This is a genomic window from Sedimentibacter hydroxybenzoicus DSM 7310, from assembly GCF_013403245.1.
GTDB lineage: Bacteria > Bacillota > Clostridia > Tissierellales > Sedimentibacteraceae > Sedimentibacter > Sedimentibacter hydroxybenzoicus.
Genome location: NZ_JACBNQ010000024.1, coordinates 1 through 53,682, shown reverse-complemented (window position 1 = coordinate 53,682; position 53,682 = coordinate 1). Strand labels below are relative to the sequence as shown.

The 53,682-nt window shown below is 36.9% G+C and carries 46 protein-coding genes and 1 other annotated feature; of the genes, 4 read left to right on the top strand and 42 right to left on the bottom strand.

Annotation, left to right across the window (positions count from 1 at the left end):
* Positions 1 to 145: 145 nt before the first annotated feature.
* From fabG to HZF24_RS15770, 21 genes are all read right to left on the bottom strand, one after another.
* On the bottom strand, positions 146 to 886 hold the full coding sequence (gene fabG, locus HZF24_RS15870; RefSeq protein WP_179239342.1) for a 3-oxoacyl-ACP reductase FabG: 741 nt from the start codon (positions 884 to 886) through the stop codon (positions 146 to 148).
* Positions 887 to 1,080: 194 nt separating this feature from the next.
* Complete coding sequence (locus HZF24_RS15865; protein WP_179239341.1) at positions 1,081 to 1,938, bottom strand: AraC family transcriptional regulator; 858 nt, start codon at positions 1,936 to 1,938, stop codon at positions 1,081 to 1,083.
* A gap of 53 nt (positions 1,939 to 1,991) precedes the next feature.
* A complete protein-coding gene (locus HZF24_RS19445) occupies positions 1,992 to 2,168 on the bottom strand; it encodes a flavodoxin (protein ID WP_407695758.1) in 177 nt (58 codons plus the stop codon).
* A 235-nt stretch (positions 2,169 to 2,403) separates the two neighbouring features.
* Positions 2,404 to 3,045: an MBL fold metallo-hydrolase gene (locus tag HZF24_RS15855; RefSeq protein WP_179239340.1), complete on the bottom strand. Its 642-nt coding sequence runs from the start codon at positions 3,043 to 3,045 to the stop codon at positions 2,404 to 2,406.
* A 37-nt stretch (positions 3,046 to 3,082) separates the two neighbouring features.
* The gene (locus HZF24_RS15850) at positions 3,083 to 3,769 is read right to left on the bottom strand and encodes a TetR/AcrR family transcriptional regulator (RefSeq protein WP_179239339.1); all 687 of its coding nucleotides are present in this window, start codon (positions 3,767 to 3,769) and stop codon (positions 3,083 to 3,085) included.
* 69 nt (positions 3,770 to 3,838) lie between these two features.
* Positions 3,839 to 4,420, bottom strand: coding sequence for an HD-GYP domain-containing protein (locus HZF24_RS15845; RefSeq protein WP_179239338.1), 582 nt, complete (start codon positions 4,418 to 4,420; stop codon positions 3,839 to 3,841).
* 184 nt (positions 4,421 to 4,604) lie between these two features.
* Complete coding sequence (locus tag HZF24_RS15840; RefSeq protein ID WP_179239337.1) at positions 4,605 to 6,011, bottom strand: sensor histidine kinase; 1,407 nt, start codon at positions 6,009 to 6,011, stop codon at positions 4,605 to 4,607.
* On the bottom strand, positions 6,001 to 6,708 hold the full coding sequence (locus HZF24_RS15835; protein WP_179239336.1) for a response regulator transcription factor: 708 nt from the start codon (positions 6,706 to 6,708) through the stop codon (positions 6,001 to 6,003). Before HZF24_RS15835 ends, HZF24_RS15840 begins: the two co-directional genes overlap by 11 nt.
* 141 nt (positions 6,709 to 6,849) lie before the next feature.
* Positions 6,850 to 7,584: a class I SAM-dependent methyltransferase gene (locus tag HZF24_RS15830; RefSeq protein WP_179239335.1), complete on the bottom strand. Its 735-nt coding sequence runs from the start codon at positions 7,582 to 7,584 to the stop codon at positions 6,850 to 6,852.
* A complete protein-coding gene (locus HZF24_RS15825; RefSeq protein ID WP_179239334.1) occupies positions 7,581 to 8,783 on the bottom strand; it encodes a GGDEF domain-containing protein in 1,203 nt (400 codons plus the stop codon). The genes HZF24_RS15830 and HZF24_RS15825 overlap by 4 nt, the downstream gene beginning before the upstream one ends.
* A gap of 31 nt (positions 8,784 to 8,814) precedes the next feature.
* Positions 8,815 to 10,164, bottom strand: a complete 1,350-nt coding sequence (locus tag HZF24_RS15820; protein ID WP_179239333.1) for an MATE family efflux transporter — start codon at positions 10,162 to 10,164, stop codon at positions 8,815 to 8,817.
* A gap of 180 nt (positions 10,165 to 10,344) precedes the next feature.
* Positions 10,345 to 10,926 (bottom strand): DUF4256 domain-containing protein, encoded by a 582-nt coding sequence (locus HZF24_RS15815; protein WP_179239332.1) that lies wholly within the window; start codon positions 10,924 to 10,926, stop codon positions 10,345 to 10,347.
* A gap of 20 nt (positions 10,927 to 10,946) precedes the next feature.
* Positions 10,947 to 11,963 (bottom strand): DUF362 domain-containing protein, encoded by a 1,017-nt coding sequence (locus HZF24_RS15810; RefSeq protein WP_179239331.1) that lies wholly within the window; start codon positions 11,961 to 11,963, stop codon positions 10,947 to 10,949.
* A gap of 97 nt (positions 11,964 to 12,060) precedes the next feature.
* Positions 12,061 to 12,774, bottom strand: a complete 714-nt coding sequence (sfsA, locus tag HZF24_RS15805) for a DNA/RNA nuclease SfsA (RefSeq protein ID WP_179239330.1) — start codon at positions 12,772 to 12,774, stop codon at positions 12,061 to 12,063.
* 4 nt (positions 12,775 to 12,778) lie between these two features.
* A complete protein-coding gene (gene gatB / locus HZF24_RS15800; RefSeq protein ID WP_179239329.1) occupies positions 12,779 to 14,200 on the bottom strand; it encodes an Asp-tRNA(Asn)/Glu-tRNA(Gln) amidotransferase subunit GatB in 1,422 nt (473 codons plus the stop codon).
* On the bottom strand, positions 14,197 to 15,675 hold the full coding sequence (gatA, locus tag HZF24_RS15795; protein ID WP_179239328.1) for an Asp-tRNA(Asn)/Glu-tRNA(Gln) amidotransferase subunit GatA: 1,479 nt from the start codon (positions 15,673 to 15,675) through the stop codon (positions 14,197 to 14,199). Before gatA ends, gatB begins: the two co-directional genes overlap by 4 nt.
* Complete coding sequence (locus tag HZF24_RS15790; protein ID WP_179239327.1) at positions 15,676 to 15,966, bottom strand: Asp-tRNA(Asn)/Glu-tRNA(Gln) amidotransferase subunit GatC; 291 nt, start codon at positions 15,964 to 15,966, stop codon at positions 15,676 to 15,678. It lies immediately after the preceding gene.
* Between the two features lie 11 nt (positions 15,967 to 15,977).
* The gene (gene aspS, locus HZF24_RS15785; RefSeq protein ID WP_179239326.1) at positions 15,978 to 17,726 is read right to left on the bottom strand and encodes an aspartate--tRNA ligase; all 1,749 of its coding nucleotides are present in this window, start codon (positions 17,724 to 17,726) and stop codon (positions 15,978 to 15,980) included.
* A 219-nt stretch (positions 17,727 to 17,945) separates the two neighbouring features.
* Positions 17,946 to 18,196 (bottom strand) — a binding site (T-box leader).
* A 72-nt stretch (positions 18,197 to 18,268) separates the two neighbouring features.
* Positions 18,269 to 20,359 carry a glutamine synthetase III family protein gene (locus HZF24_RS15780; protein ID WP_179239325.1) on the bottom strand — a complete coding sequence of 697 codons (2,091 nt, stop codon included), beginning with the start codon at positions 20,357 to 20,359 and terminating at the stop codon, positions 18,269 to 18,271.
* Between the two features lie 192 nt (positions 20,360 to 20,551).
* Complete coding sequence (gene carB, locus HZF24_RS15775) at positions 20,552 to 23,779, bottom strand: carbamoyl-phosphate synthase large subunit (RefSeq protein ID WP_179239324.1); 3,228 nt, start codon at positions 23,777 to 23,779, stop codon at positions 20,552 to 20,554.
* Positions 23,779 to 24,843 (bottom strand): carbamoyl phosphate synthase small subunit, encoded by a 1,065-nt coding sequence (locus tag HZF24_RS15770; RefSeq protein ID WP_179239323.1) that lies wholly within the window; start codon positions 24,841 to 24,843, stop codon positions 23,779 to 23,781. Before HZF24_RS15770 ends, carB begins: the two co-directional genes overlap by 1 nt.
* A 546-nt stretch (positions 24,844 to 25,389) precedes the next feature.
* Between HZF24_RS15770 and HZF24_RS15765 the strand changes: the two genes are divergently transcribed.
* Both HZF24_RS15765 and HZF24_RS15760 read left to right on the top strand, forming a co-directional pair.
* Entirely contained in the window at positions 25,390 to 26,709 is a 1,320-nt protein-coding gene (locus HZF24_RS15765) for a glutamine synthetase family protein (protein ID WP_179239322.1), read from the top strand.
* Between the two features lie 29 nt (positions 26,710 to 26,738).
* Complete coding sequence (locus HZF24_RS15760) at positions 26,739 to 27,308, top strand: ANTAR domain-containing response regulator (RefSeq protein WP_179239321.1); 570 nt, start codon at positions 26,739 to 26,741, stop codon at positions 27,306 to 27,308.
* 63 nt (positions 27,309 to 27,371) lie between these two features.
* Here HZF24_RS15760 and HZF24_RS15755 read toward each other — a convergent pair whose 3' ends face one another.
* The 13 genes from HZF24_RS15755 to HZF24_RS15695 all read right to left on the bottom strand — a co-directional run bounded on the left by HZF24_RS15755 (position 27,372) and on the right by HZF24_RS15695 (position 41,974).
* Positions 27,372 to 29,537: a hypothetical protein gene (locus tag HZF24_RS15755; RefSeq protein WP_179239320.1), complete on the bottom strand. Its 2,166-nt coding sequence runs from the start codon at positions 29,535 to 29,537 to the stop codon at positions 27,372 to 27,374.
* Positions 29,521 to 29,844: a hypothetical protein gene (locus HZF24_RS15750; protein WP_179239319.1), complete on the bottom strand. Its 324-nt coding sequence runs from the start codon at positions 29,842 to 29,844 to the stop codon at positions 29,521 to 29,523. Before HZF24_RS15750 ends, HZF24_RS15755 begins: the two co-directional genes overlap by 17 nt.
* Positions 29,828 to 30,373: an RNA polymerase sigma factor gene (locus HZF24_RS15745; RefSeq protein WP_179239318.1), complete on the bottom strand. Its 546-nt coding sequence runs from the start codon at positions 30,371 to 30,373 to the stop codon at positions 29,828 to 29,830. The genes HZF24_RS15750 and HZF24_RS15745 overlap by 17 nt, the downstream gene beginning before the upstream one ends.
* 129 nt (positions 30,374 to 30,502) lie before the next feature.
* A complete protein-coding gene (locus HZF24_RS15740; RefSeq protein ID WP_179239317.1) occupies positions 30,503 to 30,811 on the bottom strand; it encodes a type II toxin-antitoxin system RelE/ParE family toxin in 309 nt (102 codons plus the stop codon).
* 1 nt (position 30,812) lies between these two features.
* Positions 30,813 to 31,115, bottom strand: coding sequence for a type II toxin-antitoxin system RelB/DinJ family antitoxin (locus tag HZF24_RS15735; RefSeq protein WP_179239316.1), 303 nt, complete (start codon positions 31,113 to 31,115; stop codon positions 30,813 to 30,815).
* A gap of 602 nt (positions 31,116 to 31,717) precedes the next feature.
* On the bottom strand, positions 31,718 to 32,686 hold the full coding sequence (locus HZF24_RS15730; RefSeq protein ID WP_179239315.1) for a tocopherol cyclase family protein: 969 nt from the start codon (positions 32,684 to 32,686) through the stop codon (positions 31,718 to 31,720).
* Positions 32,687 to 32,805: 119 nt separating this feature from the next.
* Positions 32,806 to 34,173, bottom strand: coding sequence for a DUF2812 domain-containing protein (locus HZF24_RS15725; protein WP_179239314.1), 1,368 nt, complete (start codon positions 34,171 to 34,173; stop codon positions 32,806 to 32,808).
* Complete coding sequence (locus tag HZF24_RS15720; RefSeq protein ID WP_179239313.1) at positions 34,170 to 34,493, bottom strand: PadR family transcriptional regulator; 324 nt, start codon at positions 34,491 to 34,493, stop codon at positions 34,170 to 34,172. The genes HZF24_RS15725 and HZF24_RS15720 overlap by 4 nt, the downstream gene beginning before the upstream one ends.
* A gap of 182 nt (positions 34,494 to 34,675) precedes the next feature.
* Positions 34,676 to 37,156, bottom strand: a complete 2,481-nt coding sequence (locus HZF24_RS15715) for a major capsid protein (RefSeq protein WP_179239312.1) — start codon at positions 37,154 to 37,156, stop codon at positions 34,676 to 34,678.
* Positions 37,157 to 37,268: 112 nt separating this feature from the next.
* Positions 37,269 to 38,396 (bottom strand): DHHW family protein, encoded by a 1,128-nt coding sequence (locus HZF24_RS15710; protein ID WP_179239311.1) that lies wholly within the window; start codon positions 38,394 to 38,396, stop codon positions 37,269 to 37,271.
* A gap of 9 nt (positions 38,397 to 38,405) precedes the next feature.
* Positions 38,406 to 39,809, bottom strand: a complete 1,404-nt coding sequence (locus HZF24_RS15705; protein ID WP_179239310.1) for an MBOAT family O-acyltransferase — start codon at positions 39,807 to 39,809, stop codon at positions 38,406 to 38,408.
* A 1-nt stretch (position 39,810) separates the two neighbouring features.
* Complete coding sequence (locus tag HZF24_RS15700; protein ID WP_179239309.1) at positions 39,811 to 40,320, bottom strand: hypothetical protein; 510 nt, start codon at positions 40,318 to 40,320, stop codon at positions 39,811 to 39,813.
* Positions 40,321 to 40,453: 133 nt separating this feature from the next.
* Positions 40,454 to 41,974, bottom strand: a complete 1,521-nt coding sequence (locus HZF24_RS15695) for a sensor domain-containing diguanylate cyclase (RefSeq protein WP_179239308.1) — start codon at positions 41,972 to 41,974, stop codon at positions 40,454 to 40,456.
* Between the two features lie 221 nt (positions 41,975 to 42,195).
* Here HZF24_RS15695 and zupT point away from each other — a divergent pair, with 221 nt between their 5' ends.
* Both zupT and HZF24_RS15685 read left to right on the top strand, forming a co-directional pair.
* Complete coding sequence (gene zupT, locus HZF24_RS15690; RefSeq protein ID WP_179239307.1) at positions 42,196 to 43,002, top strand: zinc transporter ZupT; 807 nt, start codon at positions 42,196 to 42,198, stop codon at positions 43,000 to 43,002.
* 57 nt (positions 43,003 to 43,059) lie between these two features.
* Positions 43,060 to 44,304 (top strand): HlyC/CorC family transporter, encoded by a 1,245-nt coding sequence (locus HZF24_RS15685; RefSeq protein ID WP_179239306.1) that lies wholly within the window; start codon positions 43,060 to 43,062, stop codon positions 44,302 to 44,304.
* 54 nt (positions 44,305 to 44,358) lie between these two features.
* Here the strand turns inward: HZF24_RS15685 and HZF24_RS15680 are convergent, their stop codons facing one another.
* The 8 genes from HZF24_RS15680 to HZF24_RS15645 form a co-directional block, all read right to left on the bottom strand.
* Complete coding sequence (locus HZF24_RS15680; protein WP_179239305.1) at positions 44,359 to 45,045, bottom strand: AlkZ-related protein; 687 nt, start codon at positions 45,043 to 45,045, stop codon at positions 44,359 to 44,361.
* A gap of 1 nt (position 45,046) precedes the next feature.
* On the bottom strand, positions 45,047 to 45,466 hold the full coding sequence (locus tag HZF24_RS15675; protein ID WP_246346167.1) for a pyridoxamine 5'-phosphate oxidase family protein: 420 nt from the start codon (positions 45,464 to 45,466) through the stop codon (positions 45,047 to 45,049).
* A gap of 90 nt (positions 45,467 to 45,556) precedes the next feature.
* Positions 45,557 to 46,471: a helix-turn-helix transcriptional regulator gene (locus HZF24_RS15670; protein WP_179239304.1), complete on the bottom strand. Its 915-nt coding sequence runs from the start codon at positions 46,469 to 46,471 to the stop codon at positions 45,557 to 45,559.
* 83 nt (positions 46,472 to 46,554) lie between these two features.
* The gene (locus HZF24_RS15665) at positions 46,555 to 47,400 is read right to left on the bottom strand and encodes a TPM domain-containing protein (protein ID WP_246346166.1); all 846 of its coding nucleotides are present in this window, start codon (positions 47,398 to 47,400) and stop codon (positions 46,555 to 46,557) included.
* 10 nt (positions 47,401 to 47,410) lie between these two features.
* The gene (locus HZF24_RS15660; protein ID WP_179239303.1) at positions 47,411 to 48,487 is read right to left on the bottom strand and encodes a hypothetical protein; all 1,077 of its coding nucleotides are present in this window, start codon (positions 48,485 to 48,487) and stop codon (positions 47,411 to 47,413) included.
* Positions 48,488 to 48,525: 38 nt separating this feature from the next.
* Positions 48,526 to 49,842, bottom strand: coding sequence for an SPFH domain-containing protein (locus HZF24_RS15655; RefSeq protein ID WP_179239302.1), 1,317 nt, complete (start codon positions 49,840 to 49,842; stop codon positions 48,526 to 48,528).
* Between the two features lie 110 nt (positions 49,843 to 49,952).
* Complete coding sequence (locus HZF24_RS15650) at positions 49,953 to 51,212, bottom strand: MFS transporter (protein WP_179239300.1); 1,260 nt, start codon at positions 51,210 to 51,212, stop codon at positions 49,953 to 49,955.
* A gap of 6 nt (positions 51,213 to 51,218) precedes the next feature.
* Positions 51,219 to 53,582: a PEP/pyruvate-binding domain-containing protein gene (locus HZF24_RS15645; RefSeq protein ID WP_179239298.1), complete on the bottom strand. Its 2,364-nt coding sequence runs from the start codon at positions 53,580 to 53,582 to the stop codon at positions 51,219 to 51,221.
* Positions 53,583 to 53,682 lie beyond the last annotated feature (100 nt).

The following is a 53,682-nucleotide window of genomic DNA, read 5'->3' as shown; positions in this document are numbered from 1 at the left end:
GTTGGTTTTCCAACTGTTTCTCTGTTAAGTTTTCGTAATTTTTGTTACTTGCTGCTGACTTTGTCAGCAGTCTGAGCCATTACTTTTTAAGGTAATGGCTCAGGATGTTAAAAAGTTCATCTTCTCTTTAAGATAATTGCTTTATTTATAGTACAACTCCACCTGTTATTTCTAATACTGATCCTGTGATGAATTTAGCTTCATCCGATGCCAGAAAGGCATAAGCATTTGCTATATCCTCCGGCTCGCCTAATATACCTAACGGTGACTTTCCCTTCATTATATCTATTACCTTCTCCGGCATTTTTTTAACCATAGGTGTTGCTATAAATCCCGGTGCTACCGCATTTGAGCGAACTCCCTTTTTCCCTAATTCCTTAGCCCATGTTTTAGTCATACCGATAACTCCCCATTTCGTAGCCGCATAGTTCGTTTGACCGAAATTTCCATACAAGCCTACGACTGATGAAGCATTTAATATAACTCCGCTGCCTTGTTCTGCCATGACTTTTGCAGCTGCCTGACCACAGATATATACTCCCTTCAGATTAACATCTATAACTGCATCCCATTGTTCCTCTGCCATTTTCAGTAAGGTTGAATCCATAGTTATTCCGGCATTATTTACTATAATATCTAACCTGCCGTAATTTTTTAAAGTGAAATCTATCATTTTGTTTACACTTTCAGTATTTGTTACATCAACATTTATACCTGCTGCCACTCCACCATTTTCATGAATTTCATTCACAGTTTTCTTAACATCTTCATTATTGATATCAGCTATAACTACCTTTGCGCCTTCCTTTGCAAATTTCTTAGCAGTTGCTTCACCAATACCTCTTCCTCCTCCGGTAATAATTGCAACCTTGTCTAACAATCTCATATATGTTTCCTCCTATTAATTAGTTAATCTATGAAAAAATCATTGCAAGAAATATGCCATCCTACTCCATATCCACCAAAACAATTAGCAATTTCAGCATCATGGAACGGTTATTATATTAATTCCATCAAAAAACTTAAGCCCAATGGTATGTCCATTGAGCTTAGATTTCGTATTGCCCCGTTTTCAATTTATTACTTTTTAATTACCGGAAGCCATACCTCGCATTTATAATCCGCGGCCTGCTGATCTCCTTCAAAATAAACCTCTATATCAGGGGCACTTGCATATTCATAGCCGGATGTTGGCAGCCATTCTGTTATAATGCGCTTTTGCAGCTCCTGTATTGCATGGGGCATGGCTCCTATACATTCAAAGACAGCCCATGTGCATGCAGGCACCAAGTATTCTTCCATTCCGTCAGGTGCTTCTTTATCTGTGGATGCCGCAATGTAGTAAGCTATTTCTTTATCATATATACCGGTACTTGCTCCTAACAAACCATATGGCTCACAATTAATCAGTTCAAGAATTGAAGGTATAACTCCGCTTTGAATCGTTTCCTGCCAAAAAACCGGAACCTTTGCAAAGCACTCCTCACTGTTCATACTAAAATTCTCTTTTACCCCCACAATCTTAAAGGCTTCCTTCGTTACAATTTTGTAATTCATCTCACTATCTCCCTTAATTGTTATTTTGAAGCTGATGCGAGGATATGCTTTTAAGGATACTCCCTGCCTTTTAGCCGCAGTCGGAGAAATTCCATGAACATTCTGAAAAGCTCTGTTAAAGGCAGTAGGTGAATCATAGCCATACTTAAGAGCAATATCAATAATTTTATCGTTACCGGTCTGTAAATCAAAAGCCGCAATTGTCAACCTTCTTCGCCTGATGTATTCAGAAAGCGGAACATCCGCGATATAAGAAAACATCCTTATAAAGTGAAAGGTTGAACAACATGCTATCTGTGCCAGCTTAGCATGACTGATCTCCTTGTCAAGATTTTCTTCAATATAATCAACCGCTTCATTCAATCTTGATATCCATTCCATCGTATCATCTCCCTACAATTTAAAGTATATAGTGATTTATAAATATAATCCTCTCAATTCTTGCACCAAAATGAGAGTTTGAGCATATAATCGAGCCATTTTCTGACTTCTTCCGGGTCAGCAATGCCATTAACGGCGATACCGGGCACAATTATGGAATTTGGACACTCTTTGGCAATATCCTTTTCAATTTGCCCGAATCCTCCGCCTCCGTGGGTGCAAAAAGGAATAATGGTTTTGCCTGATATGTCATGCTTCCTGCACTAATTCCCTTATATCACCATCTATCTGAGTTGCAATTTCAAATGCTAAGTTCATTGTATTCTGAAAAAGCGAATAATAAACCACCAATGCTTTTTTCATATGTTATATTTCCTTTCTTAAAAGCCTACATATATAATACTTCATGACCATATGTCTTAGTCAAGCATAAATCATAAAAAGGGACTGTCTTAAATAACGCCTTTAAATTGTATCCAGTATCTTCCGGATTACGCCTTTTTGCAGCATCTTATTATGTCCTGAGATGCAAATGTCAAAATCCATTTTCTCGTATTTTTCCATTGTACTTATATATACGTCTTTTTCACAACTGATGCTTGGAACAATCTCATCCATGTTGTCGCCAATATTGTCTCCAAGCACAAGCACTCCATCCTCTTCGTCCATGATACTTATTGAATCAACGGTGTGACCGGGAGTATGAAATATCCTGATTTTATCCTCAGGGAAGTATAATTCATTCTGAAAAACTAAATTCGGAAGACACATCTCGACTATGCCGCGGCTATACCGGCTGTTTCTACTCATCATACCATACCATTCCGACAAAATCATCTCTCTGCACAATGTATGAGACACAATTATGTAATCTTCAAAGGAACAATTTCCCCATATATGATCCCAGTGATAATGTGTATTTACAACAATAGTCTTTCTGTTGTCATTTTTTATATACTCCATAACATTATAAACGTTCTGAGGCCCCAATCCTGTATCAATCACATAATTGTTTTTTCTTCCCCTTATCAAATAAAAGTTTAAATCCCACTCCAATTCATCATATGTAAATAAAATACCCCTGCTTTTTATTTCTTGAACTTTCATTATCTCCTCCTTACTGAAATAACTTATTTATTTAATCCTAATCTTTATTTCGCATGGGTTCTATTATGTCGTCCAGCAATGCTGTATATACTTCTTCTAAGGGACATTCCTGACGCAGGAACTTGTAAATAATATATGGACTGAAATATATAGACAACAAATGGAACACTGCTTTTTTAATATCTATATCAGATTTGAATTCTTTTTTTTCAATTCCTTCTTTCAGCAAATTTATAAGTAGCTCCCCTACAGTAGGTATTCTTATTTTTAAAGAGTCCGTAATTAAAGCTTCGTCGTTTGGGAACTGATATATATAATCTGATTTTGTATATTCTACTTCCTTAATGATATTCATATCACGCCTTAATATATGACTTATAAAAAGGGGCATCTGATTATCATATTTATTGTCTTCTTTTACCGTAAAATCAAAGATAAATTTAATTTTGTCATAGCTTGAACTTTTTTTATATTTTTCAGTGTTTAATTCAACAAAAAGTCTTGCACAGAAGCACCATCCGTAATAAGTGTAAATGTGCTCCTTCGTAGGAAAATAGTTAAAGAATGTTCCTCTTGATATTTCCGCCACATCACATATATCATCTACAGTAATGTTCTCATAATCTTTTTTCATATTTAATTCTAAAAAGGTTTGTAGAATTTTATACCTTGTTTTTGCAAAATTCAGCTCTCTTAATGTTAATTGTGTCTTTGGTCCGTTCATTTTAATTTTGACTCCTTGTATTCATATATTTATCATATAGATTAACGGCAACAGCTTGATGTCTGTTTTTTACTGATTCGCCAATAACCTTTTGAATAAGTAATAGTTCTTCCTGAAAATATAAGACTCTATTTCTTTACCTTCCATTTCTTCCATTAAGTTCAGTGGGTTTTCTATACGATAAGGTCTGTATATTCTGCGTTGCGTGATTGCATCAAATATATCTGCTATTCTGATAATTCTGCTATGCAATGGAATATCTTCTCCCATTATTTTATCAGGATATCCTGTTCCATCCCAATTCTCATGGTGATGTCTGATTATTCTTGCTTTTTCTGTACTATTACCATTATTATCTACGACGTATAAATATAATTCCTGCGAATAAATGGTATGCTGTTTCATAATCTCCCATTCATCGGGTGATAATCTGCTCTTTTTATACAAAACAGCTTCCGGAATTTTACTTTTACCAATATCATGATATAATGCCTCTTCATAAAGTATCTGTTTTTCTCCGGCACATAGTTTAATTTCATCAGCCATTTTCATTGCAATATTGGCAACATTATTGGAATGTATAAATAATTCTAAAGAAAAATCATGCTTCATCAAATTAAGGTAGTTAACATTTTTTATATTCTGAATCATATAACACCACCTGAGAATAATTTTATACTGTAGTATAATATTTTACTTTAGTCAAATATTATTATATTATTTGCATCATTTACTGTCAACTATTATATAAAAATGGACTGTTGCTCAACTATATCGTTTCACAACAGTCCATCATCTAAATTAAGACGCCTCCCTCTATAGACGTCAGTAGTACTTATTTCTTAGGCAGCGTAATAATAAATGTGCATCCTTGATTTAAATCCGTTTGTATATCAATATTGCCGCCATGCTTCCTAATAATTTTGTATGCTATCGAAAGCCCCAGACCGGTTCCGCCTGTTTGAGAATTACGAGAATCGTCCACTCTTACAAATGGCTTGAAAATATTATTTACAATATCGGAGGGAATTCCGATTCCGTTATCCTTAAATATGATTACTGCATTGTCATGCTCTTCATATAAACTGACAATCAAACTTGTTCCTTCCGGATTATATCTGATTAAATTATCAGTCAGGTTATATAATACACGGTTCATCTGAACGGTATCCAGCATAACGTATACAGCTTCTTCAGGGATATTAAAATTATAATCGAAGCCTGCCTGCTCCAGCATGGGTAACAAATCTCCGCAAGCCTGCCTTAAATATTCACATATATCTGTTTTAAGAAGCTTAATAGAGTAATCCGCGCTTTCCAATTTGGCAAATTCAAATAAGTCATTCAATAAATCAGAGGCCCTTCTGCTGTTTTTTAAAATAATCTTAAGATAGTCACGTAAGCTCTTGTCTGATTCATCTGTTTTTTGCAAACAAAGCTCCGTATATCCGACAACACTTGCCAAAGGATTTTTTAAGTCATGAGAAATATCCATTATCATTCTTTTTCTTTCAAGCTCCGCCTGTTCTCTCAATGATATTTCCGTCTCAATTTTTTGTGCCATATCATTAAAGGTATCCTGTAAATCCGCAAACTCATTTTTTAAATTCAAATTAACCCTTGCTGAATAATCGCCCTCTCTTAACCGTTTAGTTCCAGTCAGCAGCATTTTTAACGGTTTAGTAATACTGACGGATGAAATTCTCGAAAAAACAACTGCGAATAATCCCAACATGAGTAAATATAAAACAATTATTGCAGCAAATACTAGGGATACATTTTTAACATCCTTAGGTACGGCTTCTCTATTGTAAACAAAGGATATGTCCAGTCGTATAGATGTAGGAAAGGTTACTATCAGCCAAAACCCGCCTTGCGGATTGTACAGTATATCATAGCTGTACTGATGTCCCTTTTCCTTGCTTCTGATAAGGAATTGAGTGAATTCGCTTACAGTAAGTCTTTCAGTACCAATCGTATCTAATCCCTTAGAGTATACTACCTCATACCGATCATTGATTACCTGAATGCCCCCTCCGTTTCGAACAACGGGTTCCGCATCAATATCTGTATAATCATCTTTCATCAGCAGGCTTGCAGGATATATATTTTTTACAAGTGTTTTTGAAATGATGTCATTGGTAAATCCGGAAAGTAAATATACAAGCACGGCAGCTAAAATTGACAGGCAGAAAATTATAAGATAATTCCTGAAAAATTGATTGGAAATCTTACCTTTCATTGTGAACACCCGTTTTATGAAGCTTATATCCTATGCCGCGTATAGTCTTTATATATTCAGGATCTTGAGGATCGATTTCAATCTTGTTGCGCAGATGGCTGATGTGAACCATAATTGTATTGTCATCATAGTAATAATCATCATCCCATACCGCATTATAAAGCTGTTTTTTAGTAAATACTCTTTCCGGATTTTCCATAAGATGTAACAAAAGCTTGTATTCCTTAGCATTAAGCTCTATCTGTTCATTTTTAACATAAGCGCAGCAGCTGTCTGCGTTTATAGCCAAATCACCATACTGAAGCAAGTTATTATCATCATCTTTTGAAGCCAGATAGTCATGATTTCTTCTAAGCTGTGCCTTAACCCTTGCAAGCAGCTCATTCATTGAGAATGGCTTGGAAACATAATCGTCCGCTCCCATTTCAAGTCCCAGCACCTTATCCATATCGTCTGCTCTCGCTGTAAGAAATATAACAGGAATAGTACTTCCTTCTCTTATTTTTCTTAATAAATTAAACCCGTCAAGCCGCGGCATCATAACATCCAAGACAGCTAAATCAAAATCCTGCTCCTTTAATATTTTTAGTGCCTCAATTCCGTCAACTGCGGTGTTGACGAGATATCCTTCACTCTCCAGTGCTATTTTTATAAGATTTCTGATATCAGCTTCATCTTCAACAACAAGAACTTTCATTTTACACCCCATTTATTAACAATATTATTTATATAATGTCAACATCAATATAACATAAAAAAACTGAGTAATAAATATTTAATTGTTAATTTAAGGTAAATTTAAGGTTCTTTGATCGGAGAAATTTAAAAACATATTATTTTATTTAATTTTTCTCGCCGAAACAATCAGCATCATAGGTCGGCGCATTTCATCCTTCATCCCGGGTACATCCATCATGTCTTGGGGAGGTTGAGGTTCCACAATATTTTTTATTGTAAAGCCGTTCATAAGCAGTGTGTTAAGATATGTGGTCAGTGTTCTGTGATACTTTATAACCTTTTCTCCCAAAAACACCGCTGTCCTCTTACCTTCATAATAATAGTTGTCCACGGGGAAATGCAGTATTTCTCCATTTTCGTTATAATGCCATTCCTGTGTTCCGTAAGCGGTAAAAACAGGATGTTCAACCGTAAAAACTAAATTACCGCCATGCTTCAGCATTTTATATATCTTTTTTATCAAATTTTCGTAATCTACTACATAATGAAGTGCAAGAGAACTCAGTATTATATCAAAGCTCTCCTCAGGAAAATCTACTTCTTCTATAGGGCGGCATATGTATTCAATTTCTGGAAAGTATGTTTTTTCTTTTGCTGTCTCAAGCATTTTTCGAGAAATATCAACCCCTACAGCTGAAGAAGCACCGTTTTCCATAGCATATATACAGTGCCAGCCATAGCCGCAGCCTAAGTCAAGCACTCTCTTACCCTTGAAATCCGGCAGCAGCCTTCTTAGTGTCTCCCATTCTCCCGCACCCTGCAGTCCTTTTTGAGAACGGCTCATCTGGCTGTATTTTTGAAAAAATGTATTATCGTCGTATTTGTTTTCCTTCATTTTAATTCCTCCGTATTATCTTCCCGAAAGGAAGGTATCTCAGCCCGTCTGCTGCAATTTTTACCTTGGGATTTCGCCAGATAAAGAGCCTTATCACAAAGCTTATAAAGCATGTCAATATCTGTTCCTTCGTCGGGAAGTATACTCAAGAATCCTATACTTATCGTATACTTTATTTTAATATCGGTATATACGTGCGAATTCTCTATCGTTGACCTTAAGCGTTCCGCAACTTCCTCCGCATTTTTCCCGTCTGTACCCGGAAGCAATATGGCAAATTCTTCTCCACCATACCTCCCGAACAAATCATAATCTCTCAATTGTTTTTTAATTATATTTGCAAAATTCTGCAATACGACATCACCTATAAAGTGACCATACTCGTCATTGACTTTTTTAAAGTCATCAATATCAATCAACAGAAATGATATATTTTCTTGCTTTCTCACGCACAAGGAAATAACCTCTTTAGAACGCAATATAAATGTCTTTCGGTTCAATATATTGGTCAATCCGTCAAGAGAGGCAGCTTTTAACAACTCCACATCCTGTTTTTCCTTATCAAGGAGGATGAATCCGGTACTTCCCGTAAGCATCACAATATAGATAATCAAGAACAACCATGTATTATAAATGTTCTTTGATGCCAAATTCATATCCAGTTCTGTTGTCAGTGCTGCAATAACACGGAATAACGAAAATATCATTATAAGGCTGTAAAAAACCGAGATTACTTTTTGCAAACCGGAAGCTTTATCATCTGCAAAAAGCTTATATACCGGAAATACCATTAATATGCCTGAAATTAAAGATGAAACTGCGATTCTGATATTCTCCGGGAAACCATATGCTGTGACGAAAACAAATATAATGATGAAAAAAACAAACATGAAGTTATAATACCTTTTTACTTTTTCAGTATAAAAGTTTTTTAAAATCATGAGAGCAGTCAGCTCCATAGCCGTACCAGTAAATAATACAGAATTACCTGCGGCTACTAAAACCATATTTGGTATAACACCTCTCAAACCAATCATAATCCATGCAGTCAGCTGAAGCAGCTTTGAAATCAAAAAGATATTGACCGATTTGCTTCTATTTTGTTTCCAGGTGTAGGCAACAATGAATACTCCCGTTAAAAGGTGTCCTAAAACGAGAACAATTAAAATTGTTGCCATATCAATATTGGAAAGAATCATCTGTGTCCTCCGCTATTTGAAGCAACTAAACTTAAGTTACATCCTTTATCCATTTTTTAGATATGATTCTAGGTATAATCAGTATAACCTTGATTAATTCTTCTATTGTCACTATTGCGTATATCAGATAAACCGGTATATCTAATAGCAGAGCTCCGATAAAGGCAACCGGTACTCCGATAACCCATACCGTTCCGGCATCTAGTATCATAGCAAATGTTGTATCTCCGCCGCCTCTTAATACTCCTACTATACCGGTGGCACCCAATACCTTTATAACAAAGGTTAGTCCCATAACAATCAACAGATTCTTGGATGTATGATACAGGCTCTGATCTAATCCTCTGAATAGCTTTAGAGTCAGATCAGGTGTCAATGCTTGAATTATACCCAATATAAGTCCTAATAACGTCGCCAGTATCATGAAATTTTTGGCATATTCATATGCTTCTTCCTCATCACCGCTGCCGATTTTGCTTCCGATCATTACCGTACATGCATTGGCTACTCCTCTGACTAAGACAAAAAAAACATTTTGAATCGTGTTTGTAATTTGAATTGCCGCGGTTGCTTCCTCTCCAAGCTTCGCATATGCAATCGAATACATTACCTGGCCTAATGACCATGCTCCCTCAGCTAATATTACGGGATAGGTTGTCTTTATATATTTATTAAAAAATTCTTTATTCCAGCTGAATAATTCCTTTATGCTTGCTGCCAATACGCCGTCCTTGCAATAAATCGCATAAAGAGTTACTCCTATTTCTATAAATCTTGCAATAAAAGTTCCCCATGCAGCACCTTTTACACCCATTGCCGGAATTCCAAGCTTTCCGAATATTAGTATATAATTAAATACCGTATTGGTAAAAAAAGAAATTATAGAAATCTTCATGGGTATCTGAGGTTTTCCGGTAGTTCTTAATGCAACGCTGAATGCAAATGCTAATGCAGTGGGAATATATGACAGTGCTACGATTCTTAAATAATCGCTGCCTAATCTTATTACCTCCGGTTCATCAATCAGTATTCTCATTATAAATTGCGGGAATAATACTGCCGTTACAGTAAAAACAATTCCCACCAATGCACTTAGAGATACGGCAAGTCCTAAAACCTTTCTGATACTCGGTATATCCTCCTTACCCCAATACTGAGCGATAAAAATCGAAGAGCCGCTATTAATACCAAAGACTATAAGGACATAAAAGAAAAAAAACTGGTTTGCCAACCCCACGGCTGCAATACTGGTTTGACCCAAGCTGCTGATCATCAATGTGTCAACCATATTTACAGATGAAGTTATTAAATTTTGTAGTGCAATCGGCAGTGCTATGGCGAGCATTGTTTTAAGAAATATTTTATTTTTAAAAAAATTCATAAGTTCTCCGTTAATTATTTTATTTTAGCTTTCCTCTGCAGTCAAGTAAGCATATATTATATAATAATACAATTTTAGTTCGTAACATTCAATAAGAATTTATGCACAAGATTAATAAGTATAAATGAATCAACCTCAATTCCAATTTTTTCAGAATTGAGGTTGTAATACAAAGAAATATTATACCCTTAATATTCCTCGGAATCCTCTGGCGCCATAGTAAGATTCTGCTCCATTGTGGTATACAAACACGGTGTCGTATCGGCAGTCACAAAATATTGCCCCTCCAAGTTTCCTTATTTTTTCAGGTGTTTTAACCCAGCTTGATGTCTTTGTATCGAATTTTCCTAATTTCTGCAGCTCTCTATACTGCTCTTCTGTTAAGAGCTTAATTCCCATATCATATGCCATGTCCATAGCATTATTTTCCGGTTTATGTTCCTTTCGAGAATCCATCGCCTCACGGTCATAACAAATACTTCTTCGGCCTTTCGGACTTTCAGCCGAACAGTCATAAAAAATATATTCATCGGTATCGGTATCATATCCGACAACATCCGGTTCTCCGACCGTACGCTCCATTTCATTGAGCGACCATAGCTTTTCGGGATTATTTTCCAATCTCGCCTGCACATTATTCCATTCAAAATCATTATGACGGTTCATGTTTTTCTCAAAACGTGTTTTTAATATTTTAAGCAGATTATCACGTTGTTCAATTGACAAATCTTTATTACCGTTTATTTCATTTGTATTTGCCATAATACACTCCTTATTTATTATTAATAAACAAGCTCATACTCCATTGTTCCCAAGCCGATTTTTTCTGCATGCTTAAGTGTTTTCCTGCCTTTGTCAAAAAGCATATCAGACTCGTTTTGCTGCACCATATCCAGACATGCGGTGTCCAGCGCCACAGGGTCCTTCCCGGCAAGAATACCTATATTCTCCGCAATCGGATTCATATGTGCTCCGGTGCAGTCACAATCCTTAGTTATATTGTGAACAAATGTAATATATATGATATCCTTATCCTTTGCTGCTCCATATGCATATTCTGCAAGCTTCTCTAAAAAGTTAGAGCCTCCCCATGTATTTTCAATGGCTTTCTGAGGACAGACAGCTATACAACCGGCACAGCCAATGCATTTATTGCCGTCAATAATTGCGGTATCCGGTATAGTAATAGCACTGTAGTCACATTTATCGGCACATATGCCGCAGGATATGCATTTATTTGCATCTATTACGGGAGATATCCCCGAGTGCTGCTCAAGCTTTCCGCCTCTTGAAGCAAATCCCATTGCAAGCTGCTTTAATGCGCCGCCAAAGCCTGCCGCAACATGTCCTTTAAAATGACTCATAACTATAAACTGATTATAATTGCCATAGCCTTTTCCTATCTTACATTTTCTTATGTAATCCTTGTTGATTTCAATTTCATTATATTCCGTCCCTATATCTCCGTCAGCAATAATGATGGGAATCTGAGTAAACCCGTGAGCTTTTGCTGTCTTTATATGCCTTTCGGTAGTTGTTCTGGACCCCCTGTACAATACATTGGATTCAATATATGAAGGAGAAACTCCGATTTCCTTGAGATATTTTATAGTTTCATCATAGCACTTCGCAGGAATAAATGTTGTATTTCCTTTTTCTCCGAAATGAACCTTAATAGGTACCTCCTTGTCAAACTTATGACCCGTTTCCGAAACTATCTTTTCCAACAGCTTTACGGCATCTCTTCCAAGCTGTTCGTAATCAGATTCTTTATTTTCAATAAAATATATTTTACTCACACTGCACCTCTCTATCCGTTATTGTTTCAAACAATTTACAAATGTTATTATACCCCTAAAAAAGGTCGTTACGCAACTAAATATGATGACAAAGCCATCAAGATGATAGGATGATGTCTACCACGTCTACCGCTGTTATACTATCTTTTTTTACCTCACAATCAAAAGCAATTATTTTGACACCTTTTTCCTTGATATTTTTCAAGGTTTCTCCGAATTCCTTATGAGTTTTATAATTAGGCGTAAAATATAACACATCCTTCATCTGTATAATAAAGCATACGTAGGCTTCATAGCCGTCATCTATGCTGTCCCCAAGCTCATTTAAATGCTTTAATCCTCTTTCGGTAGGAGCATCGGGAAACATAACGACACCATTTTCCTCTAATGTAACTCCCTTTACTTCCACAAATATTTTCTTATCATCTGCTTCAACATAAAAATCAAATCGTGAATTTTTATATTTGCATTCCGGCTTTATTAACGTAATATTATTAAACAATTCTCCCTTTAACAGCAGTTCGTGAAAAACCTTATTGGGCGCCTGACTGTCTATGTTAATCAATCTCTCACCTTTAAATACCGATATCAGGTCGTACTGAGTCTTCCGGGCCTTTCGGGTCTTTCGGGTTTTTTGGCTTGAATTGCAGAATTCCTGAACATAGACAGAAACACCCTCCGTTAATAGTTCCTTGCACCGTCCTGTATTTTTAACGTGGCATACCTCCTGCTCACCGTTAATTTCAATATTTGCAATAAACCGGTTTGGTCTGCTAATAAATTTCGCCGTCTTTATATTATCATATAACATTTAATTAAATTTCCTTTGTAATAATCTCTTTAACAATTTGAGCTGCCAAAGCTGCATCGGCTTTTCCTTTTGAATACTTCATAATAAAGCCGATGATTGCCCCGATCGCTTTTTCTTTTCCTGCCAAGTATTCTGCTGCGGCTTTTTCATTTGCATCCACTGCTTCTTGACATAATCGTCTTAAATCATCCTCATCTACCCCTTGCATATCTTCTTCAGAAATAAATGACAATGCTGTCTTTCCTTCATCCAGCATCTTTTCCAAAGTATTTCTTGCCACCTGAGAGGTAATCTTTTTCTTTTCTGCAAGTATAACCAGTACCGATAAATATTCTGGAGGAATCGAAATATTAAATTCTTCCTTTTCCGATTCGGTCGAAAAACGTCTGAATATCTGGCTCAGTATATAGTTAGAAACCGTCTTGGGACTTTCAACTCCCGCAGATGCTTCTTCAAAATAATCAGCAACTTTTTGATATTTAATCAGGAGCTCTGCATCATCCACCGGTAATCCCAATACTTCAACAAATCTCTTTAATCTCTGCTGAGGAAGCTCAGGCAAGCTTTTCTTACAGCGATCAATTTGCTCATCCGAAATTGAAATAGTAACTAAATCAGGTTCTCTGAAATATCTGTAATCATCGGCATCTTCCTTGCCTCTCATGCTTTCGGTAATATTTAAACCGCTGTCGTATCTTCTTGTTTCCTGCTCTATCTCCCCGCCGCTTTCCAATACATCTATCTGTCGTCTGAATTCATATTCCATTGCCTTTGCTATAAAATTGATTGAATTCATATTCTTTATTTCTGTTCTCGTTCCATACTTTTTCTCACCTTGTTTTCTTACGGAAATATTCACATCACACCGCAGGGAGCCCTCTTGCATTTTCACATCCGACACTCCTGTATATTTCATGATTAATCTCAGTTTTTCAACATATTCTACTACTTCATCCATACTTCTGAAATCCGGCTCTGTTACTATTTCAATGAGAGGAACACCGCCTCTGTTATAATCTATATATATGTCGCCTCTTTGATGAACTAATTTACCTGCATCCTCTTCGATATGAATCCGATTTATATTAATTTTTTTTCCGGAATTCAATTCTACGTATCCGCCTTCACACAGCGGCTTATCATATTGGGATATCTGATAGGCCTTTGGTAAATCAGGATATACATAGTTTTTACGGTCCATTTTGGATATATTTCTGATACTGCAATTTGTTGCAAGACCTGCCTTCACGGCATACTCCACTACCTTTTCATTTAACTTGGGTAATGTTCCGGGAAGCCCTACACAAACAGGACAGCAATGAGTATTCGGTTCACCTCCGAATTCGGTTGTGCAAGAGCAAAATATTTTTGTTTTCGTAGAAAGCTCTACATGGGTTTCTAACCCGGCAACTAATTCCCAGCTCATATCCTCACCCCTGACTCTAATTCTTTGTATATTTCATCTTTTGCATACTGCTCATATTTATATGCCGCATTCAATATTTTAGCATCATCAAAGCTTTTACCTATTATCTGCATTCCTATGGGAAGACCTTTGTTATCAAATCCGCAGGGTATTGACAAGGCAGGCAGACCGGCAATATTTACGGGTACTGTGCATATATCGGTCAGATATGTCTCAATAGGATCCTTTGATGTATAATTCGTTTCAAAGGCAGTCGTTGGCACTGTAGGAGTCAACATAACATCACATTCAGTAAACGCATCCTGAAAAGATTTAACTATAGAACCTCTCAGCTTTTGAGCTTTCTTATAATATGCATCATAATAACCGGCACTTAAAACATAGGTTCCCAATAATATTCTTCTTTGTACCTCTTTACCGAATCCTTCACTTCTCGTCCTGCTTATCATATCATTTACATCTTTATAATTATCAGTTCTGTAACCGTATCTGATTCCGTCATATCTTCCTAAATTTGAAGATGCCTCTGCACAGGCAAGAATATAATAGACAGGCAAAGCGTATTTTAACGAAGGGAGTTTAAACTGTACTATTTCGGCTCCTAAGCTTTCATAAGCTTCAATTGCCTTTTTTATAGAGGCAATAACATCTTCTCCGGCTCCATCAAAATATTCTTCTGCAATTCCGATTTTCATTCCTTTGATGCTGCTATTTAAAGTATCAACAGTTTTAACCCTGCTTCCTGAGGATGTAGCGTCTCTTTTATCATATTTGGAAATTGCATCGTAGATTATAGCCGTATCTTCCACATTGCCTGCAATCGGACCGATTTGGTCAAGGCTTGAAGCATATGCAATAAGCCCGTAACGGGATACGGAACCGTAAGTTGGTTTTAATCCTACTAAACCGCAGAAGCTCGCAGGCTGTCTTACGGAACCGCCGGTATCGGACCCCAGGCCGTATACTGCCATGTTACCGGAAACTGCGGATGCTGCCCCTCCTGAGCTTCCCCCTGCCACATGATCTGTGTTGTGAGGATTTAAGCTTCCTCCGAAGCATGAAGTTTCGCAGGAGGAGCCCATTGCAAATTCGTCCATATTTGTTTTTCCCAAGAGAACCGCATTTTGACTTTTTAATCCTTCCCACACGGTTGCATCATAGACGGGAACATAACCTTTCAAAATTTTGGAGCAGCATGTTGTTTCTACATCCTTAGTGGAAATATTGTCCTTTAAACTCATCGGTATTCCTTCAAGGAGTGAAATTTTTTCACCTCTTTGTATTTTTTCATCTACTGTCTCAGCTGTCTTTAATGCCGTTTCCTCAGTTATATTAACGTAAGCATTGATAATACCATTCTCTTTTTTTATTGAGTCTATATATTTTTGTGTTAATTCAACACAGGATATTTCCTTATCGGTCAAAAGCTTGTTTATATATTTTATTTTTCCTGTCTTTTTTATTTTTTCAGGCATTTATTTTTCACTCCTTCTTTTAACAAAGAAATATCCGTCCAAGCCGCCTTCTCTGTTTTTCAATATAAGCTCCCTGTCATAGGATTCTGCTATTTCATCTTGGTGAAAGGCATTAACTATATTGTTTATTTCATCGAAATCTTCTGATTCAACGTTCGTAACGGCAGTATTTATTGTGTTTGCAAATTCTATAATTTCACCCATATCCTTTGTTAATTCGTCAATTTTACTTTCATCGACTGAAAGCTTTGCAAGCTTAGCTATTTTTAGTATATCATCCTTACCTACCACTTTATCAACTCCTATCTGATTTTAATATGGACTTCCCTTAACTGCTGTTCACTCACTGCATTCGGGGCATTTGTCAATACATCCTGGGCATTGCTGTTCATAGGAAAAGCTATGACCTCTCTGATATTTTCTTCTCCCGTCAATAGCATTACCATTCTGTCGATTCCCGGTGCCATTCCCGCATGAGGAGGTGCTCCGTATTTAAAAGCATTGTAAAGAGCAGTAAATTTAGATTGCAGATCGTCCTCTGTATATCCCGCAAGTTCAAACGCCTTAACCATGATATCAATATCGTGGTTTCTTACGGCGCCTGATGATAACTCTATTCCATTACATACTATATCATATTGATAAGCAACAATGTCAAGCGGGTCTTTGTGCAGCAGCGAATCTAATCCTCCCTGAGGCATTGAAAACGGGTTGTGTGTAAAGGATAATGCTCCCGTGCTTTCATCTGTTTCATACATAGGGAAATCAACCACAAAGCACATTTCAAACCTGCTTTCATCAATCAGCCCCAGACGTCTTCCCAACTCTGTCCTTATCTGACCTGCCAATTTAGGTGCATATTCCTTATCATCCGCTATAAAAAACAATACACAGCCCGGCTCTAATTCGGCTCTTTCTATTAGAATCGCCCTGTCCTCTTCCTTCAGGAATTTATCAATAGGTCCGTGAAATTTCATTTCTTCATCTGCCTTAATATACCCAAGACCCTTCATTCCAATCTCTACTGCATATGACAGCATGTTTTCAAAAAAGCTTTTTGGTTGCGATGCACAAGCTTTAACATTGATTGCTCTGACAGTCTTCCTTCTGAACGGTACAAAGCCGGTTTCTGCAAATATATCGCTTATGTCAATAATGGTTAACGGGTTCCTTAAATCCGGTTTGTCTGTTCCGTATTTTATCATTGCCTCCTTGTACGGAATTCTTGCAAAAGGCGGCTCAGACACCTCCTTGTCAGAAAACTCAGTAAATGTTTCATACAATACTTCCTCGGCTACATTCAGTACATCCTCCTGTGTTGCGAAGGACATTTCAAAATCAAGCTGATAAAATTCACCCGGTGAACGGTCCGCTCTTGCATCCTCGTCTCTGAAGCAGGGAGCTATCTGAAAATATTTATCGAATCCGGATACCATAAGCAATTGCTTAAACATCTGAGGAGCCTGCGGTAAAGCATAAAATTTACCCGGATGCTTCCTGCTCGGTATGATGTAATCTCTCGCACCCTCAGGAGAGGAAACTGTCAGTATAGGAGTTTGTATTTCAAGAAATCTTAATTCCTCCATTTTTGCTCTCAAAAACGAAATAACTTTAGAGCGGATTATGATGTTCTTTTGTGCTTCCTTGTTTCTTAATGCCAGGTATCTGTACTTTAATCTCAAATCTTCTTTTATTTCTTTTGAAGAAGCTATTTCAAAGGGAAGATTGGTCCGTGATTTACCTAGTACTTCAATCGCTTCCGCATCTATTTCTATCGTTCCTGTCTCAATTTTTTCATTGATTGTATCCTCATCACGTTTTATAACTTTACCCGAAACACTGATTACACTTTCCTTAGTAATATTTTCAATTAAGCTTTCATTTTCAACAACAATCTGGACTAAACCGTATTGGTCCCTTAAATCAATAAATTTTACTCCTCCGTGGTCTCTTACATTTTCAAACCATCCGGATAATTTTACTTCCTTTCCGATATCATTTTCTCTTAATTCTCCGCAGTTGTGTGTACGGTATATGTTTTGCTTTGTCATAATAATTCCTTTCTGTTTTTTGTATTTTTGGTTGACATTTACATGCATATGTTAATTCAAATTCAAGGATACGCAGTCTCCATCACAAATTTGTCTGCTCCCTTTGGTCGCACAAATTTGGATTACGCTGCATTAGGTCTACCATCCATTTGTTCATCGCTGTCGCTCAAACAAATGGTGGTAGCACCATAAAAAAAGTCCCAATAAACACATAATGTTTATTGGGACGAAAATTTCCGCGGTACCACCCTGATTAGCTATAAAGCTCACTCGAAAGACACTGTCATGTCTTTGCCGCTTTATCGCTCGGTTGCGTCTGAGCCTACTTTTGTTTAAAGTGTTAACACTTAAAGCAATTTGGGTCAAAAGCTCAAGGATGTTCTTCATAATAAGTTTATTGTAATAGAATCCCACCATCTCTATCTCTCTGTGACTAAAACTTATACTACTCTTCCTGTCATAGCTGTTAATATTATTTTATATAATTTTATGCAATATTTTAAAATTGTCAAGTGTTTTTTTTAATTTATTATAATTTTTTATCATACGCTGAACAGTAATTCCCCGTAAGTCGGGTACGGCCAATACTTCCCCGCAGTATTAACCTCCAGCTCATCAACCGTTATACGAATTTCCTGCATTATTGAAAATATTGAATTTCTGTAAAACAGAGCTGCTTCCTTTATATCCTCGCAGTTTTTAACCTCAAGAAGCAAATTTCCCAATAGTTCCGTATCGTTGTACAATGACGAGGAAAGTAATGAAAGCCTGGTAATCAAAGCTTTTTCAACATCACAATTTGCATCGGGCAGGAAGGATATTTTAGAAGCTGCCGTTTCGCATAATTCTTTGATATATGAGGATACAGCAGGTAATATATCCTTTTTTATCATTTCTGTCATAGTGAGTGCCTCAATATTTAAAACTTTGCAATAATCTTCTATTAATATATCCATCCTTGAATGAATTTCTTTTTCTGACAGCACTCCGAATTTTTCAAGCACCCTTATATTTTTATCGTCTGCAAAATATAATAATGATTCAGGAGTTGATTTTAAATTTAATAAGCCTCGTTCTTCAGCCTCCTTAACCCACTCATCCGAGTAGTTGTTACCGTTGAAAATTATTCTCTTGTGATTTTTAATCGTATCTTTTATCAGATAGCTTAACACTTCGTTAAAATTATCTGCTTTTTCTAATATATCCGCAAATTGAGACAGCTCTTCGGCAACGATTGTATTCAGTACTAAATTAGGTCCCGCAATTGATAATTTGGAACCAACCATACGAAATTCAAATTTATTCCCCGTAAAAGCAAACGGAGATGTACGATTTCTGTCAGTCGTATCCTTAGGTATAACAGGAATCGCATCTACCCCTATTGCCATTTCCATCTTGTATTCCTTATCATAAGCCACATCTCCCTCTATGGATTCTAAAACCGATGCAAGCTCATCTCCGAGAAAAACGGATATTATGGCAGGAGGTGCTTCGTTACCGCCCAAGCGATGGTCATTTCCCGCGGTTGATACCGATACCTTCAACAAATCCTGATATTCGTCCACTGCCTTTATAACTGCAACTAAAAACAATAAGAATCTTGCATTTTCACGAGGTGAAGTACCGGGCTCCAAAAGATTAATTCCTTTATTGGTTGACAATGACCAGTTATTGTGCTTACCGCTTCCGTTTATGCCGGCAAATGGTTTTTCGTGCAGCAGACATGCCAATCCATGCTTTGAAGCAACTCTTTTTAAAAGTTCCATTGTTAACTGATTGTGGTCAGACGCAAGATTCGTATTGGAAAATACAACTGCTAATTCGTGCTGTGCAGGTGCAACTTCATTATGCTCCGTCTTTGCCGGTATACCTAATTTCCATAATTCATTGTTAAGCTCCTTCATAAACTCCTGAACTCTGGGTTTAATGGCTCCAAAATAATGATCCTCCAACTCCTGCCCTTTCGGGGGCTTGGCACCAAATAGTGTCCTGCCTGTATATATTAAATCTTTTCTTTTATTAAACAATTCCTTGTCTATTAAAAAATATTCCTGTTCAGGTCCCAGCGTCGTAGTAACTCTTTTTGTTTTATTGTCACCGAATAATCTCAAAATTCGCAGAGACTGTTGATTAAGAACCTCCATAGAACGAAGAAGCGGAGTTTTCTTATCAAGAACTTCTCCTCCGTAGGAGCAAAAAGCCGTGGGAATATACAATACAGAATCCTTTATAAATGCGTAGGATGTAGGGTCCCATGCGGTATAGCCTCTTGCTTCAAATGTCGAACGCAACCCTCCCGAAGGAAAGCTTGATGCATCAGGCTCACCCTTTATCAGCTCCTTTCCCGAAAACTCCATAATGATTTTCCCATCACCGGTTGCCGATATGAAACTGTCGTGCTTTTCCGCAGTAATCCCCGTCATCGGCTGAAACCAATGGGTAAAATGCGTCGCACCCTTTTCTATTGCCCAATCCTTCATAGCATTTGCCACTACGTGAGCCACATTTATATTCAAGCTTTTTCCTTCCTGAATTGTCCTTTTCAGTGCCTTGTACGTTACCTGAGGCAATCTTTCCTTCATTACTTCATCGTTAAAAACCATGCTTCCAAAAATCTCTGAGATATAATTCATATCGTCCTCCCTTAATAAATAATTGCAAAAAGAAAGGCGCAGTAGGAACATCCTACAGCGCCTTTGCTGATTTTTTTATAAAAATGATTATAATCTTATAATTTATTCTTGTCAATATTTTTTTTATCTGATTTGCAGGATACTGTTATTTTGCTCTTACTATCTCAGAACTTCAAAACCTGAGATTCCTCACTAACGTCCGGAATGACTTCCTAATGATATGTTGTATATATCTGCTTCTCCATCACCGTCACTTATCCCGGACTCCATAACCTCTACCAAAGCTGCCACAGTATCCAGGGATGTCAGCACGTTTATTGATGCCTCCACCGAGGTTCTTCTTATTTTAAAACCGTCCGTACCGGAGTTGTTAGCTTTAGTAGGAATATCTATTACCAAGCCTATTTCTCCGTTTTTAATGAAATCTATTATATTCGGTGTTTTTTCCGTCACCTTATTGACAACCTCTGCTTTGATTCCTGCATTGTTCAGATGTTTAGCCGTATTTTTCGTGGCAACAATTTTATATCCCAGCATATTCAGCTTAAATGCAAGCTCTTTAAAATTTTCTTTATCCGCATCTCTTATGGTAGCAAGTATTTTCTTGCTTTTATCCGGAATCTTCAGTCCCGCGGCAATAAAGCCTTTGTATAAGGCTTCGAAATATGTTCTGCCTATACCCAACACTTCCCCTGTGGATTTCATTTCAGGTCCAAGGCTCACCTCAACACCCGTCAGCTTCTGAGTTGAGAAGACAGGTACCTTTACTGCTGTCAAGGATGATTCCTTATATAACCCTGTTCCATATCTCATATCTTTTAGTTTTTCCCCTAACATTACTCTTGTTGCAAGCTCAATCATGGGAACTTTAGTGACCTTGCTTATGTACGGAACAGTTCTTGAGGAACGCGGATTTACTTCAATTACATAAAGCTCATCCTTATATTCTACGAATTGAATATTTATCATTCCTATTGATTTTAATGATTTTGCTATCTTTTTAGTAATTTCCTCAAGCTTTAATTTAGTATAAGAACTTAAATTCTTGGGAGGGTAAATTGCAATGCTGTCTCCCGAATGTATGCCCGCTCTTTCCAAATGCTCCATAATACCGGGAATCAGTATATCTTCTCCGTCACATATTGCATCTACTTCAATTTCTCTTCCTACTAAGTATTTGTCTATCAGCACAGGATTTTTGGAACTTTTAAAGGCATTTTCCAAGTATGTAACAAGCTCTTCTCTTGTGTAAGTTACTTCCATCCCCTGCCCTCCTAACACATATGAGGGTCTTACAAGTACAGGATATCCTACTTGGTCGGCTGCCTTTATTCCGTCATTTAAATTTAAAACAGCTTTTCCTATTGGTCTTTTTATATTTAAAGATTCTAATATTGCATCAAATTTTTCTCTGTCCTCCGCAGCGTCTATTTGCTCAGGGTTCGTACCCAGAATCGGTATGTTTTTTTCCTTGAAAAAATTTGCTAGCTTAATGGCTGTCTGCCCTCCGAATTGAAGTATCACTCCGTCGGGATGCTCTTTTTCCACTATATTTAGTACATCCTCTTCAGTTAAGGGTTCAAAATACAGCTTATCCGCTATGTCAAAATCCGTGCTGACCGTTTCGGGATTGTTGTTGATTATAATCGTTTCTACTCCACATTTTTGCAACGCAAATATACAGTGAACGGAGCAGTAATCAAATTCAACTCCTTGTCCAATTCTTATGGGCCCCGAACCTATGACGAGAATTTTCTTTTTGTCCGATGTCTGCACCTCATCATATTCATCATAGGTTGAATAATAATAGGGAGATATTGCCTCAAATTCACCAGAGCATGTATCAACCATTTTATATACGGCTTTAATATTAAATTTCATTCTTAAATTGTATATATCATTTGGACCCGAACCGATTAAATCAGCGATACCCCTGTCGGAAAAACCTATTTTCTTTAATTTTTTGAGCCATTTATCGTCCAGCAATTCAATTTTTATTTTTCTCAGCTTTTCTTCCTCATTGACTATGTTGCTGATTTTATGCAGGAAAAATTCATCTATTTTGGTAAGCTCAGCTATCCTGTCGATTCTGTAACCTCTCCTTATAAGCTCGGCTATATAAAACAACCTTTCGTCATCCGGATTCTGGATTATAGCTTTTAACTCAGAGATGCTTTTTCCCGCTGCCTTATTGCTGTACAAATTATATTGTTTTATTTCTAAGGAACGAACTGCCTTTAACAATGCCGCTTCAAAATTATTTCCTATAGCCATAACTTCACCGGTCGCCATCATCTTTGTTCCTAAAATTCTGTCGGCGTAAAAAAATTTATCAAAAGGCCATTTAGGAATTTTTAAAACAACGTAATCCAGGGACGGTTCAAAGGCAGCGTATGTTTTTTCCGTTACGGAATTTTTAATTTCATCAAGGGTATATCCCAATGCTATTTTAGCAGCTACTTTCGCTATGGGATAACCCGTTGCTTTTGAAGCAAGAGCCGATGAACGGCTTACACGCGGATTAATTTCTATAACCACATATTCAAAATTATCGGGATTTAACGCAAGCTGCACATTGCAGCCGCCTTCTATTCCGATTGCATCTATAATTTTGATGGATGCTGTTCGAAGCATCTGGTATTCTACATCCGACAAGGTCTGTGACGGAGCAACAACTATGCTGTCTCCTGTATGAACACCTACCGGATCGAAATTTTCCATGTTGCAAATTGCAATACACGTCCCGTTTTTATCGCGCATAACTTCATATTCGATTTCTTTCCATCCCTTAATGCTCTTTTCAATTAAAACCTGCTTATTCATGCTTAACTGAAGACCCTTGGTTAAAATCTCCGTCAGTTCATTTTCATTGCCGGCAATTCCCCCTCCGCTGCCTCCCAGAGTGTATGCCGGGCGAATTATAACCGGATATCCTATCCTGACTGCAGCTTCCTTTCCTTCGTCTAAATCGGTAACTATTTCCGAATCCACTATGGGCTCTCCGATTTCGTTCATTGTCTTTTTAAATAATTCTCTGTCTTCTCCCTTTTTTATAGAGTCAACACTTGTTCCTATAACCTTTACGTTATATTTATCCAATATTCCCTTATCATAAAGCTCCACCGTTAAATTGAGACCCGTCTGACCGCCCATGCCGGCAATTACGCTGTCAGGACGCTCTTTTGCTATAATTTTTTCTGCGAATTCAACAGTTAAAGGCTCAATATATACCTTGTCCGCAATATCCTTATCCGTCATTATAGTAGCAGGATTGGAATTTATTAAGATTGTTTCTATTCCTTCTTCTCTCAGCGCTCTGCATGCTTGTGTTCCCGAATAGTCAAACTCTGCAGCCTGTCCTATGACAATAGGTCCCGAGCCGATAACCAATACTTTTTTTATACTTGTATCCAACGTCATTATTTTGCTCCTTTATACATATTCATAAAATCATCAAAGATGATATTAGAATCATGGGGTCCCGGACATGCTTCCGGATGATATTGAACGCCCATTACAGGTAAATATTTATGCTTTATCCCTTCTATGGTTCCATCATTTATATTTACGTGGGTTATTTCTATATCTTCGGTAAGAGAGCTTTCTTTAATCATATATCCATGATTTTGTGAGGTTATGGTTACCTTTGCCGTCTTTAAATCTTTCACCGGATGATTGCATCCTCTGTGACCGAATTTCATTTTTGTAGTTTCACAGCCTAAAGCCAGCGCTATCAACTGTACACCCAAGCATATTCCGGTTACGGGCATTTTATCGATTAAAATTTTTACATTATCGATTATTTCCGGTAAATCCGAGGGGTCCCCGGGTCCGTTCGAAAGAAATATCCCGTCTAATTTATAATTTAAAATCTTATCGGCGGCAGTAAATGCAGGAAATATTGTAATCTTGCATCCTTTATACAAGAATGAATTTACAATGTTGTTTTTGATTCCGAAATCTAATATGCCCACATGCTGTTCTCCCTCACCAAGAGTTTTAATCTTTTTTATGGTTACCTCCTTAACTGCCGACTTATTTGAAAAATCAGCAAAATATTTATTTATATCTTCTCGTTCAATATTGTTTGTAGTTATGAGTCCCTTCATTGTACCCGCATTTCTTATAACCTTGGTCAGGTGTCTCGTATCGATACCTTCAATTGCCATTATGTTATTTTTCTTCAGATACATGTCCAAATTAAATTCACACCTGAAATTATTTGGCTCCAGGCATCTTTCCCTGATTATAAACCCTCTTACCTTAGGTGAATCCGACTGAGAATCATCTGTATTAATTCCGTAATTGCCTATCAGAGGATACGTCATAGAAACAATCTGACCATAATAAGACGGATCTGTTAAAATTTCCTGATAGCCTGTCATTCCGGTATTAAACACCACTTCACCCACTGTATCTGAAATTTTGCCGAAGCAATTGCCCTCGAACATAATCCCGTTTTCTAATATTAACTTTCCTTTCATACCTGCCTCCATCTCATAATAATAAATTTGTTGAATAAGTAAAAAAAACAGCTATAAACACTAATGACAATGTTTATAGCCGTCCGGCAAAATTAATTTTTTATCGCAATTTGTTATATTTATTAATTTGATATTTATAAAATCTATACTTATAATAGGTTTTTTATACATACTACACGACCTCCGAAAATTTCTATATAGAAATTTACCATACGCAGACAGAATTGTCAATATGCATTTTTAAAAATATTTTAGTATATTTTTAAATTATGCCATATTGTAAAATTAGTCTTAAACACTTTTAAATATACATATTCAATTCCATATACTCACATCCCATCCATTTGTAATCCCGAGCGATTGCAAAACATCTCATTATCAGAAAACTTGGAATTCCTCGCTTACGCTCGTAACGACGCAGAGCATCAGGTACATGTCTATTTTCGGCAACGACATGAAGCAGTTAACTATTACCGAAAAAGACTCATAAAAATTGATTTAATTTAACTGCTTAATATGATACAATATTCTCGGAGGTGTATTATAATGAAATTTACCGAAAACGAAGTTATTCAATTTGTAAATGAAAATGATATTAAATTTGTCAAATTAGTTTTTTGTGATATTTTCGGGACAATGAAAAATATATCCATATTGGCCGATGAGCTGCCTCGCGCATTTGAAAGCGGTATTTCTTTTGATGCTTCATCAATAAAAGGATTTATGAATATTGAAAAATCAGATCTATTTTTATTTCCCGACCCTTCAACCTTATCCATACTGCCATGGCGCCCTCAGCAAGGCAGGGTGGTGAGATTATTGTGCTATATAAAGCACCCTGACGGAAGACCCTTTGAAGGTGACGGACGACTTATACTGAAAAAAGCCATAGACACAGCACATGAATCAGGATATAAAGTCGAAATAGGTCCCGAATGTGAATTTTATTTATTTCTGCAGGATGAAAAAGGACATCCGACAAAAATTCCCCATGACTACGCAACGTACTTGGATGCTGCTCCTGTCGATAAAGGAGAAAATGTCAGAAGGGAAATTTGTCTGACTTTGGAGCAAATGGGAATACTCCCGGAAAGCTCCCACCATGAGCAGGGTCCGGGACAAAATGAAATAGATTTTAGATACAGCGATGCCATGATAGCAGCAGACAACTTAATCACATTTAAATCGGTGGTGAAAACCATAGCAAACATCAACGGTCTGCATGCATCCTTTATGCCTAAGCCTCTTAAAGAATTCAGCGGAAGCGGCCTGCATATTAATATATCATTATTAAAAAACAATATAAATTTATTTGAAAATAAAATGGTTAATCATACGCCCGAGCCGGACAGCTTTATTGCCGGAATATTGGATAAAATACCGGAAATTACTTTGTTTCTAAACCCCTTAGTCAATTCATACGAGCGTTTTGGAAGCCATTCCGCTCCCAAATATGTGACATGGTCGTCCGAGAATCGTTCACAGCTTATTCGTATTCCGGCTGCAAGCGGCAAATATTCAAGAGTCGAGCTTCGGTCCCCGGACCCAAGCTGCAATCCGTACCTTGCATTTGCGCTGTTAATTTATGCCGGTCTTGACGGAATTAAAAACAAGTTAAAGCTTGATGAGCCTGCTGATTACGATTTATATAAAGCGTCGGGTGATGCAGCAGAAAATTACAAAAAATTACCCCCAACATTAGCAGAAGCAGTTGAAAACGCGGAAAAAAGTGATTTTGTTCACAACTGTTTACCATCCGAAATCGTTGAAAAATATATTCAGATTAAAAAGGAGCAATGGAATCGTTACTTGTTGTCCGATGATAAGGAAAGCTTCGAATTAAACACATACTTCTATACTGTTTAATTTTTTTATACTGCTCGGGAGGTGAGTTCATGGATAGTGTGTTAATTGTATCTGATTCTGACAAGGGCATAGCACTTTTGACCCAGCTTTTAAAAGCAAACGGCATAAATAAAACAGCCTCCGTCAAAAGCGGAGCGGAGGCTCGACGACTGATCAGCGTAACCGAATTTGATTTGATAATTATAATTACTCCTCTGCCTGATGAATTCGGAGAAAGCTTAGCAATCACAATGACTGAAATCAGTACCTCCGGAGTAATTTTAATAGCCAGAAATGAGGTTGCCGATGAAATTGAAGCAAGGGTTCAGGATTACGGTATTCTGGTAGTATCAAATCCAATAGCAAGACAAATGTTTTATCAGGCGCAAAAATTAGCCCTTGCTACCAAAAGAAGATTGTCGGGACTTAAAAATGAAAATATGCGATTGCAAAGTAAAATCGAAGAAATACGCCTTGTTACAAGGGCTAAATGCGTGCTTATAGAATATCTCAACATGACTGAAAATCAGGCGCACAAATATATTGAAAAGCAGGCAATGGATTTAAGAACCTCAAGAAAGGAAATTGCCGAGAGCATCCTTAAAGCCTATGAGACGTAAAAAAGCTTCTGAATTCCATTAGAAATGTGGTATCAGAAGCTTTTGTCAATTTATTTATCAATATTAATAGCTGCGACTCCAGTGATTGTCAAGATAAATTTCATACAGAATCGTCTTGATATTGTCATCCTCAATTTGCTTTACAGTTTCATAGTAAAGGGATTGACCTTTTTCATAATGCACACCATAAATAAGCTTTAATAAGAAATCATCGAAAACCTGTCTGTCTCCGGCAGCCGGATGATTTTCATCAAGTGCTCTGACAGCATTTATAATTTTATCTGAAGCCAATCTGGACAGATAATAGTTCTTTGACTGCAAATTTTCCGCAGCCTTAGCATAATCCCCGAAATACATGTTGAGATAAATCAATGTGTCGGTAACACTATCCCTTTTATCAAGCACCTCCCTTGCAGCTTCATAGTCTCTGAGAACAATGTAGTACCTGCTTAAAAAATAATATTCATCTTCCCATATATCGTCCCTTGCCTGTTCAATTGCCAACCTGACAATTTCAATGTTTTCCTTTATTTCATCCTTGCTCATTATATTAAACGTTCCGATAAGCATTTTATTGTCTCCGGTTAAATCTCCGTACCTTTTTCCGTATTCATAAGCCTTTTCAATATTTCCCTCTTCCATCCTCCATCCTGTGCCGTAAATCCTCGCAAGATATTTCAGTGCTTCCACGTCATCAGGATTGCTGTTGAGCATATTTTCATAATGTGCAATTGCATTGGTGTAATCTCTTCCGAGAATCATTTCCTCTCCTTTTGTCAGTTTCCCTTCAACGATTACACTGGGTATACTGTCATAATAGGATCGCATGGGTATGCTGCTGGTTATAAGCTTGTTCTCGTCGTCATAGGCATTTACAACTATCGGATATTCTGCTCCCGGTAAAAATGCTCCCAACACCGTAAGCGGTTCAATACTTGTTCCGTCTCCTCCGAAGCGTATAATAAATTGATTTCTCAGCATTTCTATGTTGAAAACAGCATAATTTTCAGCAAACTTCCCTTTTCCGTTTTTATCTGATGCAGGACTACGGAAGCTGGTTCCGCTTTTTTTATATGGTTCATCGGTTATAATCGGCTCCACCGTGTAGTAGGCGGCACCTTCTACCTCTTCCCATGATACGGTAAACTCTTCCCCGTTCACTGTCTGTCCCGGCTCCGGCAAGGTTACACCAAAGGTTTTTCTGAACGTAAAATCAACTTTTCCGCCGTTTCCTGCAAGCTCCGTATATTGGTGGTTTGAACGCTGCAGCACCTTATCAGAAAGCAAGGAGCTGTCAAGTCCTATACCGATGTTGTACAGACCGTCTCTCAATCCCAATGTTTCAAACTCACCGTTCTCGTCTGTTATGCCGATATAGCTTTCTCCTCTGCTGTGCATACCTCCATCTGCCTTCTGCACATATATTTCAACAAAGGGCATGGGCTTTCCCTCGAAGGTTACAGTTCCCGTTATGATATTGTCTCCTATGAAATCATCCATGATATAGTCAAACCAAAAGCTTCTGTCAAGGTATCCCATTGAACCGAACACACTTTCTGTCCTCGGCCAATAGTTGCTGCCATTATTAAATTCATTGTAGAGCCGTTTAGACTTTTCGTAGTTTCCGTCAAACAATTCTATTTCTGCTCTTAATATATCCAGATTGACATCGGCAAGCTCTGAGCCTTCATATTTGGCAATTATTTTTTTAGCGCCTTCCCTGTCTCTACTTACATGAAGATAAAAAGCATTGTATATATCAGCAATATAAACAATCTTTTCTTCGCTGCTGTTCTGTCCGAATGAAATCCATTCCTTGAGCATTTCGGCATCTCCCACGTCTATTGCCAAATCGAGAAGCATTCGATAGGAATCTATATAGTATACTGTTTCACTGCTCTTTGGAGCTTCATTCATAATACCTGCAAGGGTATTTTTCACTTTTTCCACATCCTCGGGACTGGTGTTGTCTCCTCCACCCCAGCCGGTCAAAAATATACTGTACTTGGGAAAGTTTCTTAGTAGGCTGTCTGCATAGAGGTATCCACCCTTAACCTTTGATGTGGTGGGATAAGAAGCGTATCTTTCAAAAAAAAGCGTTGCCTTATCCGATTTATTTTCCAATAAATATGCAATGCTTAAAGTCGCAGTAGGTATACCCCATACAAAGGTCAGAGAAATTAACAGCAAAGCAAGTATAAGTGTTTTTATTTTAATTTTTATCTTCATTTTTCACCACCTCATATCTTTCCCTCACTATTATCTGAGAGCCTTCTATGTTGATAATTTGCCTCTCCTGCAAATCAAAGATATTTTTAGGTATTACGGTAATTGCAAACAATGCGGCCAAACCTATTATAGCAGGTGCCAACGGTATTTCAATTTCTCTGTTTAAAAATTCGTTCATTCTCTGTGACAATTTTTTCTTTTTGTTTTTAAGTATATTGTCTGTTGCCGCCTGAGACAAAGTCATGTCAAACGTCTCTTCTTCCATAATTTTTTTCAATTCAGTACCTAACTTATCTTTCTTCTCCATTTAACTGACCTCCCTTCAGCAATTTTTCCTTTAAAATATTTCTTCCTCTCGACAGCCTGCTTTTTATTGTACCTTCCTTTTCATTCAACATTTCCGAAATTTCCTTTATGGAAAAATCATCAAAATAGAAAAGCACCAATGTTTCTCTGTAAGTGGGATTAATTTCAAAAAGCTCCTTTTTCAAAAGCTCTCTGTCTATATTCTTTTCAACATGGGATTCCACATCATCGCTTCCCACCCATTCATCCTCGAGAACAAGAAGCTCCTGCTTCTTTCTTAATCTGTCTCTGCATAAATTGAGTGCTATGGTGTAAATCCATGTATAAAGTCCCGAATTTTCTTTGAACGTATTCAGTTTTTGAAAAACCCTTATCAGGGCTTCCTGAACTACATCCTCTGCTTCCTCTCTGTCCTTCAGTATCAGGCAGCAGGTTCTCAACAGCTTGTTTCCGTACTCTTCCACAACCTGTCTGTAGGCATCCTCATGCCCTTTTTTCAAATTTCTTATCAACAACTTTTCTGCCACCATCAACCCTCCTTACCTTTTAGACGCATTATCAAAAAATAGGTTGCAATAAAATAAAAAAATATTAATATATAAAATCAAGCAAGCTGTGTAAATTAATTATTTTTTACTTGATTTCATATGATTAATATTCTATAATTTCTTACTTATATCCGAAGATCCGTATAACACTCTTGTTACTATGACTTTATTATCCCTGATTATATAAAATGCAGAATAGTTATCAATCTTTATTTGTCTGAGTTCCATGTAAACTTCCGGTTCTGATTCCATTACTTTTATCCGTTCAGGAAAAAAAGCAAGCTTTTCAATTACATCCGCAATGCGATTATATTGCTCCATAGCAGTTTCAGGTGCCATAAGCTGTGTCACTATATAATTATAAATTCCATCCATATCATCTAAAGCTTTAGATGTAATCTGTACTATATAATGTTTCATATTAATGTGACTTTCTGTATTCTGCAAATGCCTCTGCGGCATTTTGCACATTTCCATCATCTACATCATTGTATCCTTCCTTCAGCAAAGCACGAATTTCATCAGTCGTCATTAAATCTGTATTCAATTCAGCCGGTGCTTTAGGCAGTATTACAGCAAAAGGAATTCCTCCTGTTAATGAAATTTGCTTTAAATAAATGTCTATAGCCGTTGACATAGGAATTCCAAGCTGCGATAAAACTTCTTCGGCACGTTTTTTTACATCCGGGTTAACTCTTATATTCAATGTCTTGGATTTTTCCATCTATCTCATCTCCTTTTAGTTATATTGTAACGCAAATGTATTTACATTGCAAGCAATAATTATATAATAAAAAAGGAAGCTTAATACTTCCCTATTGGTGGTTTTACGCTGTCGGGCAGAGGGCATTGGTATGCTCCGCCGTTTTGCTTTAACATATCGCAGGGACGCATATCGCGGGCACGGGGTTATTGACATTACTCTTTTTGAATTAGTCCTCTGTTTATTCCTTGCACCACAATATGGTATATTCCTCTTTCACTTTTTTCTGCCAGTATCTGTACAAAATCACCCCCTTTGGTAATTTGTACCACACATGAATATGTATGTCAATACATTGGTTTTTGTATGTAATTTCATTACCCTTCTTATCCTAATTTATATTCGTCAAAGTTGTCAGCAACCCCGTCCCTGCGACATGCGTCCCTGCGACATGCGACACCTGCGACACCTGTGTACTTTCACCAACCACGCACTCTCTAAAAAACACGATGTATCTACTATTTCTTGTCTCAGCTCATTTTTATTAGTGTTTAATAATTTTTATAAAAATAACACAATTATTTTACTTTGTTAATACCTTCTGAAAAATAATTTTTATTATCTCAATCTTTCATCATAACTTCAATAGCACATGGATTGCCTCTTCCTTCAAACAGAATCTTTGAATTTTTTAATAATCTTATATCTGCCGAACCAGTTAACCCTTCTTTTATTATTATGTTCATTGCTCCATTAATCGGTGCCTTTAATGACCCTGAGTCCCGGCAGATAACTGAATTAACTAAAAGCTCATATCCTCCCTTAACAATAACAAGCTCCAGTAGGCTTCCCGAATAATTTATTTTTACTATCTTGCTGTTGTTATAGGTTGCAAATCTATACTCATGACCATTCAATGACAGGTTGCAAATAAATCCCTGAAAAGAAGCGCCAAGAAACGGTATATGAGCAAGTGAAAACATAATACTTGCATCTGTATCATCAAAATGATTGGATTGAAGCCATATGTATTCTTTTGGAAATGAGGTACCCCAATCCTTTTCTATATACCCTTTACCTTCATTAAAATCAATAACCTCGCTATTAACTGATATAACACCTTTTAAATTATGATCCATGCTTATAATATCATGATAGCATTCCATAAATGGCAGATATGAAAAATATCCCATTGCATCCGGTGACAATATATTTCTGTTGATTTTAGTAAACTCAGAAAATTTAATGCTTCCTGTGATTAAATATTCATCATTTTTTAGATTAAGCTCTATACCTTCGTCAGTAAATATATTATTTCCTATTGTCAAGCAAAAAGGTTCATCAATATATTTAAAATCATCTGTTGAAAATTTATAATATTGGGTATTCAGCGTTTTACCATCAAATTCTTTAGAAATAATAATTTGAATAAACGCATGAGGGTTCGCATCATTTTTCGAAATTCCCGGTATAATACCGATTATATTCTTTAAATCACATGATACGTGTTTAAAATACCATCCCTCAAAATATTCTTTTTCCTTCTTTTTTCCTTGAAATATCAGAGGATTCTTTTTATGCTTTAATACCATTTTATTATCCAGCCTTCAGTTATATTAATTTGAATTAAAGTATCATCAATTATTAATAATTTCAAGGCCGTTTAAAAAATAATTAATCAGATTACCTTAGCTGTATAACTTTTAGTTCTTTAATTGCACATCCGAAAAAATCTCTCAAGGATTAATTCTCTCGTTTGTCTGTCATTAAAATCTATATCTCCCGACAAACGCAGAACTATATTTCCTTTTCGTATTATAAGTTCATCCAGTTCCTCTGTCAGTGCCAGATTATCCGCATTCCATAAATGTTTCATCTCATCATCTGTGACAATAGTTCTGTCTAATATGGTCATACCACGCCACTTAATTCCTTTTTCTATTCTGTCGATTACTCCATTAAATATTATTTCAGAAAAATATGGATTTATTGCCTCATAATATTTAATGTCCATATACTTTTCTATACCATTTATCTCCCCATGCTCCCAATAAGTATAGTGCTTAGGTACGACGGGACTCATACTCGGTTTAAACTCTTTCGTCAATGATCTTCCCTGCTCTGAGTATTCCGGTATTTCTTTCATTGTAACTACAGGATATCTCTCAGGGAAAGAATCAACATTGTACATTTCTTCAGATTTCTCCATAATGAACGGAATTGCCCTTGATATGAAAAAGAACATTGCAGCTACTAGAATTACCGTAAGCAGTACATTTTTCTCCCCCTTAATTTTACCCTTCTTTACAAGATACCTGATTCCGGTACCCAGAGAAATACCGACTGCAGGACCCAGCACGGCAATTAATACATCATCCGGTCTGAAAAATGCATCTACTATAAAACATATTGCAAAAATCGATATGATAATCCATATTATGCCGCTAAAAGCAACTATACGTCTTCGGGCACTTTTCAAAGTGGGCTTTTTTATAGTCATCCCGTTTTTAATTCTTCTCCGGGCATTTATCATCCATACTATACCGTATAAAGCAGGGATTACAACAATCATTGACAGTATAGGAAATAAAAATGTGGATGCAACTCCCGTAAAGCTTAAAAGATTGCCATATCTTACAGGAAAGCTTCTGACCAATGCAAAGACGGCTACAAGCAAAAACAAGGATACACCAATCAGTTCACGCTTCAACAGAGTATTCTCAATAATTTTTTGTTCAATTTCCTCATCTGTCTGTAGCGGAACCGGGTCACTGCCTTCCTTCGCATAGAAAAACTGCAGATATTCTTGAGATGTTACAAATGTCCACCCCGACTCCTGACACAACCTCCTGTATTCACTTGTTTCTTCGTTGTCTTCCGGAGCAAAAGCTCCTCCTTTTTTAAATATATCCACAGAAAATTTAATCTTTTTAGGCTCTATAGCTCTGAATTTAGCTGTAACACGTCCAACCTTCTCCAGCATCCAGCCTTTCTCTGCCATCTCCTCCAAATATTCACCCATAGCCTTGTAATCAAGAGAAAAGAATCCCCAAAATACACGCTTAGTTTTACTCTTCATTTATCCTCACTCCCCTCCAAGATATCATTTCCGTCCGAAACCAATTGCTTTAATCTTTTATGTTCATCCTTTAAAATATTTAATCCCTTCTCTGTCAATGTATATATTTTTCTTCTGTCTTCCTCAGCGACCTGTACTATAATATCTTCCTCCTCAAATCTGGATAAAAGACTGTACAATGTACCTGCACCTATCTTTACCCTCCCATCAGTACGTCTGTCTACCTCCTGCATAATTCCGTATCCATGCTGGTTCTCCGTTAAAGTAAGAAGAATGTAATACATTTGCTCCGTTAAGGTTTTTAATTGTTCTCTTGCCATAGCATCATCTCCAAAATACTATATCTATATTCGATATATCTATTATCAATATAGTACTATTATTTTGTTTTTATGTCAATGCTTTTTAATTTTATAGCAATTTTATTTTTTCTACCAATAAAAAATATGCCCTTCCTACAGCTATCTGCATAGGCTGGGCATATCGATTTTGTTACTTTTTATTAATTAACCAATTTTGATAAAGTTTCCATACTTTCAAATTGCAAATATGTTTTATCATTGCTTTTATTTATACTATATGTTATTTCACATTCTGCAATTGCAGTTGGTACCGGATCTCCCTCTACATCATACCATAAGTTTATCAGTTCAAATTTTGTATATAATTTATCATCGATTATATCAGCAGTTGTATTTTCTGCTATGTAGGCAGTATTCCACCCAAAATCTAAGTTCCTGTAATAAATATCCGTTTCTTTATTATAATCAAAGACATCTTTAAAAGAGTATTCCTTTTCACCAAAAACTTGAAGCAATACTTCCTTTGATTTATCTAATGAGAATATAAAACCCTTACCTTCCTCAAAGGGAAAATATCCTTTATACAAGTTATTTTCATCATCATTTACAGCAAATGCATATAGTAAAGCTTCATAAGTATAGTTTCCTTCTCTTCTGTAAACACTGCGTATAATATCATTTGTCAGTGATATTCCGTTTAGCAAAAGCTGTTGTGAGGTATCTCCTTGGGATATATTGGATGGTCTGTCTCCGTCAAGTTCATAAGTACCGCGAACATCATCATTTTCTCTGCAATAATATTCAAGCTCATTACCAAATATATAGAAATTTATGCTTTCACCTTTTGCACGTGCTATTTCTACTTTTTCATCCGGATAAAAATATTTAACATATAAACACACATCATCATTAACTTCTCCATCATATGAATAAAATATGTGTCCGGGAAAAGTACTGTAAACTGCATAGCCTTCCGATATATCTATATAAATATTTTCATATCTGCAATCAATATCGTAAGCCAAATCTCTGATTGAATTGTCCGCCAGATTAACCTCAAAAATATTTCTTAGCATGTCGTCCTTTTTTGTCAGTATATAAAGCCTGTCATTACTTTTGCCCCATACCGTTACCCCAAGCTCTACGTTGTTATCTTCTTGATTTTTGCTGTTTGACGTATCATTGTTTGAAATGTAATTAAACACATTGTCTTCGAGATATTTATTACCGCTGCTGTCCAATACAATAATATCTCCGTTTCCGTTATACAGGCTTATGTATTTGCCAAGCTCACTGAAATTTATATCATCAAGTTTATCTGCAATAATATTTACCTTGTTATTTTCGGTATACTTAATCAAACTTTTATTTTTGCCGTTATCAACAACAGCATAAGCAATATCATTAAATTTAATAAGCTTTATATTATCTGCTTCATCAGTGCTTAATTCAGAGGAAAGTGCATCTTTAAAACCTTTTTTTATATAAGTGCTGTCTTTTCCAATCATATCTGATATATCTGCTTTTATCCTCTCTCCCGAGCTTGCAGTATAGCTGATAGTTTTTTCATCTTCTTTTTTAAACTCAATTTTTGTCCTGATTGTTTTTGCTATCTCAAATTTTTCTGATGTATATAGGTTAATCAGATAAAAATAATGATATTGCTTTTCCATATGTTCCATCATATAAGTATCTGTATCCAACGCATAATATGTGTCGCCCGATACTATATACCCGTTATCTTTATCAATAAATCCCTCATATCCTCTGCCGGTGGTGAAGTTTGGCTGTGATACAATTTTTTTATCTATATCTATGACAAAAAATACATGGGACATGTCATAGCATGCAAAAAATGCCATGTTTGAATTTTTAATCCATCCCGTTTCCACAACCTGCATTCTCTTTGGGAAATAAGCTCTATTAATATCCAACATGAAATTTTCATTTGAAAACTCATTATCAAAATCTATATATTTATTTAAAATAATTTTATTGTCTTTATTGTCAACAACGCAAGCAGAGAAAAAATCATTTATATAACAGGTGAAATCTCCGTTATCACTGTTTAATATATCCGTGTAATAGCATTCATATAAAATTTTCTCTTTTCCTTTATTGTCAGTACCCAATTTTATAATGTATGAATTATATGCCCCGTCTATAATTATTTTATCATCATCCTGTCTATGTACAACATCCTCCATGTTATAAAGGATTCTTTTTAAATCACCGTTTTCATATCTCCATATTTCATAATAATCACCGCTTATTTTTTCTTCTATATTGGAAAGCTCTCTGTCTGTATACGCCGTAACGGCGTCATACTGATCTTCACCTGCTTTAATATATTCATAATGTAACATCAAATCGTGTATTTTCACTTTGACATAATATGTGTTGTCAATACTAAAAAGCTCAGAAACTTCAATATTATCAAGCCCGGTTGAAGTTTTAATCTCATCCTGGACCTTGGTTAAAACTTCATCCGAATTTGAATATGCTGTATCTTCGGAAATGCTGTCACCATCGTTTACTACTGCGATATCACCATCAACATTGCCCTTACCTTTATTGCATGAGCATAATAAAAAAATCAACAGTAAACTAATACTTAATTTTAAAATTTTTTTGTATTTTATTGCTCTTTTAATTCTAAAATAATCATTTTTATTATTCATTGTACCAGCATTTCCTCCTGATAAAGTTTATATTGAACTTAACTCTACTATATCACGTCTTAGAAAACATTTCCATATTTTAATTTTATCAATTTTATCATAAGATTGATTTTCAATTTATAATCGTTGAGCCTGAACTTTTTAGCATTGAACTGTTGTTTAAAATCTGTGTGTTGTATAAAAACAGCACATCCTGATTCTGTGAAAAATCTATATATTTTTCTAATAAGTCTGCTGAAATATATCTCAAATCAACCAAGGTAATTTTAGAATATCCTTCAAGCATTAAGGGTGCTATGCTGCTTCCGAAGGAATCCCGGAACAACAGAAGTTCCTTATCACTTTTACAATTTTCATTGTAAACGGTAATCAACGACTTTGCCCCCGATAAAAATACATCGAAGGAGTCCGTTCCGTTAAACAAATCTTCTTCATACACCTTGCCGTAGCTGTTATTTTGATAATCGAATACAACAGCCTCTTCAATCGTACTGTTGGTTAAATAAATCATGTCCTCAGGCTTCAGCCTGAGAGCCGCATGCCCGTAATATGAACCGTAGAACGGATAAAGCTTTTTCTCTGTATATACGGAATCAGAGGCTTTCGTATCGTTTCCCAGTTCTTTCAGAAGCAGATCTGCAATCTTTATGATTTTTTCCTGTCTCCAATGTATATCCAGCCTGTAGTAATCCTCTGCCGTTAACGTATCTGACAAATCTACATATTCCATATTTTTTATATTTTGCTTCATAAGTTCGGCTATTCTGTCATAATCTATGTCCAGATATCCATTTTCGGCCGCTATATAGTAGCCCTTGTTGGGGATAATTGCAAAGCTTACATTTTTGCCTGTCAAATATTTTTCGTATATTTTATTCAGCTTATCTGCTGCGTTCAATACTGATTTTTCATTCAGCTTGTATTCCATTTTTTCAACGATTCCGTTTACAATATAAATATTGTTATTGTCTTTTTGATTGAATACATAGTATTTCCCCACCGCTTTCACGCTTCTGAAGGCATCACGAAGCACAAACTGATCCAATATATATTTTTCGTATTCATCAACCAGATTGCCCCTCAAAAGCTTATCTACCGAAAAATCAGGAACCCTTATAAGCCGGCGCCTTTCACTGAAGGAAAACTCCTTATCGGGTATTATGATATTAGCTAACATGAAGCCGAATATTATCATAATGAAGGCGGCTGATACAATTGTATTTTTTATATTACTTTTCATACGCACCTCTTAAAACCTGAAATACAAAAATGGATTAAATGAACCGTCAACAAGGTATCCTGTAATCAATAAAAGCATAGACATCAGGACTATGAGCTCCGATACGTTTAAAATGTATTCACCCTTTTTACTGTTTTTTATCTTGTCAATAACCCTCACGGTTAATGGAGTTGCCCCGAAAGCGGCAATAATAAGTGTCAGTCCATAGCTGATTAAATAATAATTCGTTTCGGAATTTGAAAACGGTATGCTTAAAAATCCAAACATTCCCTTAATATATCCGGTAAACTCAGCCATGCTGTTCGTATTAAATATTACGAAGCTGATCAGCACAAAAAACAGAGTGTATACGTATCCGGCAACCGCCGGTAATTTTTTTAAAATACCATTGAGAAGAAGCCTTTCTATAATTAAGAAAATTCCGAAGTACAGTCCCCAGATAACAAAATTCCAATTGGCACCATGCCAGAATCCTGTTAAAAACCATACGACGAATATATTTCTAATCCATTTTACCGTGCTTACACGATTTCCGCCCATGGGTATATACACATAGTCTCTGAACCATGTACCGAGGGATATGTGCCATCTTCTCCAGAATTCAGAAATACTTTTGGAAATGTAAGGATAATTGAAGTTTTCGAGAAAATGAAATCCAAAAATACGTCCCAATCCTATTGCCATATCGCTGTAGCCGGAAAAATCATAATATATTTGCAGCATAAATGCTACGGCATAAATCCAGTAAAACAATACCGTGCTTTCCTGCAGACTGAAAAAAATATTGCCTAATTCTCCCAAGGTGTTTGCTATAAGCACCTTCTTGGACAGACCTATAATAAATCGTCTTACGCCATAGCTGAAATTGGCAACTGTGTGCTTGCGCTGTGACAATTCCTGTTCAACCGTGGTATATCTTACTATGGGCCCTGCTATAAGCTGCGGGAACAGTGTCACGTAAGCCGCAAAATTGAAGAAATTCGTCTGTACCCTTGCGTTACCTCTGTAGACATCTATGGTGTAGGATAGAATCTGGAACGTATAAAAGCTGATGCCAATAGGCAGCGCTAACTTCAGAGCCTTAATTTCAAAACCGAACAGCCATACTATATTTTCAATAAAGAAATCCGCATATTTGAAATATAATAGAATCCCTATACTGAAAGTAATCGAGCAGATAAGCGGTATTTTCGCATATCTGCTCTTTCTTGTTTTATTTATCCACAATCCGTGAAGATACCCGGATAAGGATGATGCTATCATCAAAATCGAGTATATAGGTTCACCATAAAAGTAGAAAAATAAGCTTGAAACAAGTAAAATTAAATTTTTAAACCTGAACGGTACCAGAAAGTATAGCAATAAAACCATTGGCAAGAAGTAGTATATAAAGCTAATACTTGAGAATAACATTTTATTTTTCCTTTAATTTAAGAAATGCATCATGCAAAGCACTTCCCTCATTGTCGCTCATAATCAGTACAATTACGTCACCGATATTGTCAACAATAACATTGCTCGGGTCTACTCCCACACATATCCATTTTCTCGGATCTACATTTTCTTTAATTTCCGTTTTGATTTTTTCAATATCAGCGCCTTCCTTAACTCTCACTAAGCACAGGGAGTAAGCAGATGATGACATAAGTGGTTCGGAAGCTATTGCCGATTCAAATTCTATACCATCTTTACCTAAAAAGTATGCTGCATCCTCTGATTTTATCTCAGTTGTTTGCAATCCATTTTTAGCATATTCTTTAAAATCATCGCTCGTATCTGCTGTTTCATATATTTTATCTAATATACTCTCAAGGCTTCCTTCGAGCTTATTATTATCTGGATCCGCATCTCCGCTCTTTGGCTGACACGCAGTAATACTAAATACCATAATTAATGTCAATACTATCAAATGTAATTTCTTCATAAATTTCTCCTTTTTAATAATTATGCATGCACTTCATACTACATTAGACGGAGCAATATCGATATTGTTCCAAAAAAGAGACAGAAAAAAATGCCAATAAATTTTATCGGCATAAAAATTGCTTAGAAAACTTTTATTTCAGTAAATTAAAAGTATTTTTGCCTGTTTCCTTAGAAACATACAATGCTTTATCTGCTCTTTTAAGAACATCCCGATAATCATTGTCCGTATCTCTAAAATAAGAAAAGCCTGCAGAAATTGTTACATTTATGCTTTCATCTCCTGCCAAAATCTCTGACGAAGCAATTCTATCTAACAGCTTTTTACCAAACTCCGGTATGTTTTCTTCTCTTAAACCCGGAAAAATACCTACAAATTCATCTCCGCCCCAACGAATAAGCTGATCGTAACTTCTTATCATACGGTATATTTTCTTGACGATTTCTGTGAGTATCAGGTCTCCTGCATGATGACCATATTTATCGTTTACACGCTTGTAATCATCTATATCAATCATCATAATAGCCGGACTTTCTCCTGTTTGTTTAAACTGTTTAAACAAAGATGTTAAGCTTAATTCTCCGCTTCTCCTGCTGGATGCCTTAGTCAATGAATCCATATTGATTTCTTTTTCTAAGTATTTAGTCGAAGTTAATAATTGTTTTTTTCCTAATAAAAAAAGTATTGCAAAACCTAATAATAAAACTGCAAAAATATATCCTAATAACTTTAATATTGCATCACTGGATAAAGAATATATTTCATCAATTACTTTTTCTGTATAAGCATCGATTTCTTCTAAATGGACACCCATTGCTATTACCCAGTTATAGTCCTCATACAGCTTTGCATATGTAATTTTTTCAGATATGCGGGTGCTGTTTAATTCTTTAAAATTATAGGTAAAAAATAACTCTCCATTCTTCTTTATACCTTCTAACTCTTCCAAATAAGGCAGATTACCTTCGATATCCTCCATATCCGTAGATAAGTACATTCCCTCAGTTTCTTCTAAATTAGGATGGATTCTTCGAATGGCATAATTTTTCCCACCTTCATAGTTAATAATCTCATTTACCCATATATAAGAATCATTCGAAAACCTTCTGCTTCTTATTAACTCTCCGGCTTCTTCTTTTACAATTTTGTCTATATATGCTTCACTGACTCCAAAAATACCTTCTATACTTCCTTTGTCAATAACAGCATACGAAAACAATATTGATTTTAAATTTTCCATATTTATGTCCAAATTCACTTCAGAAGAATTATACAAAATTTCTCCTGTCCTGTTATCCCATAGAAATGCAGTCCACATTGTCGGATATGTATCATAGTTAAACCTGTCTTTGAAAAACTCTATAAATTCTTCGTCTGTTAAATTTGATTCTTCTTGAAAGCGCCTTTGCCTTGCGTCTATATTTTTCTTATAGACACTATATTTAGCGTCCCTTAAATTGTCAATTTCTAAAAAGATATTGTTTACCGTATCCTTTAAATACGCCTTTTTTAAATCTATAATAGTTTTTTCAGTTTGCTCCAAATATATCATTTGTGTCCGTTCATGAGATAGAAGATGCAGATATATAACTACTAAACATATAATAGAAGCTGCTATGAATGTAACAATTCTATACCTGTTTTTTAATTTCATAATGTTTCCTCTTTATCCTGTTAATCCCCTATACCCCTATGGTATTCTACCCATAAAAAACATTCCTAATCTTAAAATAACTTAAATTTATACATGCTCATTTCACTTTACAGTTTTATTTGAACCCTATATAATGAATTAATACCAAATTATATACAATGTAAATTTTCTTTACATAAAGCATATATTAAGCATAATTTAACAGTTAAGGAGGACAATAAATGAACAATGTTTTATTTGCATTCGGATTGACACTTTTTGCAGGCCTGTCTACAGGTATAGGCAGTGCTCTTGCTTTCTTTACAAAGAAGACCAATACTAAATTTTTATCTATCAGCTTAGGTTTTTCGGCAGGCGTAATGATTTACGTTTCTATGGTGGAAATATTCGTTAAGGCAAAAGATTCACTTACCGCAGAGCTTGGATTAAAAATGGGATCATGGGTGACAGTGGCCGCATTTTTTGCAGGAATGCTTCTTATTGCACTGATTGATAAATTTATTCCAAGTGGTGAAAATCCTCATGATATGTATAAAATTGAAGATATCGAGGATTATGACAACAAGACAAACGACCCTAAGCTTTTAAGGATGGGGACATTTACTGCTCTTGCTGTCGGTATCCATAATTTCCCCGAGGGTCTGGCAACATTTATTTCCGCGCTGCAGGAACCAACCATAGCTATTCCAATTGCTTTCGCAATAGCCATTCACAATATACCCGAGGGAATCGCTGTATCAGTTCCCATTTACTACGCTACGGGAGACAGAAAGAAAGCTTTTCTTTACTCCTTCCTGTCAGGTTTGTCAGAACCAATAGGAGCATTAATAGGATATTTAATACTGATGCCCTTCATCAACGACCTTGTATTTGGAATAATTTTTGCCTCGGTAGCCGGAATAATGGTATTCATATCCTTGGATGAGCTTCTGCCGTCGGCACAGGAATACGGTGAGCACCATCTTTCAATATACGGGCTTGTAAGCGGTATGGCAGTAATGGCAGTAAGCTTGTTATTATTTATTTAGCAGCAGCCTCCGTCTCTGAGACGGGGAAATCTTAATTTAAAAATGGAGCATTAATACATGGATGGTAATACAACAGGACAAATATTACTTTTAATATTTTTATTATCATGTTCTGCATTTTTTTCAGCATCAGAAACGGCACTTATGTCTATCAGTAAAATCAGATTAAGACATATGGCAGAAAACAATATTAAAGGTGCAAGAACAGTGGAAAAATTGGTAAATAACTCAAATCAGCTATTAAGCGGTATTTTAATAGGAAACAATATTGTTAACATAGGAGCATCCGCACTTGCAACTAAATTAGCAATGGATTTTTTTGGCGCTGCAGGCGTAGGAATTGCCACTGCGATAATGACGGTTTTGGTGCTGGTTTTTGGTGAAATAACCCCAAAATCATTAGCAGCAAACAACTCAGAAAACATTTCATTTAAGGTTTCGGGCTTAATAACATTTGTAATAAAATTATTAGGTCCAGTTATTTTTATATTCAACAAACTGACAAATTTAATTATCAGACTAATTATTGGCAGACAGGATAACGAAAAACCACTTATAACCGAAGAGGAATTAAAGACAATGGTTGATGTCAGTCATGAAGAAGGTATAATTGAACTTAATGAAAAAGAAATGATAGAAAATGTATTTGAATTTAACAGCCTGAAAACCAAAGATATAATGACTAAACGACAGGATATAGTTGCAATAAATATCAACACCACATATGAGGAAATTAAAAATGTATTTGCTAAGGAACAATATTCAAGAATTCCGGTTTATAAGGATGATATCGATAATATTATTGGTATGCTTTACGTAAAAGACCTATTTCATTACGAGGGAGAAACTCCTTTTAAAATAGAAGATTATATGAGGGAAGTTTTTTATACATATGAAAACAACAGTATAACCAAATTATTTTCATCTATGCAGAAAAATAAAATTACTATGGCCGTAGTATTGAATGAATACGCGGGAACCGAAGGAATTCTGACAACAGAGGATTTGGTAGAAGAAATAATCGGAGACATCGTTGATGAATTAGATGAACACACTTATTATATAGAACAAATCAGTGATAAAAAATATTTAGTTAACGGAGAGCTAAGAATAGAAAAGCTTAATAAATATTTAGGTACTAACCTTCAATCAAAATATGTAACTACCATAGGCGGTTATATAACAGAAAAGTTTGGAAGATTCCCTGAAAAAGGCGAATTAATTGAAGTAGATAATATGAAATTCACTGTAAAAGAAAGTGGCAGAAATAAAATTGAAAGCTTATTTATTGAAATACAATGATATTTCTGTTTACAGCGGCGATTTTGACAAAAATCAAAACCGCCGTTTCTTAATTTAGTTATAAGGTATTCCTAGCATCTTAGCCAATTCCTTACGATTGATGTTTTTACTGATAGTCATACCTCTATCAAGTATAATTTCCTTTGCCTCATCTGGGCTCAAGCCTGCATTCAAGGTCATCCATTCAGACGGAACCCAATTTTCAACCTTGTCATATACGTTGGCTGCCCATCCATAAGGTTTTCCATATTTATCAATCTTTTTTCTGTTTCCCACAACAGTAATATAATAATATTGCTGTAACTCTTCGATGGCTTTATCTACTTTGCTGCCGCCTTTTTTTAATGTAACCCCCATCTCACGTCTTATATCACTGGTATTCAGCAGTGTCTTTTCTTCAAAGATCTGCCATAGTTTCCACACTGTTTCGCTTACTTCTCCTGAAGCTCTCCTTTCTTCCATATGCTCATACGGATGAAAAGCAGTGTAAAACAGTGAATACATATCCGCAGATACAAAACCCTTGTGTCCTCCAAGAATACAGCCAAATGCCAGCCGTTTTTCTTTTACAACCCTGTCTTTCCATACCCATGGATCGGTTTCAGGATCTCCTGTGTGCCAATTTTCCTCAGCAGTTTCATCAGAAAGGGACGGAAATCCCGGTAACACACTTGATAACGACATGAATCCAAGACTATCCACCCTGTCCAAAAAATCATCATATATTAATAATTGTGCCATATCATTCTCCCTTGAGCTCTATTTCTTCATACTGATTATCTATCCAAAAAAAGGCACTATTCGTAGTAAATTTTAAAATACAATAATTAGGATCTGTTACACCGCCGGGAAAGTGATTAATAAACCAGTCCACCCATAATTGTTTTTTCAGTTCAGGATCAGACAAAATCTCAATAGTACCTATAAGCGTGATATTGTTTTCTCCGTCACAATAACATACACTCGCTTTATTATTAAGCTTAAAAAACTTAACTTTATGCGATGATAATCCGGTAGAAAACCATACTGTTTTTATTCCATCCGTTTTAATATTGGAAATTGTCGAAGCTCTGGGATATCCATTATCGTCAATCTTAGCTATTGTTGCATCAGTTGAATTTTTCATTATGGCTTCAGCTTTTAAAATCAATTCATTTTTCATATATTTTTTCCTTTCATCCGTCTCTTTAGAATTTCTTCACTATCCTAAAAGGTTACGTTTTATTTTATCTTATCACACCAAACATGACATCTATATGTCATGTTCATAATTTATAATAATATTTTTTGCTTTTTCTTTTATTTCTTCTGCCATATCTGTTGGCTCAACAACTCTTGCCTTATCTCCAAATCCAAGAATCCAAGATAATATATATTCCTTGTTTGTATATCCTACTGAAAATTTAAGATTTCCATCCCCCATTACCTCATAACATTCAGGTCCATATTCTTCAATCAGGCGATATTCCAAAGATTTATCAAATATAATGGTTATTTTATTGTCATCTGAAAAGTAATCATCAAAATCAAGTTCTTTAACAGGTATTTCTCTCGGGATAAATGTATCATCAATAATTCTATGGCTCCATAACCGATTGAGTTTAAAAAGCCGATAGTCATTTTTATCCCTGCAGTAGCCGAACACATACCATGCCGCCCACTTGAATGTCAAAAAATACGGTTCGATTGTTCTATTTGCTTGTCCTTTCTCCGAATAATAATCGAAGCTCACTAACTTATTTTCAGATATCGCTGTTTTTAACATGGTGATTTTTTCTGACAGGCTGGACTTGTAATGTGATGACAAGTCAATGATTATGCTATCCGCTATTGATACAACCACTTCTCTTTTAGGTGACAGCTTATTTATCAGCCTTTCGATTCTTGTGGTATCAGACACGCTGCCGAGGCTTTTCAATCCGGTTATAATATTTTGAAGTTCATCAACAGTCAGTACACTTTTATCAAGCTTGTAACCGTCAGAAATGGATATGCCCCCATCACCACCCTGAACGGAGATAATGGGTATCCCTGCTTTACATATATCATCAATATCTCTGTATATTGTCCTGCGTGATACCTCAAATCTTTCGGCAAGCTCCGGCGCAGTTACCTTATTGCATTGCAATAAGATAGTTATTATCCCTAATAAGCGATCAATTTTCATAATTACCTCGCTGTTTCCTTTTGGCATTTTTTTAATTATACAAAATTCCCTTAAACTTTAGTATAAGGGAATTTTGCGTACTATTAAAACTTTCCTCTTGAACCTCCGTGTGAGCGCCCTGACGACGACCTGTGAGTGCTTGAACCTGATGAGGAGCTTTGAGCTTTTTGTATCTTTGTCTTACTTAAATTTGCATATAAGAATACATCTTTACTTTCATTAATTTTCAAGCTATTATTTTTTATATAATTTCCGGCTGACGTCTGCATACGGACGCTTTTTAATTGCAGAGCCATAATGCTTGTGATTATAAATGCAATAACTATACCTATAGCTGTTGTAATAAGCGGCAAATATGGCGACAACTCTCTTTCCGGCACCTGTGACGGCAGTTCATTTTTGGGTAAATTAGGAGAATCATACGGCTTCTCTGTCTTGGCCTGAACAACATAATCTTCGGAAATATCAGCAAATTTATTGAAAGCTGATGAAAAATTACCTTCACTTAAATCTCCTATAAATTGATTTACCATACGATTTTGACCTGCATCCGTAAAAGCAGTAATTCCAAAGCCATGTGTGCTGATAGCCCAGTCGCGCTCCTCCATGCTTATGAGGAGTAAAATACCGTCATACCCCTCGCCCATTCCATATCCGTTATAATCATAGAAATCATCTGCGTACTGAGTTGAAGTATATCCCCCCAAGCTGTCTGTGGTTACTATGACTATATCAAATTGTTCCCGTTCACTTATTCTGTCAAGCTTATCCAATAAGGATTGATATTCATATTCTGATAACAGGTATGCATCATCTACCAGACGCGGCAGCAGCCTTTCCTCAGGGATCGAATTTGCCGAGGCGAAGATTGGAGTAATCAATATGAGAAACATATGCATGCAAACAACAATTTTTATTATTCTCTTCATATCCTACCCCCTATAATATTATACGTGCTGCGATATATGATATAATACTGAAAATACCGCTCAGTATACCGACGTGCTTCCAATATGCACCCTTATCTAATGGTAAATCACCCACAAATTTTCCTGTCTGACCATTCATGGCAAAGGTATATGTATTTCCGTTCCATACCGTATTGAGTATCCAGACAGGATACAAGGCATATTTTACAGTTCCGTTTTCTATATGCATGCTGCTATGCTCAGGCAATACAGTGTTGTAGCCGTTTACCGTGGAAAGGAAGGATTGCTCTACACTTTTCTTCGCCCTTTCATTTGCATGCTTTACACTTTCCTCTGCTTCCACATCATACTTATCAGCTAAATAGCCTGCCATATAAGCCGTCTGAAAGTCCACTGCTTCATTAAAATTAAACGGCTCAATCGATTCCATCAAGTTGTCGGGCATTTTAGTTGATCCATCGACAGGTATTCTTTCAAAGCCCAGGCTTCCTTTTCGTAAAATCATGTAATAGCTGCTCTTTGTATAACGATAATTGGAGTCGCTCCATGAAATGACTTTTGCACCCTTATACCTGATGCTTGCATCAACATCTGCATTAAACAGCCAGTAGGGAACGTATATCCCTTTTATTTCCTTTATGTGATTTTCGTCCTTAAATACCTTCGGCAATAATCTTTTACCTTTGATGTGTTTCTTTAAACCCTCAATTGCCGCCTTTTTATCTAATTTAAAAGGAATTACGTAATCCGGACGAAGCAATCCTGAAAATTTACCCGCTATGACAACGGGATTATTGCAAAACGGGCAGCTTGTGGCAGCCATGTTTTCGTCTCCAATTATCTCACCGCCACAGGATTTGCAGATATACACCTGCATGCCTTCCTCTTCCCCTTGCCATTCATTCTCTTTTTCTATTTTCCAGTTTATATCATCCGATTGTTCATTTTTTAAACTTTCATCTAATTCCTTCAGTGCTTCCATCTCATATTCAGTATCACAATACGGACATTTCATTTTTTGTATCTTACTTTCAAAGCCGACTGCGCCCCCGCATGAGGGGCATTTATATTCAATTATATCAGCCATATAGTCCCCCTTTCATATTATAATTATATAATAAAAAATTATTTCTTATCCTTATCATCAAATGCATCACCGCACTCAGGACAAAATTTTGGCGGATTTGTCGTGTCTTCAGGCTCCCATCCGCATTTATCGCATTTGTACGATGCTACGGGATTCGGTTTTCCGCATTCATGACAAAACTTGCCTGTATTTGCAGCACCGCAATCACAGGTCCATTGACCTGCCGGTGCAGGCTTCTGATTTCCGCACTCCTGACAGAACTTGCCTGTATTTTTAGCACCGCATTTACATTGCCACTCATCTGAAGGAGAATCAGCAGTAGGAGCATAGGATTGCTTCTGTGTGTTTTGTTTTCCCATATTGTACAACTCCTGCGCATTCATCCCTCCTGCCTGCTGAGCCATTCCCATTCCAAAAAAGCCTTGCATAGCGCCGCCTTCATTGGATGCAGCCGCCTTCATAGCATCTGCCTGCGCTCCGGTCAGAGTTGCAGCAGCCATTGTTGGGTCGCGAAGTATTGCCGCACGCTGAGCTTGTTTGATCAGTTCCGCATCTTCTTCCGGAAGTGTAATTGGATTTAATCCCACCGATATTACCTGAATACCTCTCAAGCCCAGCCACTTGCTCGTTAATGCAGCATTCATAGCTCCAGCCAGCTCTTCGGCATGACCCGGCAAAGCGCTCGGTCTTACACCCAATTCGGATATTTTGGCAAAAGCCGGCTGAAGAGCTGATATAAATTCTGTTTTTAACTGTCCGTCTATTTCTTCACGATTATACTCACGCTCTACATTGCCCGTTACATTTGTATAAAACAAAATGGGGTCAACAATTTTATATGAATATATACCTGAGCAGCGCACAGATACATCTATATCCAATCCTATGTTTCTGTCAACCACACGAAATGGTATGGGATTCGGTGTGCCGAATTTATTGTCAATCACTTCCTTGGTATTGAAGTAGTACACTCTTTGATCCTTTCCGGGATCACCGCCGTAAGTGAATCTTTTTCCTATGGTTTTAAACGTATTTTTTATACCCTCTCCTAAATTTCCGGTAAAGATACTGGGCTCAGTTGAAGTGTCATATGTATATTCTCCGGGCTCAGAGCAAACCTCAACTACCTTGCCCTGCTCCACAATAATCATGCATTGTCCGTCTGCTACCGCTATACCCGAGCCGTTTGAAATTATATTGTCATTTCCCTTTGTGTTGGAAGAACGTCCCGTAATTTGTTTCTGCCCTCTTACCATTAATATTTCCTTAGGCATGGATTCACAGTAGAAAAACTCTTTCCATTGGTCGGCAAGCGAACCGCCTGCTGCACCCAATACAGCTTTTATAAGTCCCATATTAATCTCCTTCTACAGTAGTTTTATTCAATTATACTAAAAGCATGCAATTTTATCCATATGTTTTTCTGTAACAAAAAAGCCCCTTAGGATTCCTCCCAGGGGATATATTAACTGAAGCCTTTATCTTTTAAAATAGATGTTAAAAATGAAGATAAAATGCAAACCATAAATAACGCTGATACAAGCACAGTCATATGCAGATTAGCTCTGTCAAGGATAATCCCATATGCCAATGCGCCAAATGGTATGCCTATTTTTGAAATCATCCCAACCACCGAAAACACCCGGGACATAAACTCTTCCGGAGTTTCCTTCTGCAAATATGTCTGTATAGGAACCGAGATAAAAATATTTGCACCGCTGAATAAACAAAGTACGGCTGCGAGCAGCGTAAAATACAGAGTTGACCCATTCCCTAATAATGATAAGCTGCAAGGGAATGTCAATAAAGAAAATGCCAGCATATTGACCGCAAGCATGATGCATCCGAACTTAAGAGGCTTAACGGCATCCTTTTCCTTACCGAAAATAATACCTACCAGAATGCTTGCCAAAAGCATTCCTGTAATAACAGCCATTTGCAAATATCCGTATTGAGTATCGCCGTAATTTAATTCAGTCTTAAAAAACAGCGGCAGCACAACGCCAAAAATCGGCTGCGCAAAGAAATACGTTACTAAAAAGAAAAAGCACAGCTTCAGGATTGTTTTATTATTGGCAATAAATTTAAATCCATCTGACAAATCCTTTATAACTCCCGATATACCTTCTTCAGCTTTACGCTTAGCGTGAACATATCCGATAAGCGTCTCACTTGCTCCGGAGAGTAGAAATGAAAGTCCATTGACAAAAAACACCATGGTAATACCAAATTTGGTATACAATAATGTTCCGATAACCGGCCCCACCAGCAATGAAATGCTCTTGGCAGTGGCAACTTTGGAATTAACCCGTGTGAGCTCATCCTGATCAACAAGCTGGGGAAGCATTCCTCTGGTTGCCGGGTCAAACAAACCATTCAATAATGATATTATTATCTGTACTGTCAGCAGCATGGCAATATTCATCCTTCCCATATATGAAAGGGATGCCAACACAAGTATTACACCTGCACTGATAATATCTGTCACAACCATAATAGTTTTTCTGTTCACCCTGTCGCCAAGCACCCCTGCCAAAGGAAAAATCAGGAGTGCAGGCAATATGGACAGGAATGAAAACAGCCCTACGGTGGATGCAGACCCGCCTGCATCTATGATATACAACGGAACAATTACCAGCTGTACACTCGTTCCGGTGTCAGATACCATTCTTCCTGTTAAAAATAATATAAAATTGATATTTGAAGCTTTTTTTCTTTTTTTCATAAATGTTTACATCAATATATGCACGATGCCCTGACCACCGTCAACAATAACTTTATCTCCCGTTTTAAGTCTCAAGGTTGCATTACCGCATCCCACAACAGCCGGAATACCAAGTTCTCTGGCAACTATAGCAGCATGAGACAGAGGCGCTCCTATGTCTGTAATAATGGCGGCAGCTTTCGGAAAAAGGGGTGTCCAGCCTATATTGGTGGTTGATGCAACCAGTATTTCACCCGGTCTCAGTTGTTCTCCTTCTTCCGGACTTCTTAATATACGTACAATACCTTCTATCCGGCCTGCCGCCCCGGCATAACCCTTAAGAGTTTCTACATCTGATACGGGATTTACAGCAGGCATTGCAGCATCATAATAATCCATTCTTCTGTCAGGATCTTTTGCCCACTCATAAGGATTAAATCGTCCTCGTATAATGGATGGGAAAGGCGGCAGTGCCTTATATTTTTCATAATTTTCTTTCCTTTCGGGAATAAATCTGACTTTAAGATTTTTTCCCGCAAGAAGGTCTTCCACTTCCTCGGCATAGAGGAAAAACACATCGTCACCTATTCCCGTGAGCTCTCCTGCTTTAAGGGCGAAAGCGCGAACCACCCTGTACACCCTGACAAATTCCGAACGGCCTTCCTCTCTGAGCCGGGCCCCTTCTGCCGCTTTTACCAGTTGTTTTTCCAACCATTTTGCCTTGTCTGGAAAACGACTCCTGAACCTGTTTTTAGCGGCTTCATATTGAGCTTGCTGCTTCCTTAAAAGCCCTTCAACATCTATCCCCGATTCTCGGTATTCCTCTGCCTGTTTTTCCAGCCAGCCGGTATCTTCCATCGGCTCAGGGATGGACAGTTCATATTCATGGGCGCCCCGGTGACCATACCGGGTCAAATATTCCTCACGACTCATTTCTCCCTTGACGACCTTTCCTATTCCCATAACCGGTCCGAGGCTTTCAAGTCCCGAGTTTCCCCTGAGGTTGGACAGCAGAGTACCGGTATCTTCACTTCCGGCTGATTCCACAAGTTTTTTATTCAAAGCTGTAACATTGGTAAGCTTAACAGCAGCAGCTCCCGCACTCAACCATGCACGTATGAGGCAGGGCTGAAGTTCTTCCCTCCATAAAGGCAGTAACTCTTCCTTTGACTTTGCAGATTGAATGCGTCTCCTTATATCCATGCACCATTCAGGGGTGTCCTTAAGGAATCGGGACAACTCTTTAGAAGCTTTCTGTGTATTTTTAGACAAACGCATGACCAGAGGAAGCATCACCTTAAGCAATTCCATCCGTGAAAATGGGTGAAGGGGCATATCCATACCCTCAGGCAACTCTCCATACAGATCATAAATCATTTTCAGCGGGCCTTTGGCACATTTCCCAAAGATAGCCGATATCACCGATACCCTACGGCTGATATTCATGTAGGGTCTTCCACAGATATTGCCTGAAAAGACATGGTATCCGGGAATAAAATTCATTGCGTCATCCAGTTGCTTTCCGATGCTCCATGTAAACGGGGAAAAAACATCAGGAATTGCCTCTGCCACATTGGTATTAATCCATACTTCGTCCCCGGTCAGAGAATAATTGATATCATAGGTATCCGGATTGCCCTGAGATAATGTTGTAATCGGTCTTGCCTGCAGCAGATAAAGCTTTTCCTTTGCTACTGACCACTCAATGTCCTGGGGACAGCCCAATTCTTTTTCCAGCCTTGCCGCATATAGATAAAGCTTTGAAGCATATCTTTTGAAGTCATCCGGACCCTGATATGTTCCTTTCGGTCTTATCAATTTGAAGTCATAGGCATTGGTTTCTCCCGATACAAGCTGTTCACCCAGCCCATGAACATAATTACCGATCATGATTCTGCAGCTGCCCGTAATAGGGTCTGCAGTAAACAATACCCCCGAAATTTCAGATGCCACCATCAATTGAACTACTACTGCCATCTGGTGAGTCTGCTCCATACCTTGAACAGAGCTGTATGACTCTACCCTTTCCGATGCTCTGGATCGAAACACTGTATCAATAGCTTTTAGAATTTCCTCATCTGACTGAACGTTGAGAACCGTTTCAAATTCTCCGGCAAAGGAAGCCTGCGCGGAATCCTCACTTAAAGCAGACGACCTGACGGCAAACAAAGAACTTTTATGGTCTTTTCTGATCTCATTCAAATAAACTTCTGCCTCACTCCAAGCCTGAGCACTCAACTCTTCCTGGTAAAAAGCTTCAGGCAGGATTACAAAGCCTTCCGGTACCGGATAACCGGCCTGAGACATTTTAGCCAGCATCCCGCCTTTTCCTCCGGCAAGGGGCTGAAGTTCAGGGGTGAGCTCTTTAAATCTTTTCACCTTATTTGCCATATAAGTCCCCCCCTTGCTTTGTTCGTAGTGTCAAGTAAACACTACTATTTTTTTGTTAAAACCTTTATATATCAAGGGTTGCATAGTCTTTATAAAACAA

What these genes read in the sequence shown, in the direction of transcription:
- fabG (WP_179239342.1), bottom strand. Translation starts at nt 886, where the DNA reads ATGAGATTGTTAGACAAGGTTGCAATTATTACCGGAGGAGGAAGAGGT.
- HZF24_RS15865 (WP_179239341.1), bottom strand. Translation starts at nt 1,938, where the DNA reads ATGGAATGGATATCAAGATTGAATGAAGCGGTTGATTATATTGAAGAA.
- HZF24_RS15855 (WP_179239340.1), bottom strand. Translation starts at nt 3,045, where the DNA reads ATGAAAGTTCAAGAAATAAAAAGCAGGGGTATTTTATTTACATATGAT.
- HZF24_RS15850 (WP_179239339.1), bottom strand. Translation starts at nt 3,769, where the DNA reads ATGAACGGACCAAAGACACAATTAACATTAAGAGAGCTGAATTTTGCA.
- HZF24_RS15845 (WP_179239338.1), bottom strand. Translation starts at nt 4,420, where the DNA reads ATGATTCAGAATATAAAAAATGTTAACTACCTTAATTTGATGAAGCAT.
- HZF24_RS15840 (WP_179239337.1), bottom strand. Translation starts at nt 6,011, where the DNA reads ATGAAAGGTAAGATTTCCAATCAATTTTTCAGGAATTATCTTATAATT.
- HZF24_RS15835 (WP_179239336.1), bottom strand. Translation starts at nt 6,708, where the DNA reads ATGAAAGTTCTTGTTGTTGAAGATGAAGCTGATATCAGAAATCTTATA.
- HZF24_RS15830 (WP_179239335.1), bottom strand. Translation starts at nt 7,584, where the DNA reads ATGAAGGAAAACAAATACGACGATAATACATTTTTTCAAAAATACAGC.
- HZF24_RS15825 (WP_179239334.1), bottom strand. Translation starts at nt 8,783, where the DNA reads ATGATTCTTTCCAATATTGATATGGCAACAATTTTAATTGTTCTCGTT.
- HZF24_RS15820 (WP_179239333.1), bottom strand. Translation starts at nt 10,164, where the DNA reads ATGAATTTTTTTAAAAATAAAATATTTCTTAAAACAATGCTCGCCATA.
- HZF24_RS15815 (WP_179239332.1), bottom strand. Translation starts at nt 10,926, where the DNA reads ATGGCAAATACAAATGAAATAAACGGTAATAAAGATTTGTCAATTGAA.
- sfsA (WP_179239330.1), bottom strand. Translation starts at nt 12,774, where the DNA reads ATGTTATATGATAATATAAAGACGGCGAAATTTATTAGCAGACCAAAC.
- gatB (WP_179239329.1), bottom strand. Translation starts at nt 14,200, where the DNA reads ATGAGCTGGGAATTAGTTGCCGGGTTAGAAACCCATGTAGAGCTTTCT.
- gatA (WP_179239328.1), bottom strand. Translation starts at nt 15,675, where the DNA reads ATGCCTGAAAAAATAAAAAAGACAGGAAAAATAAAATATATAAACAAG.
- aspS (WP_179239326.1), bottom strand. Translation starts at nt 17,726, where the DNA reads ATGACAAAGCAAAACATATACCGTACACACAACTGCGGAGAATTAAGA.
- HZF24_RS15780 (WP_179239325.1), bottom strand. Translation starts at nt 20,359, where the DNA reads ATGAATTATATCTCAGAGATTTTTGGAAGCATGGTTTTTAACGATGAA.
- carB (WP_179239324.1), bottom strand. Translation starts at nt 23,779, where the DNA reads ATGACGTTGGATACAAGTATAAAAAAAGTATTGGTTATCGGCTCGGGA.
- HZF24_RS15770 (WP_179239323.1), bottom strand. Translation starts at nt 24,843, where the DNA reads ATGAAAGGAAAGTTAATATTAGAAAACGGGATTATGTTCGAGGGCAAT.
- HZF24_RS15765 (WP_179239322.1), top strand. Translation starts at nt 25,390, where the DNA reads ATGAAATTTACCGAAAACGAAGTTATTCAATTTGTAAATGAAAATGAT.
- HZF24_RS15760 (WP_179239321.1), top strand. Translation starts at nt 26,739, where the DNA reads ATGGATAGTGTGTTAATTGTATCTGATTCTGACAAGGGCATAGCACTT.
- HZF24_RS15755 (WP_179239320.1), bottom strand. Translation starts at nt 29,537, where the DNA reads ATGAAGATAAAAATTAAAATAAAAACACTTATACTTGCTTTGCTGTTA.
- HZF24_RS15750 (WP_179239319.1), bottom strand. Translation starts at nt 29,844, where the DNA reads ATGGAGAAGAAAGATAAGTTAGGTACTGAATTGAAAAAAATTATGGAA.
- HZF24_RS15745 (WP_179239318.1), bottom strand. Translation starts at nt 30,373, where the DNA reads ATGGTGGCAGAAAAGTTGTTGATAAGAAATTTGAAAAAAGGGCATGAG.
- HZF24_RS15740 (WP_179239317.1), bottom strand. Translation starts at nt 30,811, where the DNA reads ATGAAACATTATATAGTACAGATTACATCTAAAGCTTTAGATGATATG.
- HZF24_RS15735 (WP_179239316.1), bottom strand. Translation starts at nt 31,115, where the DNA reads ATGGAAAAATCCAAGACATTGAATATAAGAGTTAACCCGGATGTAAAA.
- HZF24_RS15730 (WP_179239315.1), bottom strand. Translation starts at nt 32,686, where the DNA reads ATGGTATTAAAGCATAAAAAGAATCCTCTGATATTTCAAGGAAAAAAG.
- HZF24_RS15725 (WP_179239314.1), bottom strand. Translation starts at nt 34,173, where the DNA reads ATGAAGAGTAAAACTAAGCGTGTATTTTGGGGATTCTTTTCTCTTGAT.
- HZF24_RS15720 (WP_179239313.1), bottom strand. Translation starts at nt 34,493, where the DNA reads ATGGCAAGAGAACAATTAAAAACCTTAACGGAGCAAATGTATTACATT.
- HZF24_RS15715 (WP_179239312.1), bottom strand. Translation starts at nt 37,156, where the DNA reads ATGAATAATAAAAATGATTATTTTAGAATTAAAAGAGCAATAAAATAC.
- HZF24_RS15710 (WP_179239311.1), bottom strand. Translation starts at nt 38,396, where the DNA reads ATGAAAAGTAATATAAAAAATACAATTGTATCAGCCGCCTTCATTATG.
- HZF24_RS15705 (WP_179239310.1), bottom strand. Translation starts at nt 39,809, where the DNA reads ATGTTATTCTCAAGTATTAGCTTTATATACTACTTCTTGCCAATGGTT.
- HZF24_RS15700 (WP_179239309.1), bottom strand. Translation starts at nt 40,320, where the DNA reads ATGAAGAAATTACATTTGATAGTATTGACATTAATTATGGTATTTAGT.
- HZF24_RS15695 (WP_179239308.1), bottom strand. Translation starts at nt 41,974, where the DNA reads ATGAAATTAAAAAACAGGTATAGAATTGTTACATTCATAGCAGCTTCT.
- zupT (WP_179239307.1), top strand. Translation starts at nt 42,196, where the DNA reads ATGAACAATGTTTTATTTGCATTCGGATTGACACTTTTTGCAGGCCTG.
- HZF24_RS15685 (WP_179239306.1), top strand. Translation starts at nt 43,060, where the DNA reads ATGGATGGTAATACAACAGGACAAATATTACTTTTAATATTTTTATTA.
- HZF24_RS15680 (WP_179239305.1), bottom strand. Translation starts at nt 45,045, where the DNA reads ATGGCACAATTATTAATATATGATGATTTTTTGGACAGGGTGGATAGT.
- HZF24_RS15675 (WP_246346167.1), bottom strand. Translation starts at nt 45,466, where the DNA reads ATGAAAAATGAATTGATTTTAAAAGCTGAAGCCATAATGAAAAATTCA.
- HZF24_RS15670 (WP_179239304.1), bottom strand. Translation starts at nt 46,471, where the DNA reads ATGAAAATTGATCGCTTATTAGGGATAATAACTATCTTATTGCAATGC.
- HZF24_RS15665 (WP_246346166.1), bottom strand. Translation starts at nt 47,400, where the DNA reads ATGAAGAGAATAATAAAAATTGTTGTTTGCATGCATATGTTTCTCATA.
- HZF24_RS15660 (WP_179239303.1), bottom strand. Translation starts at nt 48,487, where the DNA reads ATGGCTGATATAATTGAATATAAATGCCCCTCATGCGGGGGCGCAGTC.
- HZF24_RS15655 (WP_179239302.1), bottom strand. Translation starts at nt 49,842, where the DNA reads ATGGGACTTATAAAAGCTGTATTGGGTGCAGCAGGCGGTTCGCTTGCC.
- HZF24_RS15650 (WP_179239300.1), bottom strand. Translation starts at nt 51,212, where the DNA reads ATGAAAAAAAGAAAAAAAGCTTCAAATATCAATTTTATATTATTTTTA.
- HZF24_RS15645 (WP_179239298.1), bottom strand. Translation starts at nt 53,582, where the DNA reads ATGGCAAATAAGGTGAAAAGATTTAAAGAGCTCACCCCTGAACTTCAG.